The organism is Streptomyces sp. NPDC058086 (genome assembly GCF_042885015.1).
Classification (GTDB): domain Bacteria; phylum Actinomycetota; class Actinomycetes; order Streptomycetales; family Streptomycetaceae; genus Streptomyces.
This window is the reverse complement of record NZ_JBHVST010000098.1, coordinates 1-41,703: the sequence shown is the minus strand read 5'-3', so window position 1 is coordinate 41,703 and position 41,703 is coordinate 1. Positions and strand designations below refer to the sequence as shown.

The 41,703-nt window shown below is 71.2% G+C and carries 27 protein-coding genes, 5 tRNA genes and 1 riboswitch; of the genes, 15 read left to right on the top strand and 17 right to left on the bottom strand.

Translation table 11 applies throughout. The annotated features are described in order from the left end of the window. Positions 1-425: 425 nt before the first annotated feature. The gene (locus ACFVWD_RS45305; RefSeq protein ID WP_389604010.1) at positions 426-986 is read right to left on the bottom strand and encodes a MarR family winged helix-turn-helix transcriptional regulator; all 561 of its coding nucleotides are present in this window, start codon (positions 984-986) and stop codon (positions 426-428) included. Positions 987-1,130: 144 nt separating this feature from the next. On the opposite strand from ACFVWD_RS45305, the gene ACFVWD_RS45300 reads away from it, so the two are divergent. Next, positions 1,131-2,408, top strand: a complete 1,278-nt coding sequence (locus ACFVWD_RS45300) for an MFS transporter (protein WP_389604008.1) — start codon at positions 1,131-1,133, stop codon at positions 2,406-2,408. Positions 2,409-2,596: 188 nt separating this feature from the next. On the opposite strand, the gene ACFVWD_RS45295 is transcribed toward ACFVWD_RS45300, so the two are convergent. Further along, positions 2,597-4,252 carry a SpoIIE family protein phosphatase gene (locus ACFVWD_RS45295; RefSeq protein WP_389604006.1) on the bottom strand — a complete coding sequence of 552 codons (1,656 nt, stop codon included), beginning with the start codon at positions 4,250-4,252 and terminating at the stop codon, positions 2,597-2,599. Between the two features lie 240 nt (positions 4,253-4,492). Next, positions 4,493-5,872 (bottom strand): NAD(P)/FAD-dependent oxidoreductase, encoded by a 1,380-nt coding sequence (locus tag ACFVWD_RS45290; protein WP_389604004.1) that lies wholly within the window; start codon positions 5,870-5,872, stop codon positions 4,493-4,495. A gap of 374 nt (positions 5,873-6,246) precedes the next feature. Here ACFVWD_RS45290 and ACFVWD_RS45285 point away from each other — a divergent pair, with 374 nt between their 5' ends. Together ACFVWD_RS45285 and ACFVWD_RS45280 are read left to right on the top strand one after the other, a co-directional pair. Next, positions 6,247-7,026, top strand: coding sequence for a TetR/AcrR family transcriptional regulator (locus ACFVWD_RS45285; RefSeq protein WP_389604003.1), 780 nt, complete (start codon positions 6,247-6,249; stop codon positions 7,024-7,026). Between the two features lie 241 nt (positions 7,027-7,267). Then, entirely contained in the window at positions 7,268-9,262 is a 1,995-nt protein-coding gene (locus ACFVWD_RS45280) for a sigma-70 family RNA polymerase sigma factor (RefSeq protein ID WP_389604002.1), read from the top strand. Positions 9,263-9,324: 62 nt separating this feature from the next. Here ACFVWD_RS45280 and ACFVWD_RS45275 read toward each other — a convergent pair whose 3' ends face one another. After that, positions 9,325-12,870 carry a BTAD domain-containing putative transcriptional regulator gene (locus tag ACFVWD_RS45275; RefSeq protein ID WP_389604001.1) on the bottom strand — a complete coding sequence of 1,182 codons (3,546 nt, stop codon included), beginning with the start codon at positions 12,868-12,870 and terminating at the stop codon, positions 9,325-9,327. A 699-nt stretch (positions 12,871-13,569) separates the two neighbouring features. Beyond that, positions 13,570-15,669 carry an asparagine synthase-related protein gene (locus tag ACFVWD_RS45270; RefSeq protein ID WP_389604000.1) on the bottom strand — a complete coding sequence of 700 codons (2,100 nt, stop codon included), beginning with the start codon at positions 15,667-15,669 and terminating at the stop codon, positions 13,570-13,572. Between the two features lie 747 nt (positions 15,670-16,416). On the opposite strand from ACFVWD_RS45270, the gene ACFVWD_RS45265 reads away from it, so the two are divergent. The 4 genes from ACFVWD_RS45265 to ACFVWD_RS45250 all read left to right on the top strand — a co-directional run bounded on the left by ACFVWD_RS45265 (position 16,417) and on the right by ACFVWD_RS45250 (position 21,688). After that, a complete protein-coding gene (locus ACFVWD_RS45265; protein ID WP_099921857.1) occupies positions 16,417-17,841 on the top strand; it encodes an MFS transporter in 1,425 nt (474 codons plus the stop codon). 164 nt (positions 17,842-18,005) lie between these two features. Further along, the gene (lhgO, locus tag ACFVWD_RS45260) at positions 18,006-19,211 is read left to right on the top strand and encodes an L-2-hydroxyglutarate oxidase (protein WP_389603998.1); all 1,206 of its coding nucleotides are present in this window, start codon (positions 18,006-18,008) and stop codon (positions 19,209-19,211) included. A 172-nt stretch (positions 19,212-19,383) separates the two neighbouring features. Next, the gene (gene trmB, locus ACFVWD_RS45255; RefSeq protein WP_389603996.1) at positions 19,384-20,223 is read left to right on the top strand and encodes a tRNA (guanosine(46)-N7)-methyltransferase TrmB; all 840 of its coding nucleotides are present in this window, start codon (positions 19,384-19,386) and stop codon (positions 20,221-20,223) included. Between the two features lie 67 nt (positions 20,224-20,290). Continuing rightward, positions 20,291-21,688 carry a PrsW family intramembrane metalloprotease gene (locus ACFVWD_RS45250; RefSeq protein ID WP_389603995.1) on the top strand — a complete coding sequence of 466 codons (1,398 nt, stop codon included), beginning with the start codon at positions 20,291-20,293 and terminating at the stop codon, positions 21,686-21,688. A gap of 21 nt (positions 21,689-21,709) precedes the next feature. Here ACFVWD_RS45250 and ACFVWD_RS45245 read toward each other — a convergent pair whose 3' ends face one another. From ACFVWD_RS45245 to ACFVWD_RS45220, 6 genes are all read right to left on the bottom strand, one after another. Beyond that, on the bottom strand, positions 21,710-22,654 hold the full coding sequence (locus ACFVWD_RS45245) for an aldo/keto reductase (protein WP_389603993.1): 945 nt from the start codon (positions 22,652-22,654) through the stop codon (positions 21,710-21,712). A gap of 58 nt (positions 22,655-22,712) precedes the next feature. Further along, a complete protein-coding gene (locus ACFVWD_RS45240) occupies positions 22,713-23,750 on the bottom strand; it encodes a M23 family metallopeptidase (RefSeq protein ID WP_389603991.1) in 1,038 nt (345 codons plus the stop codon). Positions 23,751-23,761: 11 nt separating this feature from the next. After that, a riboswitch (cyclic di-AMP (ydaO/yuaA leader) is annotated at positions 23,762-23,919 on the bottom strand. 256 nt (positions 23,920-24,175) lie between these two features. Beyond that, entirely contained in the window at positions 24,176-25,393 is a 1,218-nt protein-coding gene (locus ACFVWD_RS45235; protein ID WP_389603990.1) for a PP2C family protein-serine/threonine phosphatase, read from the bottom strand. A gap of 62 nt (positions 25,394-25,455) precedes the next feature. Next, complete coding sequence (locus tag ACFVWD_RS45230) at positions 25,456-25,647, bottom strand: hypothetical protein (protein ID WP_389603988.1); 192 nt, start codon at positions 25,645-25,647, stop codon at positions 25,456-25,458. 169 nt (positions 25,648-25,816) lie between these two features. Further along, positions 25,817-25,890 (bottom strand) — tRNA-Met (locus tag ACFVWD_RS45225). 73 nt (positions 25,891-25,963) lie between these two features. Beyond that, entirely contained in the window at positions 25,964-27,106 is a 1,143-nt protein-coding gene (locus ACFVWD_RS45220; protein ID WP_389603986.1) for a dihydrofolate reductase family protein, read from the bottom strand. A gap of 72 nt (positions 27,107-27,178) precedes the next feature. Between ACFVWD_RS45220 and ACFVWD_RS45215 the strand changes: the two genes are divergently transcribed. Both ACFVWD_RS45215 and ribA read left to right on the top strand, forming a co-directional pair. Beyond that, positions 27,179-27,682 (top strand): MarR family winged helix-turn-helix transcriptional regulator, encoded by a 504-nt coding sequence (locus ACFVWD_RS45215; RefSeq protein WP_385386771.1) that lies wholly within the window; start codon positions 27,179-27,181, stop codon positions 27,680-27,682. Between the two features lie 184 nt (positions 27,683-27,866). After that, positions 27,867-28,493 (top strand): GTP cyclohydrolase II, encoded by a 627-nt coding sequence (ribA, locus tag ACFVWD_RS45210; RefSeq protein ID WP_054230267.1) that lies wholly within the window; start codon positions 27,867-27,869, stop codon positions 28,491-28,493. Positions 28,494-28,564: 71 nt separating this feature from the next. Here the strand turns inward: ribA and ACFVWD_RS45205 are convergent. From ACFVWD_RS45205 to ACFVWD_RS45180, 6 genes are all read right to left on the bottom strand, one after another. Continuing rightward, positions 28,565-28,637 (bottom strand) — tRNA-Lys (locus tag ACFVWD_RS45205). Positions 28,638-28,746: 109 nt separating this feature from the next. Next, complete coding sequence (locus ACFVWD_RS45200) at positions 28,747-30,282, bottom strand: amino acid permease (RefSeq protein WP_389603985.1); 1,536 nt, start codon at positions 30,280-30,282, stop codon at positions 28,747-28,749. A gap of 58 nt (positions 30,283-30,340) precedes the next feature. Beyond that, positions 30,341-33,424, bottom strand: a complete 3,084-nt coding sequence (locus ACFVWD_RS45195) for an FG-GAP repeat domain-containing protein (protein WP_389603984.1) — start codon at positions 33,422-33,424, stop codon at positions 30,341-30,343. A gap of 243 nt (positions 33,425-33,667) precedes the next feature. Next, positions 33,668-35,917: a DEAD/DEAH box helicase gene (locus ACFVWD_RS45190; RefSeq protein ID WP_389603982.1), complete on the bottom strand. Its 2,250-nt coding sequence runs from the start codon at positions 35,915-35,917 to the stop codon at positions 33,668-33,670. A gap of 347 nt (positions 35,918-36,264) precedes the next feature. After that, a complete protein-coding gene (locus ACFVWD_RS45185) occupies positions 36,265-36,786 on the bottom strand; it encodes a hypothetical protein (protein ID WP_389603981.1) in 522 nt (173 codons plus the stop codon). 170 nt (positions 36,787-36,956) lie between these two features. Then, complete coding sequence (locus ACFVWD_RS45180) at positions 36,957-37,307, bottom strand: metallopeptidase family protein (RefSeq protein WP_067377126.1); 351 nt, start codon at positions 37,305-37,307, stop codon at positions 36,957-36,959. A 94-nt stretch (positions 37,308-37,401) separates the two neighbouring features. Here ACFVWD_RS45180 and ACFVWD_RS45175 point away from each other — a divergent pair, with 94 nt between their 5' ends. The 6 genes from ACFVWD_RS45175 (at position 37,402) to ACFVWD_RS45150 (ending at position 41,570) form a co-directional block, all read left to right on the top strand. Beyond that, entirely contained in the window at positions 37,402-38,994 is a 1,593-nt protein-coding gene (locus ACFVWD_RS45175) for a metallophosphoesterase (RefSeq protein WP_389603979.1), read from the top strand. An 80-nt stretch (positions 38,995-39,074) separates the two neighbouring features. Further along, positions 39,075-39,147 (top strand) — tRNA-Glu (locus ACFVWD_RS45170). 47 nt (positions 39,148-39,194) lie between these two features. Further along, positions 39,195-39,269 (top strand) — tRNA-Asp (locus tag ACFVWD_RS45165). Positions 39,270-39,293: 24 nt separating this feature from the next. Continuing rightward, positions 39,294-39,367 (top strand) — tRNA-Phe (locus ACFVWD_RS45160). Between the two features lie 93 nt (positions 39,368-39,460). After that, positions 39,461-41,065, top strand: coding sequence for a hypothetical protein (locus ACFVWD_RS45155; RefSeq protein ID WP_389603978.1), 1,605 nt, complete (start codon positions 39,461-39,463; stop codon positions 41,063-41,065). A 160-nt stretch (positions 41,066-41,225) separates the two neighbouring features. Further along, a complete protein-coding gene (locus tag ACFVWD_RS45150) occupies positions 41,226-41,570 on the top strand; it encodes a hypothetical protein (RefSeq protein WP_389603976.1) in 345 nt (114 codons plus the stop codon). Positions 41,571-41,703: the final 133 nt, after the last annotated feature.

Sequence of the window (41,703 nt, the reverse complement as noted above, 5' to 3'; positions counted from 1 at the left end):
CGCTTCCCTTCGGTCTTGCTGTCTTGCTTTGTTCTTGCGTTTCCGACTCTATCAGACCGTTTCGCGATCCGATTTCCTCGGTGCTTTCCAGGTTCTCGCTCTCGCGTTTCCCTTTCCGGCGGTTCCGACTCTATCAGATCCTTTCGGGCCTGATTCCCAGTCAGTGGGGCTTGTCTTCCCGGCTGTTGAGCCGTTCCGACGTCCCAAACTTTAGCGGATCCTCTCGGCAGTTCCTAATCGGACCGCCGCGCCCCAAGCGAATTGAATTCGGGCACGCCGAATTCACCCGTTTGGGAGATCGTGCTGGTGGTTTGGGTGCCGCTACTGCGGCGGAGGTGCTACCGCAGAACCGTTACGGTCCCGTGGCAACTCGAAGAACCTTACGGATCCAGCAGGGTGATGTCAACCAACCCTGTCAAGATCTTTTATTCGAGGTCGCTGAGCCGGCCGCCCGCGTCCGGCTGGGCGTGTTCCACGCGTCGTAGAAGACGCGTCAGAACCTCACCGAGGACACCGCGCTCCTCGGCGGACAGGTCCTGGAGGAGGTCCTCCTCGAAGACCGTGGCGAGGCGCATGGCCTCCAGCCACTTCTCGCGCCCCTCGTCCGTGAGCTCCACGATCACGCGGACACGGTTCGACTCGTCTCGCTCCCGGGTGACCAGACCCTCCGCGACCATCCGGTCGATCCGGTGGGTCATCGCGGCCGGGGTCAGGCCGAGCCGCTTGGCGAGGTCGCTGGGACCCATCCGGTAGGGCTCGCCGGACAGGACGAGGGCCTTGAGGACCTCCCACTCGGCGTTGCTGATGCCGAGGGTGGCGGTCTGGCGGCCGTAGGCGACGTTCATACGGCGGTTGAGGCGGCCGAGCGCCGCCACGATCTTCTCGACCTGGGGGTCGAGGTCCCGGAACTCGCGCTGGTAGGCGGCGATCTGTTCGTCGAGTGTCGGCTCGGTTGTCGGCGCAGTGACGCCGGGAGTGTCGCCCATGTCCGAAGTATCGCACGGGCTCGCTTGGCATTGAAGTCCTTCAAGCTGTACAGTTCAACATCTAACTTTAGCTTCGAAGTCTTCAGGGCTGCATCCATGCATGCCGAAGCTTCACTACCAAGGCAGGTGAAAGTGACCAGGGCGATGGGCGCAGCGATGCGCCGGATCCACGTGGGCAACGCACTCGGAGCGTTCGGGCTCGGCTTTACCGTCCCCTTCCTCTACGTCTATGTGGCGCAGGTACGGGGACTCGGCTCCATGACGGCGGGCCTCGTGCTCGCCGTCTTCGCCGTGGCCGCTCTCGTGGTGCTGCCGTTCGCCGGGCGGGCCATCGTCCTGCGCGGCCCGCTGCCGGTCCTGCTCACCGCCCTGGTCACCGCCGCCTTCGGTGCGCTGAGCCTGGGGCTCGCGAGCAACGCCACGGCCGTACTGCTGTCGGCGGCGGCGCTCGGTGCGGGACAAGCGGTCATGCAGCCGGCGCTGGCGACGATGATCGTGGACTGCTCGATGGCGGACACGCGGTCGCGCGCCTTCGCGACGCAGTTCTTCCTGCAGAATCTCGGGCTCGGCGTGGGTGGCCTGATCGGCGGCCACATCGTCGATACGACCCGCGCGAGTTCGTTCACGCTGCTGTTCGCGATCGAAGCGGCGATGTTCCTGGTGCTGGTCGTGATCATGGCGACCGTACGGGTGCCGCACGCGCCGCGGATCAAGGGGGACGCGCCGAAGGCCGAGGGCGGCAGCTGGAAGCAGCTGCTGGGCAACCGGGCCATGGTGCAGCTGTCCGTGCTGGGCTTCGTGCTGTTCTTCGCCTGCTACGGGCAGTTCGAGTCGGGGCTGTCCGCGTACGGCGTCGAGGCGGCCGGGATCTCGACCTCCGCGCTCGGTACGGCGATGGCGGCGAACACGGCGATGATCGTGGTGGCGCAGTTCGCGGTGCTGAAGTTCGTCGAACGCCGGAAGCGGTCGCGGGTGATCGCGGCGGTCGGCCTCATCTGGGCCGTGGCGTGGCTGACCGCCGGGTACGCGGGGCTCGGACACGGCAGCCAGACGATGGCCACGGCGGCGTTCGTCTCGACGTACGCGCTGTTCGGACTCGGCGAGGCGATGCTGTCGCCGACGGTCGCCCCGCTGGTCGCGGATCTCGCACCGACGGGACTGGCCGGCCAGTACAACTCCGCCTTCGCCCTCGTGAAGCAGCTCGCGCTGGCCGTCGGTCCGGCGGTGGGCGGTCCGATGGGGGCCTCGCTGCACGGTCCGTACGTCGTGACGTTCCTGCTCTTCTCCCTCGGCATCACGTTCCTGGCGCTGCGGCTCGGGCGGCAGCTGAGCCCCGTACAGAACCAGCCGTGGCTGGCGAAGAGCCGGGTGGTGGCTCAGGGCGGGGCGGCACCCGCGGAGCCGGTACGGGCAAGCGCCTGACGGAGGTCTGTACGACGTTCGCACGACGGCTGCCACCACGTTTCACCGTGGTGGCAGCCGTCTCCTGCTTCCGCGGGTGAGTGGGGGCTGGTCGCGCAGTTCCCCGCGCCCCTGGGGGCCGGGGCTGCGCCCCAGGCCCCCCACCAGCACGGTGGCCGGAAGACTTCCGGTGGAGGCGCGTCAGGTGGTCAGCCGGTGGCCCGTGGTAGGGCGAACTCGCACCAGACCGCCTTCCCTCCCCCGGGTGTACGCCGCGACCCCCAACCGGAAGCGATCGTCGCGACGATCGCGATACCGCGGCCGGCCTCGTCGGCGGGCTCGGCACGACGCCGCCGTGGCAGATGGTCGTCGCCGTCGGTGACCTCGATGATGAGGCGGCGGTCGGTACGGCGCAGCCGGAGGCGCATCGGCGGGGTGCCGTGCTGGAGGGAGTTGGCGACCAGCTCGCTGGTGGCGAGGACGCCGAGGTCATGGAGGTCGGACGGGAAGCGCCAACTCGTCAGCACGCCGGAGGCGAAGGCACGCGCGCGTGGAGCCGCTTCCACCCCGCCCAGCAGCTCCAGGGCCGCGTTGCGGAAGAGCTCGCCGTCGGGGCCCGTACGGGCGGGGTGCTGGAGGACGAGGACGGCCACGTCGTCGTCGTGGTCGGCGGTGACGCCCGCGGAGCGGACGAGGCGGTCGCAGACGACCTGGGGAGTGCCCGTCGCCCCCGCGAGGGCGCGTTCCAGAGACGCGATCCCCTCGTCGAGGTCCTCGTCGCGGCGCTCGACCAGGCCGTCGGTGTAGAGGACGGCCGTGGAGCCGGGTCCCAGCGGGACCGAGCCGGAGGCGTGCATCCAGCCGCCGGTGCCGAGCGGCGGTCCGGTGGGTTCGTCGGCGCGGATCACGGTGCCGTGCTCGTCGCGGACGAGGATCGGGAGGTGTCCCGCGGAGGCGTAGACGAGCCGCCCCTCGTTGGGGTCGTGGACGGCGTACGCGCAGGTGGCGATCTGGTTGGCGTCGATCTCCGTGGCGAGTCCGTCGAGGAGTTGCAGGACCTCGTGCGGGGGCAGGTCGAGGCGGGCGTACGCGCGCACGGCGGTGCGCAGTTGCCCCATGACGGCCGCGGCCCGCACTCCGCGGCCCATCACGTCGCCGATGACGAGTGCGGTGCGGCCGCCGCCGAGGGTGATCACGTCGTACCAGTCGCCACCGACCGCGGCCTCGGTGCCGCCGGGCTGATAGGTGGCGGCGACGCGCAGGTCGTCGGGTTCTTCCAGCTCCTGGGGGAGCAGGGAGCGCTGGAGGGTGACAGCGGTCTCGCGCTGGCGGCGCTCGCTGGCGCGCAGTCGCTCGGCGGCCTCGGCGTGGTCGGTGACGTCGGTGGCGAAGACGAGTACGCCGCCGTCCTGGCCGTCCGGGGTGGCGTCGACGGGCGTGCAGGTGAAGGTGTACGAGCGGCCGCCGGGTGCTTTGCGGGACTTGACCGTGCGCGGCTTGGCGCTGCGCAGCACCTGGTCGAGGAGCGGGAGCAGGCCGATCTCCGCGAGCTCGGGGAGCGCCTCGCGTGCGGGTTCGCCGACGGGTCGGGCGCCGAAGGCCGCCACATAGGCGTCGTTGACGTACGCCACGCGGTGGTCGTGGCCGTGCACGAGGGCGACGAGGGCCGGGACGCGGTCGAGGACCTCGCGCACGGGCAGGTCGTCGACGGCGGGGACGGGCGGCGCGTCATCGGTCAGCTGCTCGGCGCGGGCCGCGGGCACGGAGCCCTCGCCTCGGCGGTCCGGGGAGGCCGTGTGTTCGGTTCGCGCCGCGGCGCGGCGCTGCGTTCCGGGGAGCCGGGCGCTCCAGCGGGTGAAGTTCACCGAATCCTTGCCTCGTGATTGTCGTCTCCGGTCGGCTCCGGATCCGGCCGGGGGTCCGGCCCGCGGCCGGAGCCACTGGAGCGCTGCCTCCCTGATCGGAACCCGGGAATTGCGGCGCTGGGGAAGAAGCCTGTGGGTGCGAAGAGCGAACCGTCGGCCCGCCCAAGGTCGGGACCAGTCTGGCCGACCGGACCGACATCCGTCAGACGCCTGCCTGATCGGTGGAGTTCCTGGCTCCGGTCAGGACGACCCCTTCGGGTCGAGCTTCGGGTCGATAGGATGCTTTCCACCGGCCGCGAGTTCGAACTCCGCTCGAGGATGTTCGAGCGATCCGAGGGACACGATCTCCCTCTTGAAGAGCCCCGCCAAGGTCCATTCGGCGAGCACGCGAGCCTTGCGGTTGAAGGTCGGGACCCTGCTCAGGTGGTAGACGCGGTGCATGAACCAGGCAGGATAGCCCTTCAGCTTGCGCCCGTAGACGTGTGCGACACCCTTGTGCAGCCCGAGGGACGCGACCGAGCCGACGTACTTGTGGGAGTACGTCTCCAGGGGCTCGTCGCGCAGGGAGTGCGCGATGTTGTCGCCGAGGACCCTGGCCTGGCGCACCGCGTGCTGTGCGTTGGGCGCGGTCTCCTTGCCGGGCTCCTCGGCGGTGACGTCGGGGACGGCGGCGGCGTCTCCGGCGGCCCACGCGTGGGGGGCGCCTTCGACGGTCAGCTCGGGGGTGCACTTGAGGCGGCCGCGCTCGTTGAGGGGGAGGTTGCTGGCGGCCAGGATCGGGTGCGGTTTCACGCCGGCGGTCCACACGACCGTGCGCGTGGGGAAGCGGGCGCCGTCGCTGAGGACGGCGATCCGGTCCGCGCAGGAGTCGAGGCGCGTCTCGAGGCGTACGTCGATGTTGCGGCGGCGCAGCTGGGTGACCGTGTACTTGCCCATCTCCTCGCCGACCTCGGGGAGGATGCGGTTCGAGGCCTCGACGAGGATCCACTTCATGTCGTCGGCGTTGACGTTGTGGTAGTAGCGGGCGGCGTAGCGGGCCATGTCCTCGAGTTCGCCGAGCGCCTCCACGCCCGCGTAACCGCCCCCCACGAAGACGAAGGTCAGGGCGGCGTCGCGGATCGCGGGGTCCCGGGTGGAGGAGGCGATGTCCATCTGCTCGATGACGTGGTTGCGCAGCCCGATGGCTTCCTCGATGGTCTTGAAGCCGATGGCGTAGTCGGCGAGTCCGGGGATCGGGAGGGCGCGTGAGACCGAGCCGGGGGCGAGGACGAGTTCGTCGTACGTGATCTGTTCCGTGCCCGCGCCCTCCTCGGCGGTGGCGAGCGTGCTGAGCGTCGCGGTGCGCTTGGCGTGGTCGATGCTGTGGGCCTCGCCGACCAGGATCCGGCACCCGTCGAGGACCCTGCGCAGCGGGACCACCACATGGCGCGGCGAGATCAGGCCCGCGGCGGCCTCGGGAAGGAACGGCTGATAAGTCATATAGGGGTCGGGGGAGACGACGGTGATCTCGACCTCGCCCCGATTCAGTTCCGACTTCAACTTTCGTTGGAGGCGCAGGGCGGTGTACATCCCGACGTAGCCGCCGCCGACGATGAGAATGCGCACAGGTTCCTTCACCATCCCATGACGCACCCCGCTCTTGAGTTTGTCCACAGGCTCGACAATTTGTGTGACCGACCGCCGGGGGCCCGAGGGGTTGGCCGGTTTGCCGGACTGCAGGGAGAGTACGCAGGTCAGCGGGGGTGCCCGAGGGGTTCGGAGGGGGCTTAATCGGGAGGTAACCGACCCGTACTCCGATCGGGGGGCGCTCCGTGCGGAACCTGCCCCTTCTGAATTGACCCCCACTCAACTATGTTCGTGTGTCGACGGGGTGTAGGGGGATGCGCTCGACGAGTCCGCACGACGGGTTCGTGAATCAAGCTTGTTCCGCACGCTCCGGCTTCCAATGGCGGGGAGAGTCTCCGGGGGGAGACGTCATTACCGGGGGAACACTTATGCACATTCAGGACTCTCATTGGTCTTCCGCGTCTGCCATCGCGTCCGGTGGCACGATCGGCGCGGCAACGGGCGGCAATGGCCGCGGTCCGGTGGACGGATCGCGGACGACGCCGCTACGGGTGGACGCACAGCGCAATCTGGAGCACGTACTGCGCGCGGCGCGCGAGGTCTTCGGCGAGCTGGGGTACGGCGCGCCGATGGAGGACGTGGCGCGGCGCGCCCGGGTCGGCGTCGGCACGGTGTACCGGCGCTTCCCGAGCAAGGACGTCCTGGTCCGTCGGATAGCCGAGGAGGAGACCTCCCGGCTGACCGACCAGGCGCGCGCGGCGCTCGGTCAGGAGGACGAGCCGTGGTCGGCGCTCTCGCGCTTCCTGCGTACGTCGGTGGCCTCGGGTGCCGGGCGGCTGCTGCCGCCGCAGGTGCTGCGGGTCGGCGTCGCGGAGGAGGGGCCCTCGGCGGACGAGGCGCGGGTGCCGCAGCAGCGGTCCCAGCTCGCCCCCGAGCTCCGGCTCGTGGAGCAGCGGTCGTCGCCCGAGGAGGAGGCCATGGCCGCGGTGGCCGACGACGCCGGTGCGGCCGCGCTGCTCGACGTGGTGGGCCGGCTGGTGGATCGGGCGCGCGCGGCGGGCGAGCTGCGGGCGGACGTGACCGTGGCGGACGTACTGCTGGTCATAGCCACGGCGGCGCCCTCGCTGCCGGATGCCGTCCAGCAGGCCGCGGCCTCGGCCCGGCTGCTGGACATCCTGCTGGAGGGGCTGCGCTCGCGGCCGGCGTGACGGTGGCCGGGGTGACGGAGTCCGAGGGGACGGAGCTCGGGGTCCGCACATTCCGGCCATAACGCAACTGCCTTATGGGGAGCGTTTATTGACTATTCCCCAAACGAGTGACCACTAGTGCTGTCGTGTGGCAAGTGCCCACGGACGAGTGGTTGGTCCGTGCGGTGGGGTCCCGCCCCTGAAGCGTGTGGCACTCTGTCCCGGTATTCGGGTCCGAGTGTGCAGGCGGGGGCTTTCCGCGATGAGCGTTGACGGGCGGGACGAGTCACTCGGTGACGGTGGCGCGGAGGCCGGCGGGTCGCCCTCGCGGCAGGTACCGAGCCAGGGCGGTCCGTCGGGCATCACCTCGGAACCCTCGGGTACGCCGGGTGGTTCAGGCGCTTCGGGTGGTTCAGGCGCTTCGGGCGCTCCACGGGACCCCAGTGTTCCGGCGCAGCGCGACCGGTTCGACCGGCGTGACGGCGGGAACGCCCTGTCGCCCCCGATCGAGCGGCCGCCCTCCGACGCCGATCTGATCGGGCGGATGCGCGCGGGCGACGACACGGCGTACGAGGAGTTGTACCGCCGTCACGCCGAAGCCGTCCGTCGTTATGCCCGCACCTGCTGCCGGGACGCGTACACCGCGGACGACCTCACCGCCGAGGTGTTCGCCCGCATGCTCCAGGCGGTCCGCCGCGGCCACGGCCCCGAGCACGCCGTACGCGCGTATCTGCTCACCACGGTCCGCCGCGTCGCCGCGAGCTGGACGAAGTCCGCGAAACGGGAGCAACTGGTCGACGACTTCGCGGTGTTCGCCGCGCAGTCCTCCCGCGCCTCCGAGGTGTCCGACGACGACACGCTGGACCTGGGCGCCGACGTACGGGCGATGCACGAGGCCGAGCAGTCCATGGCCATGCAGGCGTTCCGGTCGCTGCCGGAGCGCTGGCAGGCCGTGCTGTGGCACACGGAGGTCGAGGATGAGTCCCCGAGCGAGGTCGCCACGCTCTTCGGGCTCGACGCCAACGGCACCCGCGTCCTGGCCAGCCGCGCCCGCGAGGGCCTCAAGCAGGCCTACCTCCAGGCACACGTAAGCATCACGCTCACCATGGACGAGGAGTGCGCGCGTCACGCCGACCGGCTCGGCGCCTACGCCCGGGGCGGCCTGCGCACCCGGGCCGAGCGCGGACTGCGCAAGCACCTGGAGGAGTGCGCCAAGTGCCGGCTGGCCGCGGGCCAGATCAAGGAAGTCGCCAGCGGGATCCCCGCGGTCGTGCCGGTCGCGGTCATCGGTTGGTTCGGTGCCGCCGGGTACGCGAAGGCCGTCGCGCTCATCGCCGGTGGCGCCGGAGCGGGCGCGGCCGGGGCGGCCGGCGCCGCGGCGGCGAGCGGCGGCTCGGGCGGGGCGAGCGCCGGGGGCGGCGCGGCCGCCTCGGAGGGGCTGGGCGCGCCGGTCAAGGCCGGTATCGCGGCGGGAGTCGTCGCGGTGGCCGCGGCGGCGGTGGCACTCGCCCTCGTCGGCAACGGCAGTCCGGTCAAGAAGCCCGAGGCCAAGCCGCCGGCGACCTCGCCGGTGGTCGAAGCGCCACAGCCGCAGCCGACGCCGACTCCGTCGAAGAAGCCCGCGCCACAGCCCCCGGTGGTGGCCCCCGCACCGACGCCCAGCCCGACCCCGACTCCCACTCCCCGGCCCACCCCGAAGCCCACGTCCACGCCCACGCCGTCCCCCACCCCGCCGCGGGCGAATCCGAAGCCCACCCCTACTCCGACCCCCACTCCGACCCCTACTCCGACGCCCACGCCCACCCCGCCGCCTCCTCCCGCACCGGTCGTCTACCAGTGGAACGAGTTGAAGTACGACGTCACCGGTGACCACACCAAACCCGAGATGCGGCTCGGCGAGAGCAGTTGGGTGTGGCAGCGGTGGGGGGTGTCGATCGCGGGTCAGCGGTACACCCACGGCGTGACCGTGCACGGCGAGTCCTCGGTCACCATCGACCTCAACCGCAGTTGCTCGGCGTACGACGCGCTGGTCGGTGTGGACGACCTGACGCCGGGCCTCGGCCAGGTGAGCTTCTCCGTGTACGCCGGCGGAGCGCGCCTGTGGCAGTCGCCACTGGTCGGGGGCGGCGACCCCGCGGTCCCCGTGCATGTGAACCTCACCGGCCGCAAAACGATTCGACTGGCCGTCGAACCGCACACGAGATTCGACGCCGTGGCCCTGGCGGACTGGGCGGAGTCCACGTTCCAGTGCCGGTGAGGTGCGTCGAAGCGAGGTGCGGCACTCCCTCGCCGCCTACTCGTACTCCTTACGCGTAATCCTTACTCGTATTCCTTCAGCGCCTCCGCGAGCTCCCGCAGGGCGTCGGCCTGGGTGAAGCCCGCCCCCGTCGTCCGCTCGGACTCATGGCGGACGGGACCGAGAGCGGCACGCGCGGCGGTCTCCGTGCGCTCGGCGCCGGTGCGCTCCTGGGTGGGACGGGGAAGACCGCCGCGCCAGGAGGTACCAGCGGCGAGCAGACGGGCCGCTCGGGGATGGTCGCCGAGTTCGGACAGCAGGCCCGCCGCACTCTCGACGAAGCTCGCCGTCACCACGTCGGCGCACCGCCCCGTCACCGCCGTGGCCAACGCGTCGACCATCTTGCGCAGGCCGGGCTCCGGACCGGACTCGGCAGCTGTCACGAGCGCCTCGACCCAGTTCAGCGCCGCCATGAACTGCGGCGGCGGGGTGCCGCGGGCGGTCATCTCGCACGCCTGTTCCCACTGTTCGCGCGCGAAGGCGACCTCTCTGTCGTCCAGGGCCAGCTGGGCGCGGAGCAGACGGACGAAGGCGCCGGAGTCCGTGATGCTGTACCGCTCGGCCGCGGCGTTGGCCTCGTCCAGGGCGGTCAGCGCCTGCGAACGCTCGCCCGCGCGGTAGGCGAGCTCGGCCAGCCGCGCCATGAGGAAGGGCGTCTCGGCGTACGCGCCGACCTCGAAGGCCAGCCGCAGTGCCTCCTCGTACTCGCCCTTGGCCTCGTCGTAGAGACCGCGCGCCATGGCCGCCTCCCCCGCGGCGCTGCACACCTGGGCGCGCACCCAGCGGTCGCCCACGCGCCGGCTGAGCACCCGCAGCTCCGCGAGGTCGTCGTCCACGCCCTGCATGCCGCCCGGGGCGTCGACGACCATGTGCGTACGGAACATCAGGGTGACGCCGATCTCCCACTCCCCGCCGTACGCTCGGCAGTTGGCGAGCGCCGTGTCCATCGACGGACGCACGTCGTGCCAACCGCTCAGGAAGAAGGCGGTCAACGGCCAGACGATGCCCGGCATGGTCGCCGCGTCCGGACCGCCCTTCTCGAAGAAGTCCCGCACCCGCACGATGTACTCCGAGATCCATGGATACGCCCCTGCGTCCAACGGATCAGTCTCCACCAGCATGAACAGGTGCAACATGCGCGCCCGCATCCGCATGCCGTGCAGCGGATGGGACTCCTCGTGGTCCGGGGCGGCGAGGAAGGCTGCCAGCGGATCGAAACGGTCCAGGTCGGCGAAGAGGACACCATCGCCGCCACCGTCACGCCCCTCGCACCCGTCGCCACCGTCGCCACGCTCCCCGCCGTACGACCGGTTCGCCTCGGACACGACGCCCCTCGCGTCGAGCGCCGCGCCCAGCCGCAGCAGGCGGTCCGTCCATTCCCCGCCTTCGCGGCGGAAGTTGCGCAGCCACCAGAACCAGCCCGTGGCGAGGACGATCGCGCCGGCGTCCTCCTCCGCACCGGCGACGATCGCGCGGTGCAGGGCCGCCCGGATGTTGTCGAGCTCGGTCTCCAGGCGGTGGATCCAGGGCAGCTGCGCGGCGGAGCGCAGCAGTGGCTCGGCCTCCTCGACGAGGTCACGCGCCCACGCGCGGTGGCGCCGCTCGGCGGTGGCGCGCAGCTCGGGGACTTCGGCGGCGCGCTCGGTGGCGTACTCGTGGATCGTCTCCAGCATGCGGTACCGCATGCCGCCGCCGACGCCGTCCTCGTCGTAAGGGGTGGCGGACGGGGTCGCGACGATCAATGACTTGTCGACGAGCGCCCCGACGAGTTCGGCCACGCCACCGGCGACCGGACCGGTGACGGCACCGGTGCAAACGGCTTCGGCGGCCGTGAGGTCCCAGCCGCCCGCGAAGACGGACGCCTCGCACAGCACGGCCCGCTCCCGTTCGTCGAGCAGGTCCCAGGACCAGTCGACGACGGCGCGCAGGGTCTGCTGGCGGGGCAGCACCGTGCGGCTTCCGGAGGTGAGCAGCCGGAAGCGGTCGTCGAGCCGGTCGGCGATCTGGCGAGGTGTCAGCAGTCGCAGGCGCGCGGCGGCCAGCTCGATGGCCAGGGGCAGGCCGTCGAGCCGTCGGCAGATCTCGTCCACCGCCTCGGAGTCGTGGAGCGCGGCGTCGGCGTCGGGACGTACGGCCGCCGCGCGCTCCATGAACAGCCGGCGCGCGGGGTCGGGCGGCAGGGGCTCGACCGGGCGCACCAGCTCGCCGGGGACGCCGAGGGGTTCACGGCTGGTGGCGAGGATGGTGAGCCCCGGGCAGCGGGTGAGCAGGGTCTCGGCGAGTTCGGCGGCCGCGCCGATGACGTGCTCGCAGTTGTCAAGGATCAGGAGCTGGCTGCGCGGGGCGCAGTACTCGACGAGCAGGCCGAGCGGGTCGTCCTGGCCGACCATCGCCATCTCGTGGGTCATCAACACGGTCTCGCGCAGACCGAGGGCGCTGACCACCGCGCCCGGGACCGCCTCGGGCCGGTCGAGCGGGGCCAGCTCGACCAGCCAGGCCTGCGGGAGCCCGGCGGCGGCTTCCTCGGCGAGGCGGGTCTTTCCCGAACCGCCCGGTCCGGTCAGCGTGACCAGGCGTGCCCTCTGCACATCCGAACGGATCGCGTCGAGTTCGGGTTCCCGGCCGACGAAGGAGTTCAGGCGGGGGCGGAGGTTGCCGGTGCGTTCAGGGTCGAGGCGTGGGTCGGGACCGGGGCGGAGGTGTCCGTCCTCGGCCCGGTGCGGGGTCGGTCGCTCTTCGGAAGAGCCGGTGTCGACGCGCAGGCCACCAGGGGCGGCCGCCTCCGCCCCGTCCCCTTCCCGCCGTACGCGACGGTCGGCACGCACGGGTATGGGCCCCGGCCCGCCCGCTCCCGCCGGGGTGAGCAACTCCGCGTGCAGTCTCCGCAGTTCCCCGCCGGGATCCGCGCCCAGGCCCTCCTGGAGGGCGCGGCGCACCTCTTCGTACGCGGCCAGCGCGTCCGCGCCGCGGCCCGCGTCGCGCAGGGCGCGGATGAGCAGGGCGTGCAGGGCCTCGTCGTACGGGTGGGCGGTTGTCAGCTCCTTCAACTCCGGTACGACGTCGGGGGCGCGGCCCAGTCGCAGGTCCGCGTCGATGCGGGTGCGCGTCGCCTCCAGGCGGAGCGCGTCCGGGCGGGTGGCGGCGTCCCGGTCGGGGAGGTCCGCGAGGGCCGGGCCGTGCCACAGGGCGAGGGCGTCGCGCAGGGTGTGGGCGGCGGTGGACGCGTCGCCGCGGTCGAGGGCGGCCTTGCCTTCTCGTACCTGCCGCTCGAAGACGAACAGGTCCACGTCGTCCTTGGTCGCCCGCAACCGGTAGCCGCCCGTCTCCGAGGCGACCGCGTCCTTGCCGATCGCCCGGCGCAGGCGGCCGATCAGGGCCTGCAACGCCGCCGGGGCGTCCAGTGGGGGGTCGTCCGCCCATACCTCGTCGATCAGGGTCTGGGGGGTGGTCGTGCGGTCCGTTCGTCGGGCGAGCGCCGTCAGCAAGGCGCGTACCCGGGGGCCGCCCAGCGCGACCGGGGCCCCCTGATCATCCTCCGCCTGGGCGACCCCCAGGATTCTGTACCGCACCCGCCTATTCTCACCTCGCGCGGTGCGCGGGGCCGAGGCTTTCCCCGGCGGGCCTACGCCCAGGTTCTCCGCCCCCGCCGCCCCTACCCTCCCCCAAGCTCTCGGCTTCGCTCGAGCAGGGGGGACCCCCATCATCCTCAACCTGGGGGCGCCCCCAGCCCCCCTGGTGGGTTCGTCGGCTACGGGCCGGTGGGGGCCGATCGCGCAGTTCCCCGCGCCCCTGGGCCGGGGCTGCGCCCTCGGCCCCCTATCGGCCTGAACGGCCTCGTCTTCAAACGCCGGACGGGCTGAATGAAGCGCGCCAGAGCCCCTTCAGGGGCGCGGGGGGATGCGGGGCGAACCCGCGTCCGCGATCGGCCCCTCCGCCCCCCACCGGCCCGCAGCCAAACGAATCCGGGCGGGTGGCGGATGCGAGGGCGAAGCCCCACCTTGGGGGCGCGGGAAACCGCGCGATCAGCCCCTCCGACCCCCTCCGGCCCGCAGCCGCCCGCGCGCCGAAGGGGCCGGGCCGGTGCGTCGAAAGCCCGTCGCTTACGTTCGGGTCTGGAAGCGGCTCCCTGTAGGGCAAGGTCTGATCCGGCGGCGACGGGCTCGACGTACCGGCACGGCCCCGACCCAACGACGGCCCAACGACGACCCAACGACGACCGAACGACGGCCCGGAGACGGCCCAGAGACGAGCCAGGGGCCACCCGGCCGCTACCCCCGCCCCCCGGCCCCCGCCCCCAACGCCCGCCCCTGTGGCACGATCCCCGCGGGTACGGCCCGTTGGCGGGCCGGTGTGCCCGTCCAGCATGTGCCGCGGCGGGCCAGCAGGCGGCGCAGCCACAGTTCCAGGGAGACCAGATCCGCCAGCCCGTCCAGCGGCAGCGGCTCCCCCGCCGCGGCCGCCCGCAGGGCCTTGCGGACGACCCGTGCCTCGACGAGCCCCGCCTGCGCCAGCAGAGGAGTGTCGAACAAAGCGATCAGGGAATCCGCGGCCACCCGCAACCCCGTCCGCGCCGCCGCCGCCGAGGACGCGTGCGACGGCGCGCCCCAGCCGGGCGGCAGGTCGGCCACCCCGGCGCCCTCCAGGACGGTCCGCAGGATCGCGGCACGCGCCCCGGGCTGGACCCGCAGCGCCTCCGGCAACTCACGGCACGCGCGGACGACCTGGTTGTCCAGGAACGGCGCGTGCAGCCGCTGGAAGCGGATCTCGGCGGCCTGCTCCAGGACGCGAAGATCGGCGGCGTGGCGCGCGAGCGCCGCCCGGGCGCGGAAGTCACCGGGCCGCTGCCCGGGACCGACCACCCCCGTCCGACCTGCGGCTCCTTGTAGGCGAACCGATACTTCAGCCAGCGCCTCACCGGTCAGCCAACGCGCCGCGGGACCAGGCCTGGCCCAGGTGAGCGCAGCGAGTGACGCACCCACCGCGCCTCCCGGTTCGTCGAAGCGCCGGTGCAGCAGCCGGTCGGCGAGGACGTCGACGCCGGTCCGGTACGGCGTACGGGCGAGTTTGCGCGCGGCGCCGTACACGCGCGCGGGAACCATGACGGAACCGTCCGCCTTCGCCAACGCGGCGACGGGCCGGACCAGATGGCGTCTCTTGCGGTCCATCAGCAGGTCGGCCAGCCGCGCGGGGTGCGCGTCCAGGACCTGCCGGGCGCCGTATCCCGTGAAGTGGTCCGCGCTCCCGGAGGACAGCCGCGCGCGGTGCCGCGCCGCCGTCACCAGCGACGGCCCCGGCTCGTCCGTCAGCGGCCCCTCCAGGTCGGCGTACGGAAGCGTCTCCTCGCCCCCGGCGACGACCACATGGTGCAGCCGGGGGTTCGCGGCGAGCGTCCCGGCCCGCTCCACCTCGGCCTCCCGTCCGCGGACGGCGAGGTCGTTGAAGGTGACGGCGAGGAGCCGCTCACCGGCGCCCGTGCCGTGCCCGAGGACCGTGCCGGGCGCCCCCGGCAGCCCCGCCGCGAGCAGGGCCAGCGTCCCGGAGGCGGGCCCTCCGGAGAGGTCGGCCCCGATTCCCGGTACGGGCATCCCGCGCGCCGCGCGCCGCTCCGCGGGCCCCATCCCGGGTACGGGCCCGGGGTCGATGTCGGTCCCGGGTACGTGCCGGGGAGCGGCGAGGCGCGCGCGTACGGCCTCCACCAGGGCGTCCCGAACGCCGTCCACCGCGCTGTCGGGGTCCGCGGTGGGCGCGGCGACGGCGAGGGAGGCGACGGGCTCGTAGCCGGCGACCTCGCGGGCACCCGCGCGCAGGATCAGCGCGTGCCCCGGCGGAATGCGTCGTACGCCGTCGTACGGGGTCGAGTCGTGGACCGCGGCCGGTACGTCCGGGGCGGCGAGCAGGGCCGCCAGGTGCCCGAAGTCGAGGTTGGCCTCGATGAGGTCGGCCAGCGGCAGGGCGGCGGTCGCGTAGGCCGTACCGCCCGCCCAGGGCGTGTGGAAGACGGGCCGCGCGCCCGCGAGGTCGCCCGCGACGGTGGTGCGGCGGCCGACCTGGACGACGGCGGTGTAGCTGCCGGACCAGGCGGTGAGGTGGCGCAGTGCGCCGCCGCGCGCGGCGAAGAGGCCGACCTTGAGTTCTTCGTCGCTCGCCCCGCAGGTGCCGAGGACGGCGATCCGGTTCTGCGCGTCGGCCTTGATGACGCGGACCTCGTCGGGGCGCCAGTCGCCGACCGCCCAGAGCGGATCGGGGTCGCCCCACAGGAGTTGGGAGCCCACCGGATGCACGGTCTCGCCGTCGCCTCCGGTGGCGCCCGCCAAGCCGATCTCGGGCGCTCTGGCGGCGGTACTGCTCCACCCCACCAACCACCGCATCGACGCCTCCACAGGCTGTGGACAACCAGTGCACCGTACGAACTCGGCTCCATGCTGCCACGAAGACCGCGAACGGGAGGGCCCCTGCGGCGGCTTGCGCCCCCCGGAATGCGCCCCCGCGAATACGTTCGCGCCGTTGGGAGGCCGCTGCAAAGCCGATCCGAAGCAGATGCGAACACCCGCCCGAAGCAAGGCGATCACGAGAGATTCACTGGGAACGGCGAGTGGGCGGGGGTGGATCGGCGACGTGAATGCGCCCCCGATACGCTCCCCGAAAGCACCTCATGCGCCCTCAAGTGGCGTGGTAGGAGCGCTATTTACCCGCAAAGGCCACCATCGATTTTCGGCCAAATCGGCTGCGGGCGGACAGGCCCGCACACGCTCCGTACAGGACCTGCACACCGCTTGGACAACGCACAGTCCGGGAGGCGGAGTTCGCCTCCCGGACCGGTCCGCCGCCCGCGGGGATGTAGGCGGCGGTGTCCCCCAGCCCACTGGATCCAGTACAGCGGGCCGACCCACGCGTGATCCATGGAAGCGCTCCCCCGGTGGCCGGAGAAGAGCGCACGGACGGGCGCACAGCCACACAGCGGGAGCACGATGCAACCGTCCGTACTTCCGTACGGACCACAATCCCGCCATCCGGAACAACGCCCCTTAACGCATGGGATGCGGCGAACTACGCTGGGTTTACGAATGCCGCATGGTTATGCCAGCGCGGCAGCCGTCTGTGTCGAGGGGTGGCGCATGTCCAGGGAGCAACGCGGGCCGAACGAAAAACTCGGCGCCGTTCTCGCCCTCGCGGGAATCAGCAACGCAGGACTCGCGCGGCGCGTCAACGATCTTGGCGCTCAACGCGGGTTGACTCTTCGCTACGACAAGACGTCGGTGGCGCGCTGGGTGTCGAAGGGAATGGTGCCGCAGGGTGCGGCGCCGCATCTCATCGCGGCCGCCATCGGTCAGAAGCTCGGCCGCCCGGTGCCGCTCCACGAGATCGGCCTGGCGGACGCGGATCCCGCGCCCGAAGTGGGCCTCGCCTTCCCCCGTGACGTCGGGCAGGCGGTGCGGTCGGCCACCGAGCTGTACCGCCTCGACCTCGCCGGCCGCCGGGCCGGCAGCGGCGGCATCTGGCAGTCCCTGGCGGGATCCTTCGCAGTGAGCGCTTACGCGACTCCCGCCTCACGGTGGCTGATAACCCCGGCCGACAGTTCGGTGGCGCGGGACGTGAACCCTTCCGAGGGCTCCGGGGCACCACTGAAAGTCGGCCACAGCGATGTGCAGAAGCTCCGCGAGGCAGCAGAGGACGCCAGGCGCTGGGACTCCAAGTACGGAGGTGGCGACTGGCGTTCGTCGATGGTGCCGGAATGTCTGCGGGTCGAGGCGGCACCGCTGCTGCTCGGCGCCTACTCCGACGAAGTGGGCAGAGCCCTCTTCGGGGCGAGTGCCGAGCTGACCCGCCTGGCGGGCTGGATGGCCTTCGACACGGGCCAGCAGGAAGCCGCCCAGCGCTACTACATCCAGGCCCTGCGCCTGGCCCGAGCCGCCGCCGACGTCCCCCTGGGAGGCTACGTACTGGCCTCCATGTCCCTCCAGGCGACCTACCGCGGCTTCGGCGACGAGGGCGTCGACCTCGCCCAGGCCGCTCTGGAACGCAACCGGGGGCTCGCCACCGCCCGCACCATGAGCTTCTTCCGCCTCGTCGAGGCACGCGCCCACGCGCGCGCGGGTGACGCCCAGGCGGCCGGCGGGGCCCTGAAGGCCGCCGAGGGCTGGCTGGAGCGGGCCCGGGACGGCGACCACGACCCGAGCTGGCTCGGCTTCTACTCGTACGACCGTTTCGCGGCCGACGCGGCCGAGTGCTACCGCGACCTGAAGGCGCCGCGCCAGGTGCGCCGCTTCACCGAGCAGGCGCTGTCGAAGCCGACGGAGGAGTTCGTACGCTCCCACGGCCTGCGACTGGTGGTGTCGGCGGTCGCCGAGCTCGAGTCGGGCAATCTCGACGCGGCATGCGAGCAGGGCGTACGGGCGGTGGAGGTCGCCGGGCGGATTTCCTCCGCGCGCACGACGGAGTACGTGAAGGACCTTCTGCACCGTCTGGAGCCCTACGGCGACGAACCGCGTGTGGTGGAGCTGAGGGAGCGGGCACGGCCGCTGCTGATGGCCCCAGCCTAGGCGCGGGTGCCTTCGCGTCTGCCGGGTTGTCGTGGTCTCGGGGCTGCGGGTGTCCTGGGCTGGTCGCGCAGTTCCCCGCGCCCCTTCAGGGGCGCGGCCCGCTTCCTGGGTTTGAAGGCGTTGTCAGTGGCGCAGTGCACTCTTGAAGCCGGGAGGTGGAACAGGTGCGGGTCGCTTACGACTGCGATGTGCTGGTGATCGGCGGCGGGATCGTCGGCCTGGCGACGGCGTATGCGATCACGCGCGCCGCGCCGGGCACACGGGTGACGGTGCTGGAGAAGGAGCGGGGCCCCGCCCGTCATCAGACGGGGCGCAACAGCGGGGTGATCCACAGCGGGATCTACTACCGGCCCGGCTCGCTGAAGGCGCGGTACGCCGTGCGGGGCGCCGCCGAGATGGTGAAGTTCTGCGCGGAGTACGACATCGCGCACGCCGTCACCGGAAAGCTGATCGTCGCCACGGAGAAGGCGGAGCTGCCCCGTCTGCACGGGCTCGTGCAGCGCGGCCGGGAGAACGGGATTCCGGTGCGGGAGCTGGGCCCCGCCCAGATAGCGGAGTACGAGCCGCAGGTGCGCGGGCTCGCCGCGATCCACGTCGGCACGACGGGGGTGTGCGACTTCGTCGCCGTGGCCCGGCAGCTCGCCGAGTCCTCCGGGGCGGAGATCCGGTACGAGGCGCAGGTCGTCCGCATCGACCGCCGGCCCGCACTCGGTGTCGCCGTCCGTACGGCGGACGGGGCGATCGTGCGGGGACGAGTGCTGGTCAACTGCGCCGGGCTGCACTGCGACGAGATCGCGCGCCTGGCCGGGGACGAACCCGGCATGCGGATCATCCCCTTCCGCGGCGAGTACTACTCCCTGGCGCGTCCCGAGCTGGTCCACGGCCTGGTCTACCCGGTCCCCGACCCCGCCTTCCCCTTCCTCGGCGTGCATCTCACCCGGGGGATCGACGGAGACGTCCACATCGGGCCCAACGCGGTGCCCGCGCTCGCCCGGGAGGGGTACGGGTGGGGGGTCGTCCGGCCCCGTGAGGTGGGTACGGCCGTGGCGTGGCCCGGTTCCTGGCGGATGGCGCGGCGGCACTGGCGGTACGGGGCGGGGGAGCTGCGGCGGTCGGTGTCCAAGGCGGCGTTCACCGGGGCCGTGCGGCGGCTGCTGCCGGCGGTGACGCCGGACGACCTGATCCCGGCCTCGGCCGGTGTCCGGGCCCAGGCCGTCCTGAGGGACGGCACCCTGGTGGACGACTTCCTCATCAAGGAGGGCCCGCGGACCGTGCACGTCCTGAACGCACCGTCGCCCGCCGCCACGGCGTCGCTCCCTATCGGGCGTGAGGTCGCGCGCAGGGCGCTGGAGGTGCTGGCGGGGACGTGACGGGGTTGACGGGCCGGGCCGGTCGGTTCTTCGTCTGCGGGCCCGTGGGGGCCGGCCGCGCAGTTCCCCGCGCCCCTGAAAGCCCCGGTCGGCCGGCGTGACAGAGCTCGCGCCCTTGGCGGGGGTGAGGGGGCAGGAGACTGCTCCCGGGGCGCCGTAAAATCGCCTCACTGTGTCTGACTCCATTGACTCCCCCGAAGAGCCCCGGTCCAGCTCCGTCGCCGGAGATGAGCCCTATCGGCGTGCCCGGGCCAAGGGGGAGCCCCGGTTCCCCGACGGTCCGAAGGCCGACCCCGCCGGATCGCACTTCGAGCGGCGCATCCGGAGTTTCCAGCCGCGGCGCAGCCGGGTCACCACGGGCCAGGCGGACGCGCTGCAGCGGCTGTGGCCGAAGTGGGGGCTCGACATCGACGGGCAGCACGTGATCGATCTCTCCGAGTTGTTCGGGGGCGAGCGGCCCGTCGTGCTGGAGATCGGGTTCGGGATGGGCGAGGCCACCGCGCGGATGGCGGCGGAGGACCCGAAGACGGGGATCCTGGCCGTCGACGTGCACACGCCGGGGCAGGGCAACCTGCTCAATCTCGCGGACCAGACCGGGCTCACCAATGTCCGCGTCGGCAACGGCGACGCGATCATTCTGCTCAGGGAGATGCTCACACCGGATTCCCTGAGCGGGCTGCGCGTGTACTTTCCCGATCCCTGGCCCAAGAAGCGGCACCACAAGCGGCGGCTGATCCAGCCGGAGTTCCTCAGCCTCGCCGCGACCCGCCTCAGGCCCGGCGCCCTCGTGCACTGCGCGACCGACTGGGAGCCGTACGCCGAGCAGATGCTGGAAGTGCTGAGCGCACACCCGGACTTCGAGAACACCCAGCCGGACGGCGGTTACGCGCCTCGTCCGGACTTCCGGCCGCTGACCCGTTTCGAGGGTCAGGGACTGGAGAAGGGTCATGTGGTGAACGACCTCCTGTTCCGGCGCGTACAGCACCGAGACCAGGACACATCCGGCGACTGAAGACCCGCGGACGAACACCACCAGGCGCCGTCGCGGGCAGCGCCCCTCCCTCGTTAGGGTCAATGCCGTGGCCACCTTCCCCCCGTACCCGACGTATCCCGGCGGTCCCACCGGTGGGCCGGCCGACGGTGCGCTGCGGCACGCGCACTGGTGGCAGCGGAAGTGGGTGCGCTACGGCGCGCTGATCACCCTGCTCGCGCTCTCCGGCCTCGTCATCCTGGCCCTGGTCCGCCAACAGACCGGCACCGAGGGTTTCCTGGTCGGGCTCGGCCTCGCCGTGCTGCCCGTGCCGCTCCTCGTCGCCGCGTTCCGCTGGCTGGACCGGGTGGAGCCCGGCCCCTGGCGCAACCTGCTCTTCGCCTTCGCCTGGGGCGCCTGCGCGGCGGCGCTGATAGCGATCGTCGCCAACAGTTTCGCGACCAAATGGATAGCGACCGCCACCGCCGACCCGACCAGCGCCGACACCCTCGGCGCGACCGTCATAGCGCCGATCGTGGAGGAGTCCGCGAAAGCCGCCGCCGTGCTCCTGGTGTTCCTCTTCCGCCGCCGGGACTTCACGGGGATCGTCGACGGGGTCGTCATAGCCGGAGTCACCGCCACCGGCTTCGCCTTCACCGAGAACATCCTCTATCTCGGCACCGCCTTCGGCACGGACCAGCTCAACGGTGACCGCGGTCTGGCCTCCGTCACCGCCGCGACCTTCTTCGTCCGCGTCGTGATGTCGCCCTTCGCGCACCCCCTGTTCACCGTGCTCACCGGCATCGGCTTCGGCATCGCGGCGCTGTCCGCCGAGCGCCAGCACGTGCGACGCGTCCTGCTGCCCCTGACCGGACTGCTGCTCGCGATGGGCATGCACTCCACGTGGAACGGCTCGTCGAACTTCGGGGAGTACGGCTTCTACGCGGTCTACGGGGCGTTCATGGTGCCCGCGTTCGGCCTGCTCACCTTCCTCGTCATCTGGACGCGGCAGCGGGAGCTGAAGACCGTACGGACCGAACTTCCGGCGTACGCGGCGGCCGGGTGGCTCACCCCGCCCGAGCCGTACGTGCTCGGCTCGATGCGGGCGCGGCGACTGGCCCGCGAGTACGCCGCCCACCACTTCGGCAAGGCGGCGGCGCGCTCGGTCGCGCAGTACGAGGCCTACGCGACCTCGCTGGCGTTTCTGCGGCACCGGGGGCGCAGTGGCCGCGCCAACGCCGACTTCGTCGTACGGGAACGGGAGTTGCTGCACGAGCTGTGGCGCCGCCGGGAGGTCGCCCGCCCCTCCCTCGCGTACGCGGCCCACACGGCGGCCCCGGCCGTACCCGTGCCGCCTCAGGTACCGCCGCCGTGGCCCGGGTACGGCTACGCGCCGGTGCCCGGCCAGGCGAACCCCGCCGGCGCGCCCCCGTACCCCATCGGTGCGACGACGCCGTACCCCGCACCGACGACGCCGTACCCCGCGTACAACCCCTACCAGTCGTAGGTCTCAGGCCAGTCGTAGGCCTCAGGCGGACGCTTCCGTCAGCCTGGCCAGTTCCGCGTCCGTCAGGGTCAGGTCCGCGACCGCCAGCAGGGCCGGCAGCTGCTCGACCGTCCGGGCGGAGGCGATGGGCGCCGCGACCGTCGGCCGGGCGGCGAGCCAGGCGAGGGCGACCGTGGCGACCTCGGCGTCATGGGCCCCGGCGACCTCGTCGAGGGCGGCCAGGACGCGGATGCCGCGCTCGGTGCCGAGGTGCTTGCGGGCGCCCTCGGCCCGCGCCGAGTCGACCGTCGTACCCGGGCGGTACTTGCCGGTGAGGAAGCCGGAGGCGAGCGCGAAGTAAGGGACGGCGGCCAGGCCGGTCCGGGAGGCGACCTCCTGGAGCGGGCCCTCGTAGGTGTCGCGCGAGACGAGGTTGTAGTGGGGCTGGAGGGCGACGTATCGCGCGAGGCCCTCGCGGTCGGAGAACTCCACGGACTCCGCGAGCCGCTCGGCGGAGATGTTGGAGGCGGCGATCTCCCGGACCTTTCCGGCCCGTACCAGTTCGTCCAGCGCGCCGATGATCTCCTCGACCGGCACCGAGGTGTCGTCGAAGTGGGTGTAGTAGAGGTCGATGTAGTCCGTGCCGAGGCGGCGCAGCGAGGCGTCGGCGGCGGCCCTGATGTTCGTCGCGGACAGACCCTTGTACTCGGGGTGGGTGCTGACCTTGGTGGCGAGGACGACATCGGAGCGGTTGCCGCGCGCGGCGAACCACTTGCCGATGATCGTCTCGGACTCACCGCCCTTGTGGCCGGCGATCCACGCGGAATACCCGTCGGCGGTGTCGACGAAGTTGCCGCCCCCGGCCGTGTACGCGTCGAGCACGGCGAAGGACTGCGCCTCGTCGGCTGTCCAGCCGAAGACGTTGCCGCCGAGGGAGAGCGGGAAGACCTCGAGGTCGGAGGAGCCGAGCTTGCGAAGGGAAGTCATGCCTTATTTCAACAGGCGTACCGGATTGCCGTATTCCGCACACGGCCCCTGGGAACGATCAGGGGTTGATGCCCTTGCTCTGCAGCCACGCCATCGGGTCGATCGCGCTGCCGCCGCCCGGGTGAACCTCCAGGTGCAGATGCGGCCCGGTCACGTTGCCGGTCGCGCCCACGCGCCCGATGACGTCGCCGGTGGCCACCTTCTGCCCCACGCTGACGCTGATGGACGACTGGTGGCAGAACCACAGCTCCGTGCCGTCGTCGAGGGTGAGGATGGTGCGGTAGCCGTACGAGCCGGCCCAGCCCGCCTCCGTGATCGTGCCGCTGTGGATGGCCTTGATCAGCGTGCCGGTGGGGGCCGCGAAGTCGAGGCCGGTGTGGTACCCGGAGGACCACATGGAACCGGCGTCACCGAAGCGGGAGGTCAGGGTGTACGAGGAGGTGGGCAGCGAGTAGCTCTTGGCGAGCTCGGCGAGGCGCGCGGCCTCGGCCTTCTGCTTGGCATCCTCGTCCGCCTGCTTCTTCGCGGCGGCGACCTTGGCCTCGGCGTCGTCCTTCTGCTTGGCGGCCAGTGCGACCGCCTTCTTCGCCGCGGCGGACTCGGCGGCGGCCTGGGCCGCCTTGTCGACCTGGTCCTGCTGCGACTCGGCCTGCAGGATGATGCGGGCGCGCAGTGCCTCGCCCGCGTCCTTGTTGCCCTGCGCGGCGTCGGCGCTGGTCACGCCGGCGCTGGTGAGCGGGGTGGCGGAGCCCTTCGGCGTGCTGGAACCGCCGTCGGATATCAGCGCCTTGGCAGATGCGGTGACCGAGGAGAGGTCGGGCAGCGAGATGGACACCGGCGGCTTGCCGGGCGCCGCGGTGGCCATGCCGCCCGCGCCGACGGCGGCGATGACGCCGACGCCCAGGACCGTGGAACTGCGGGCGAGTCCCCCGCCGCGCTGCTTGGAGACGCGGTGCCGGCCGCGGAGGGGACGGAGGGAATCCTCGGTGGGGTTCCACTCCTCCCAGGGGCCCTCGTCCTTGCCGTAGGCGTAGCCAAAAGTCTGGGTGTCGTTCGGCGGGAACGAAGTGGGCTGGGCGGGCCGGTTGGACGCCACGTGGGCGTGCTCCTTTCCTTCCTTCTCGCCTACCGGGTTAGCTGACGGGTTCGGAGCAGGAAGGTCTCCTACGCGCGTCAACCCACGGTGTCTCCACCGTGAAAGACGCTCGATTCACCCCAAGTTGGTGGTTCCCCGGTTCCCTTGCGGGATTCGGCGCGTGCGCACGGAGCCGACTCTTGTGACGGCTGGGACGACCGCGCTGCGTTATCGAACGTTAATAGACACGGGTACCGGATTCCAAGCTGTTCGTACTGATCGTTAACCACTTTTGGCCAGGACTTACCGACCATGAGCGGCGGAAATCGGGCGAGTTGGCCGCACCCTCCTACCTGGCAGTTATTTGACGGTGCGTCAGTTGTTATGCGGAGGGACATCGACCGATCACCCCTCGTGACAACGATCAAGAAAGCCCCTTCCCGTGACTACGGCCGCCGTACGGCGAGCAGTGCCATGTCGTCCGTCAGTGCGCCGCCCGTGTGCCGCCGGACCTCCTCCGAGAGCGTGGCCAGCAGGACGTCGGGGCCGGGGAAGGTCCGTCCGGCCAGGCGCGCGGCCGGATCGTAGAAGCGCCCCTGCGCGTCGCGGGCCTCGGACAGTCCGTCCGTGTGGAAGAGGAGCGTGGCCCCGTGCGGGAACTCCGCCTCCTGCGCACGGTCCGGCCAGCTGCCCAACTCGCCCATGCCGAGCGGGAGCGCGGGGTTCGCGGCGGCGAGCGTGACCAGCGTTCCGTCCGCGTGCAGGAGCAGCGGCGGCGGGTGGCCGCGGTTGACGATCCGTACGAGGCCGCCCTCGTGCGTGATCTCCGCGAGGACGGCGGTGGTGAACCCCTCGAAGGCGTCAAGGCCCTTGCGCCGGGTGCCCTCGCGGGCCAGCGCCCGCTCCAGCCTCTGCGCGACCGCCTCCGGCGTGGCCTCCTGCTCGGCCGCCTCCCGGAACGCCCCGATGAGCACCGCGACGGCGGCCACCGCTTCCATGCCCTTCCCTCGCACGTCGCCCACCGCCAGCCTTACGCCGTGCGGGGAGTCCTGCACCGCGTACAGGTCGCCGCCGATGAACGCGCCCGCCTGCGCGGCCTCGTAACGTGCCGCGACGTCGAGGCCGCCGATCCGCCGGTCAGGTTCCGGCAGGACGGCACGCTGGGCCGCCTCGGCGATCTGGTGGGCCGAGGCGAGTCGTTCGTCGGTTCGACGGACGAGAATGTTGATGAGCACGGCCAGCACGCCGACGGTCGCCACGGTGGCGACCTCCGTGAGCGCGTCCACCTTGAAGACGATGCCGAGCCGGATGTGGATCGTGAGCACCGCGACGAGCGCCGCGATGCCGGTGAGCACGGTGCCGCGCAGCGAGAAGAGCGGGGCGGCCACGAGCGGCGCGGCCGTGAAGAGGGGGCCCGCGGTGAAGGCCATCGGGGTGAAGTAGTCGTAGAACGCGCCGACCAGGATGAGCAGCGCGGGCAGCACCCGAACGAGGTTTCGCGCGCAGGAGATCCGGCCCCGGTCCGCCTCGGCCGGGCGGGGCACCGGCTCGTCCCCCAGCCCCGGATCGGGCACGGGGTCCCCGGGCAACCGCCCACCGGACCGGTCGTACGGCTCGTCGTTCGGCTCCTCGGCCCGCTGCGCGCCTCCTTGCTGCTGCCCCACCCGTCCAGGCTTCCCGGCGCGGGGGCGGGGGGCGAGTGGTGAGGGGCCGACCGGGGGATGCGTCAGTCCGAGCCCGACCACCGGACGCCGCCGGCTCCGCCGCGCCCGTGGTGGTGCCCGGCCGGGGCGACGACGGTCCCGCCGTCCGGCACGAAGCCATGCCCGCCGTGACAGACCCCGAGGAAAAGCGCGCACGCGGCGAGCAGCAGCGCGAGCGTCGGCGCGCGCCGGACCAGCCACCGAGGACAACTCATAGTGAGCAGCAGACTACAGAAAGTCGGGTCGGCAGGGAAAACCGGGGCAGAACGGCAAACGGGAAAGCCGGGCGGCAGGAAACCCGGGACGGCAGGAAATCCTGGGACGGCAGACGGGAAAAAACCAAGGGCCGGAACTCGTTTCCGAGTTCCGGCCCTTGGCCTTCAGTAGCGGGGACAGGATTTGAACCTGCGACCTCTGGGTTATGAGCCCAGCGAGCTACCGAGCTGCTCCACCCCGCGTCGTTGAAATTAGTGTACGCCATCCGCGGGGCCCTATTCACCAGGCTTTTCGCGGACGCCCGCGAGGCCGCCCCTACCCGGCCGCGAGAAGGTGCCGATTGGGCGCCACGGCCCGCTCCTCGAACTCCGGCAGTACGACGACATCCGCCCCCGCGGCCACGAGCAGACCGTTCCCGTCGGCCCCCGTCACGAACGTGTCGGGCTCGCGCCACGCGGTGACCACCCGCCGTACACCCGCGTCGAGGATCAGCCGCGCACAGGGCGCGGGCCGGGACGCCCGCCGCGCGCAGGGTTCCAGGCTGCTGTACACGGTGGCGGAGCGCAGGCGCGGATCCGCGGCATCGATCTTCGCGAGCGCCGCCTCCTCGGCGTGCACGACGGGGTCGTCGCCCTCCCGCGAGTGCCCGCGCGCCAGCTCGGTGCCGTCGGCCGCCACCACCACCGCCCCCACACTGAACGCCGTCTCCGAGGGCGGGCACAGCGCCGCCAGCTCGCAGGCGACGCCCAGCCAGTGCCGGTCCGCGGCGGAGGCGAGAGCGCCTGCCCCGGGTGCGGTGGGGGCGTAGCGGACGAGGACGACGTCCCCGACCGGCCGTGTCTCCACCAGGCGCATCCGGCCCGGCGGATATCCCCCGGGTCCGAACAGCCGTGGCGCGTCCGGCTCCCCCACGAAGAGCGGCGCGACGGCGAGCTGCAGCTCGTCCGCCAGCCCCTGTGCCATCAGCTGGGTGTGCACGCGCCCCCCGCCCTCGACCATCAGCCGCCGCACCCCGCGTACGTCGTGGAGGTGTTCGAGCACGACGCGCCAGTCCAGCTCGGCGCCGGTCGGGACCACGTCGACGTCCAGTCCGCGCAGGGCGTCGGTGGCGCGTTCGGCGCCCTTGTCCGTCGTGTAGACGACCTTCTCGCCGCCCGTGTGCCAGAACTGGGCGTCCGGGTCGAGGTCGCCGGAGCCGCTGACGGTGACCTTCAGCGGGTACTCCGGGCGTCCGGCGGCGATCCGCGCCGCCCGGCGCTCGGCGGAGTTGACCAGCAGCCGGGGGTTGTCCGCGCGGATGGTGCCGGCGCCGATCAGGATCGCGTCGCTGGATGCCCGCACCTCGTCGACCCGGTCGAAGTCGGCCGGGCCCGAGAGCAGCAGGCGTTCGGGGCCGGTGTCGTCCAGGAAGCCGTCGAGGGAGACGGCGGCGGACAACAGGACATAGGGGTGGGGCATGGGGCGCACTCTCCAGCTCCGAGCGCAGGGCTCCTAGTGGTTCAAGTTTTAAACAATACCTAGACTGGCGGCATGACGACCCGCTGGCTCTCCCCCGCCGAGCAGCGCGCATGGCGCGCGTACAACGCCGCCACCTCGCTCCTGGAGGACACGATCGACCGGCAGCTCCAGGCCGAGACCGGCATGCCCCACCTTTACTACTCCATCCTGGCCATGCTGTCCGAGGCACCGGACCGGCGGCTGCGGATGACCGACCTCGCCGAGATCCTGAAGATCACCCGCAGTCGGCTGACGTACGGCGTCACCCGGCTGGCGAACGACGGCCTGGTGCGCCGGGAGGGCTGCCACAGCGACAAGCGCACCCAGGTCGCGGTCCTCACGGACGAGGGGATGGCCGTTCTGGAGCGGGCGGCGCCGGGTCACGCGGAGCAGGTCATGAGGGCGGTCTTCGACCAGCTGACCCCGGAGCAGGTGGGACAACTGGAGGAGATCTGCGGGGCCATCACCCGCGGCATCCAGGGGGAGAACCCCGGGGCCTGCGGGGAAGATCTGCCGTGGCGGCGGCGTTCTTCGTGAGTCGGCGACGACGTTCCTCGTGAGCCGTACGGCAGCACTCTTCGTGAGCCGTACGACACAGAATCGACCAAAGCCGTTGCTTGAACTTTAAAGCACCGTGTACTGTCTGTCTCCGAGGCAGTGCTTCAAAACTGAAGCACCACCGGCACAACTCGCACCACACCCGCTGGACCGGAGAGACAACATGCGCGATTTCCCCACCGCCACGGTGCGCACCCGCGTCACTGTGCCCCTGCGTTTCGGCGACGGCTACTCGGTCGACGCGGAGTTGGTCACCTTCCACGGCCTCGCCGACGACAAGGAGCACCTCGCCGTCGTGCTCGGCAAGCCCGGCGCGACCCCGCTGGTGCGGCTCCACTCCGAATGCCTGACCGGTGACGTCTTCGGCTCGGCCCGCTGCGACTGCGGCCCGCAGCTGCGCGAGGCGGTGGAGCAGATCGCGGAGCGCGGCGGAGTGCTCCTGTACCTCCGTCAGGAGGGCCGCGGCATCGGCCTCTACAACAAGCTCGACGCGTACGCCCTCCAGGACCAGGGCCTCGACACATACGCCGCCAACGCCGCGCTCGGCCTGCCCGAGGACGGCCGCGACTACACGGCGGCGGCCCAGATGCTCCAGGCCCTCGGCATCGACGACCTGGACCTGCTCTCCAACAACCCGGACAAGGCCGAGCAGCTGCGCGACCTCGGCGTCACGGTCTCCCACCGCGTCCCGACGGGCGTCTTCACCACCGCCCACAACGTGCGCTACCTGCGCGCCAAGGTCCTCCAGACCCAGCACACGCTCCCCCTGCCGGAACTCACGGCGGGCTGAGCCGTCGGGCCCCACGCTCCCCGAACACACCGAAGCCCCAGGTCAGATCCCTCTGACCTGGGGCTTTTCGGTAGACCCTGTGGGACTCGAACCCACAACCAATGGATTAAAAGTCCACTGCTCTGCCAATTGAGCTAAGGGTCCACACGCCGGCCCGGATCGATCCCGTGCCGATGCATCCCCGAGCATAGCCGGACGAGGCCAGGACTCCGATCGGGTATCGGCGTCCCGGCCACGCCAACAGCGAACAGCCCTATGGATCAACCGGTTCGGGCGCGTCCTTGCGCGCCGCCACGCGGGCGACCGTGCGGGCGTGGTCGGGGTTGAGGAACCAGTGGCGGGCCGAGGCCAGCCACCAGGTCGCGGCGAAGCCGAGGACGACGAGGACCGCGGCCGGAGCGTAGTTGAAGGTCTCCCAGGTGATCGGCGAGACCTGCGGCAGCATGAACAGGACCGTGATCACGACGACCCAGGCGACCGAGACCACGCCGATCGCGCGCGACCAGCGACCCAGGTGCCACGGCCCCCGCTCGAACGCCTCCCCCTTGCGCAGCCGCAGCAGCGTCGGGATGACGTACGCGATGTAGAGCCCGATCACGGCGATCGACGTCACGGCCGCGTACGCCGTCACATTGATCAGGTACGGCAGCCCCAGCACGAGCGCGCCCAGTGCCGCCAGCCACACCGCCGCGACCGGCGTGCGCGTGCGCGGGCTCACGGTGTGCCAGACGTGCGAGAACGGCAGCGCGCCGTCCCGTGAAAACGCGTAGATCATGCGGCTGTTGGCGGTGACGGACGCCATCCCGCAGAAGAGCTGCGCGCCGATCACGACCAGGAGCAGGAGCTTGCCCGCCGTCGCCCCCAGCGCGTCGAGCAGGATCTGCGCCGGCGGCGCGCCCGTCGCCGAGCCCAGTTCCTTGTCGTACGACTGGATGGCGAAGGTGAAGCCCAGCAGCAGCACGAATCCGGCTATCCACGAGGTCCAGATCGACTGCACGATGCCCTTCGGGCCCGCCGTCGACGCGTCGTGCGTCTCCTCGGTCATATGGGCGGAGGCGTCGTACCCGGTGAAGGTGTACTGCGCCATCAGCAGACCGATGAGAACGACGTACACACCACTGCCCCAGCCCGTGTTGTTCACGAAGTGCGTGAACACGAAGGACGCCGACTGATGGTGGTCCGGTACGAAGGCCAGCGCGCCCACGATCACCCCGACACCCAGCACGTGCCACCACACGCTGATGTCGTTGAGGAGGGCGACGATCCGGACCCCGAAGGTGTTCAGCAGCCCGTGCAGGACGAGGATCCCGGCGAAGAGCAGGATCGTACGGCCCGGCGTGATCGTGAAGTCGAACTGCAGGTTCAGATACGCACCCAGGAAGGACGCCGCGCCGAAGTCGATCCCGGCGGTCACCGCGACCTGCCCGAGGACGTTGAACCACCCCGTGAACCAGGCCCAGGCGGCGGCCGACCTCGCGGGCGCCAGCCGGTGGGCCCAGAAGTACAGCCCCGCCGAGGTCGGATAGGCCGAACAGATCTCGGCCATCGACAGCCCGACGAACAGCGTCATCAGTCCGACCGCGACCCACCCCCACATCATCACGGCGGGGCCGCCGGTGTTCATGCCGAACAGATACAGCGTCAGGCACCCCGAGAGAACCGAGATGATCGTGAACGAGACCGCGTAGTTGGAGAATGCCGACATACGGCGGGCGAGAACCTGCGTGTAGCCGAGCTGGGCAAGTCGTTCTTCGTCCGACAGCCCACTCGCCTTGGCGTCATCTGTCATGCCCCCAGCGATTCCCTCGCTGGGGGATGGACATGCACCGATCAAGACGTCGGGTTGGCTAGAAAAGGCCCTTGTAGCCCTGCCAGCCGCTCCCGATCTTCACCCGCGCCGCGAACGACCCCTTGCCGGTGCCGTTCTGACGGTACAGATTGCCCGCGGTGTCCCGCGCGACCAGATCCGCCTTGCCGTCGCCCGTGATGTCCCCGGCGCCGACGACGACGTTGTACGACCCGCCCCAGCCCGCGGACACCTTCGCCCGCCCGCCGAACGACCCCTTGCCGGTGCCGTAGTAGCGGTACAGGGTGTTGGTCTTGTCCTGGGCGAGCAGGTCACCGATGCCGTCGCCGTTCAGGTCACCGACGCCGACGACCTTCTTGTACGTCTTCCAGTTGGCGTACAGCTTCACGCGCGCGGACAGCTTGCCCGTGCTCGTGCCCTTGTAGAGGTAGACCGTGCCGGTCGCCGCGTTGCGCGCGATCAGATCCGGGCGGCCGTCGCCGCTGATGTCACCGGGCGCGGTGAGGACGTCGTACTGGTTCCAGCCGCTGGTGCCGAGCGAGGTGTACGCAGTCGACGGCTTCAGCGTGCCGTAGCAGTCCGGCTTGTACGCACGCAGTGCCCCGCTGGTCAGCCGGACCAGGACGTCGTTGCAGCGGTCGCCGCTCAGGTCGCCGAACGGCACCACCTTGTTGGTCGTCGTCCAGCCGCTGCTGGTGCCGAGGTTCACGGAGAACGTGCCCTTGCCCGAGCCCTGCCGGAAGCCCAGCGTGCCCGAGGAGCTGAGGGTGAGCAGGTCGCCGACGGAGTCGCCGCCGCCGATGTAGTCGTGGCGGGCCGGCGCGGCGCCGAACAGGGCGACCGTGCCGCTCGCCGTCACCGGGGCGCCGACGCCGTCGGCCGGTGTGACGGACAGCGTCCAGTCGTACGACCCGTTCGTCAGGAACGCCCCCTTGGCGTCCGTCCCGAACCAGCCCACCTTCACCTCGCCGCGCGTCTCACCGCCGTCCCGCGTGTCCACGACCTTGCCGGTGGCGCGGCTGCGCACGGTCAGCCGCCAGCCCGCGGCCGGCTTCGACAGCAGCAGGGTGGTCAGCGTGGACGGCGTCGTGTCGATCTCCCGCGCGACGAGCATGGACGCCGAGTCGACCGGGGCCAGCAGGCGCAGCGGCTGCTGGGTGACGCCGGTCGGCACGAGGTGCACGCGCTCCTGGTCGTCGACGTAGGCCACGTTCCCGGTCGACTCGTCGACCGTCCAGCGCACCTCGCGCTGGGAGATTCCGGTGTCGGGCAGTGCGCCGATCACGCGGCTCACGGGTGTGCCGTCCGCGACCGTCGTGAGGACCAGTTGCCCGGCCTGTCTGTCGTGCGTGACGACGAATCCGTCGCCGAGTTCCGCCTCGCCGGCCGGGACGGGCACGGACTTCTTCGCCGTACGGTCGTAGACGCCGGCCGTTCCGTCGGCGCAGCTCCAGTACAGCCAACGGCCGTTGGCCCGCAGTTCGGTGGGTGCGCAGCCGGCGTCGGTGGTGAGGGTCTCGGTGATCTTCTTCGTGGTGAGGTCGTACGCCGTGACGGTGCCGGGGGTGGTGCCCGGGGTCCACAGGGTGTCGCCGGAGAGGGCGGCGGCGCCGGGCGTGCGGGTGAGCGCCGGGGTGCCGTCGTTGCCGATCTTGTAGACGGTCTGCGCGGTGTCCGTCGTGTGGATCAGGTACTGGCCGGACACGTCGGTGATCCGGCCGTCGGCGGGGACCCCGCGCTCCCAGAAGGTGTGCGGGGCCGGCCCGTTGACGCGAATGCGGTCGCTGGTCGTGGTGTCCTTCGTCACCCAGGCGGCGCGACCGTCGGCCGTGCCGTGGAGCTGGGAGCAGCCGACCTCCGTCGCCGGGCAGGTGCCGAGGTCCAGGTCGGTGCCGTCGAAGGACGAGCGTGCGCCGAACTCGGGGGTGCCGGTCACGGCGACGGTCCGTACGTAGTCGTCGCGGCGTCCGCCCGGGCCGCCGGTGTCGGCGACGAGCAGCCGCCCCTGTTCCAGGGACAGTCCCTGGATCTTGATCGGCGGCTTGGGCAGCGCCTTGACCTGGGTGACGACCGGACTGCCTCCCGGACCCGGCTTGATGCGCTGGACGCCCCAGTCGTCGGCGGTGGTGCGGCCGATCAGGACGGCGGTGCCGTCGGAGACGGCGGAGGAGTAGGCACCCGACGAGGGCATCAGGGTGACCGCGGGACCGCCCGCGATGGGTTCGGCGATGACCGCCGTACCGCCGCTGGGCCGGTGGACCAGCCAGTCGCCGACCACGGCGAGATCCTGCGCAGGGTTCACGCCGCTGCCCGACAGCTTGACCTCGGCCGGGGCCGCCGACAGGTCGGAGCGGGAGAACACCTGCACGGCGCTCTGGCCGACGTTGAACAGGACCACGTGCTCGGCGGTGACCTGGGCCCTGAGGTAGACCTTGGAACGCAGCGGGGTCCAGCCCTGCACCTGCCCCGTCCGCCGGTCGACCATGACCGACAGGTACTGCCCGTCCTTCGAGCCCTGGAACAGCAGCCCGTCGGCGTCCCCGTTCACGGGCGCCCCGAGGTGCACTCCCGCGGGCACTCCGCCGACCGGCACGTCACGCGTGCTGCCGTCGGCCTCCGGGAGCAGCAGGTGCATCTCCCGCCAGGTCCTGCCGTTCTCGTCCTGCACGCCTCGGTAGGCGACCGCCAGGTCGCTGTACACGGTGAGCAGCGCCAGGCCCGAGGGTATATGGAGGGTGCGGGTGGTCCCGTCGACCGCGTTCCACAGGTCGACCCGGTCACCCGCGTAGCGGTACGCGAGGACGTCTCCGCCGGTCCCCCAGGCCATGATCCCCGTCGGCTGCGTCACGGGCACGGACGTCCCGTCCGCGTACCGCGTCCAGACCAGCCCGGACCCCTCCAGCGTGTGGAAGACGCCCTGCTGCCCCGCGCCGTCGTGGCCGCTGGGCGACGACCCACTGTAGAGCTCGGCGGAGGGGTAGGTGCTGCGCAGCGTGGCCGGCACCACCGTCTCCTGCGGCGCGTCCGCGACCGCCGTCGGCGACGGCAGCAACGGGCTCAGGCCGGCCGCCAGCACCGCGGAGGCGGCGACGAGACGCAGGCGCACGAAGGCATGACGAGTCAAGAAGACCCTCCCCGAAGAACGAGACGGGACGCGCACCGCTTCTCGATGCCCCCCGGCCCCCCGGCCGTCGCATCCGTCTCAGAAGTCGGCTGATCCTACAGCGAGTTCACAGCCTCCGGGAAAGCCTTTTCGAACGGCTCGGGTCGCGGGCACAGGCACAAAAAACGCCGTGGCCCCCACCGGATCGGTGGGGGCCACGGCGTTCAGTCAGCGGTCGCGGACGTCAGCAGACGTCAGCGGACATCAGCCGTTGCGCTTCCAGCGGGGCTTCTCGTCGCGGCGGCCGAAGGAACCGGTGCCGGTGCCCGTGCCAGTGCCGGTGCCGGTGCCGCGGTGGTCGTCGCGACGGCCGTACGGGCGGTCGTGGCTGCCGGCGCGGAAACCGCTGGAGGGACGGTTGTCCTGGCGGTCGCGGTTGAAGGGACGGTCGCTGCCACGGTGGCCGCCACGGTCGTCACGACGCTCGAAGGTACGGCCGGCGGCACCACGGTCGTTGTCACGGCGGAAGCCGGAGCCACCGCGGTCGTCACGACGCTCGAACGAACGACCACCACGGTCGCCGTCCCGACGGTCACGGTCGAAGCCGCCACGGTCGTCACGACGGTCGTTGTCCCGACGGAAGCCGGAACCACCACGGTCGTCACGACGCTCGAACGAACGACCACCACGGTCGTCACGACGGTCGTTGTCCCGACGGAAGCCGGAACCACCACGGTCGTCACGACGCTCGAACGAACGACCACCACGGTCGTCACGACGGTCGTTGTCCCGACGGAAGCCAGAGCCACCACGGTCGTCACGACGCTCGAACGAACGACCACCACGGTCATCGCGACGGTCGTTGTCCCGACGGAAGCCAGAGCCACCACGGTCACCACGGTCGTTGTCGCGGCGCTCGTAGTTGCCCCGCTCGTCACGGCGCTGACGCGGCTCGTAGGACGAACGCTCGGCGACGGGCTGCTCGGACACGGCCGGCGTCTCGGCCGGGGCCTCGGCCACCGCCTGCTCCGCCAGGGCCTCCGCGGCCGCGACGACCGCCGCCTCCGGGTCCTCGCCCCGCTCGCGCGCGGCACGGGCCACCAGACGGTCGGCCTCCCCACGCAGCTCGACCGCACGACGCTGCGCGCGCTCCAGCTCCTTGGTGAGCTGCGAGACCTCACGTTCGGCCTGCTGCGCGGCGTCGCCGGCCGACTGGGCCTGGACCTCGGTCATCGACCGGGCGCCGGTGATCTCGGCGACCTCGGGCTCGAAGGCCGTACCGGAGTTGATGATGTGACGCGCGGCGTCGACGCCCGCGTCCTCCATCAGCCGGAAGATCTGACGGCGCTGGTGCGGCAGGGAGAGGGACACCACGGTGCCGCTGCGGCCCGCGCGGGCCGTACGGCCGGAGCGGTGCAGGTAGTCCTTGTGGTCACCGGCCGGGTCCACGTTCAGGACCAGGTCGATGCCGTCGACGTGGATACCGCGGGCGGCGACGTCGGTCGCGACGAGCGCGTTGACGTAACCGTCCTTGAAGTCGGCCAGCGTCCGGGTCCGCGCGCCCTGGGTCATGCCGCCGTGCAGCGCGTCGGCCTTCACACCGGCGTCGCGCAGCTGCTCGGCGATACGGTCGGCGCCCAGCTGGGTGCGGACGAAGATGATCGTGCGGCCCTTGCGGGAGGCGATCGCGGCGGTGACCGGCGCCTTGTCCTTGGGCTTCACGATGAGGATGTGGTGGGACATCGTCGTGACGTTGCCCTGGGCGCTGTCGACCTCGTGCGTGACCGGGTTGGTCAGGTAGCGCTTGACCAGCGTGGAGATCTCGTTCTCCATCGTGGCCGAGAACAGCATCCGCTGGCCGCCGGCCGGGATCTGGTCGAACAGCTCGGTGACCTCGGGCAGGAAGCCCAGGTCGGACATCTGGTCGGCCTCGTCGAGAACGGCCACCTGGACGTTCTCCAGCGAGCAGGCGCCACGGTTGATGATGTCGCGCAGACGGCCCGGGGTGGCGACGAGGACGTCGACGCCGCGCTCCAGGGCGTAGATCTGGTTGCCCATCGACGTACCGCCGCAGACGACCTTCATCTTCAGGCCGAGGACGTCGCCGTAGGGCTGCAGCGCGTCGGCGACCTGCATGGCCAGCTCACGGGTCGGCGTGAGGATGACGGCGCGCGGCTTCTTCTTCTCGGTGTGACCGCCGGCGAGTCGCGCCAGGGTCGGCAGACCGAAGGAGAGGGTCTTGCCGGAGCCGGTGCGGCCACGGCCGAGGATGTCCTTGCCGGCCAGGGCGTCCGGGATGGTCGCGGCCTGGATCGGGAACGGGGTGGTCACACCGTTCTGGGCGAGCTTGCGGACGACGCCCTCGGGGAGGCCGAGGGAGTCGAAGGTGATCTCGGGGGCGGCCTCGACGGTCTCGACCGTCTCCACGGTCTCGACGGCGGCCTGGATGCCCTCGTTGTTGTCGTTCTCGTTGTTCTCGGGCACGACGACGTGATCAGTACTGGAAACAGACATGCGAAATGCGAACCTTCCGGAGTTCTTCGGCACGCGCCCAAACTCCGTGAAGTCGCAATCGACCGCCTCTATGCGGTCCGGCCACGGCAAGGGAGAGTACGCGCCACACGCGGCGCTCTCTGCAATGGCGCCGGGCAAATGGGATCAAACGATCTACCACCATACGCACCCCCAACCCCTGAAGGCAAACTGACCCCCAAAGGGGCAGGTCAGGCACGTAGGGGAGGTCTTACGTCTGCTGGCAGGGGTTCCAACACCAGCGATGGCCGAGCGTATTCCCGCCCCCTCCGCCGACTTTCCCGCCACCCCTCCGCCCGTCGGCCCTCCGCCCCTCCCCGCCGCCCCGTTCACGCCGGTTGGCCCGCCCGCGGTGCCGGCTCCCGATCCACCAGCTGCGTGGTCTGCTCATGCGCCGAGGACGAGGGCTCCGCCGTGGTCGGATCGGGCGTCGACGTCACGGGCGGTGGCGGGGGAGGGGGCGGCGGAGTCGGATCCGACGTGGCGTGCGTGGGACTCGGCACCCCGTTCGACGGCGGGGGCTGCTCCGGCTGCCCGTTGCCGTCCCCCTTGCCCGTCGCCCTGGCGGACGGCTTCGCGCCGCCGGAGGCCGACGCGGACGCGGACGCGGACCCGGAGGCCGACTCACCGGGCTTGGCGGAGGCACCGCCCTTCACACCCGTCCCCCCGTGGAACCCGCCACCGCCCTTGCCCCCCGCGGACCCCCCGTCGGAAGCCTGGCCGCCGTGCCGCCCCGCCGAGTGCGCGGGCCCGGGCCGGCCCGCGTCGTCACCCACGCTCATACAGCCGGCGGCGGACGCGACGACGATGACCGTGGCGGCCAGACGGACGGGTACGTACAAGGCGCGCACGGGCAGCCACCTCCGGAGGGGGTCTCCCCTTCTCGGCGAGGCCGAGAGCCTGGGGATGGATCGGGGAGTCCCCCTGCCCAACTCCCGCCGCCCACAAGAGGACACGCGGGAACATGACACACGTCCCGAGCCCCCGGGGCATCAGCCCCCGCCACCCACTCCCCGCTCGCTCACCCGTAGCCGAGCGCGTGCAGCCGTTCGTCATCGATCCCGAAGTGATGCGCGATCTCGTGCACCACGGTGACCTCGGTCTCCGCGACCACGTCCTCCCGCGTCTCGCACATCCGCAAGGTCGGCCCCCGGTAGATCGTGATCCGATCCGGCAGCACCCCCGCGTACCACTCCCCGCGATCGGTCAGGGGAGTTCCCTCGTAGAGCCCGAGCAGCTCGGGATCGGCGGGGTCGGGCTCGTCCTCGACGAACACCGCCACGTTGTCCATCAACCGCGTCAGCTCCGGCGGAATCCGGTCCAGCGCCTCGGCGACCAGTTCCTCGAACTCCTCGCGCGTCATCTCCAGCACACGGCCATTGTCCGGTACGACCGCCGCGCAGGAGAGTCGACGACAACCCCGTACGCCCCGCATACCCACCCCCGCACTTGGGCATACGGGACCAATGGCCCGCGTCCCCGCTGCCGTCACCACCGCCATATCCGCCGTCACCACCACTCTGACCCGCAAGCACCACGCGCTCCGCTCCCGCCACCTCCGCCGCACCCGCCGCTTCCGCCCCGTCACCGAGGAACTCGTCCAGCAGCCGAACCCGTACACCCGGGCGCTCGGCCTGCTGGCGGTCGTCCTCCTCGGCGCCTGGCTGGGCCTGCTGATCGTGGGCAATGTGCGCGTCCCGGTCGGCCCCATGAACACCACGATGACCCTGCGCCCCTCGGTCACCGGCGGCACCAAGATCAACGTCTCCCCGCTCGGCGCCCTGGAGCTGAACAGCCACATCGCCCCGGTCCGCCTCGACGTGAACGTCGACCAGCTCGACCCGGTCCGCGCGCAGGCCCTGGTCGACCACCCCGAGCGGCTCTCGGGCCTGCAGGACGAGGTCGCGCACGACGTCGAGCACGGCACACTCGACCTGGCCGTACGGTCCTGCGTCGCGGTCGTGTCGGGCGCCACGGCCCTCGGCCTCGCGGTCTACCGCCGCCCGCGCCGCGCCCTGGCCGCCGGTGGCCTTGCCCTCACCCTGCTCACCGCCTCGGGTGCGACGGCCTTCGCCACCTGGAACCCGAACTCGGTGCTGGAACCGAGGTTCTCCGGACTGCTCTCCTCCGCCCCCTCCCTCGTCGGCAACGCCCGCAACATCGTCAGCGAATTCAACGTCTACCAGGAGGAGTTGGCACGCCTGGTGACGAACGTGACGAAGCTCTACGACGTCACGTCCACGCTCCCGACGTACGAGCCGGACCCGTCCACGATCCGGGTCCTGCACGTCTCCGACATCCACCTCAACCCCGCCAGCTGGAAGATCATCGCATCGCTGGTGAAGCAGTACTCGATCAATGTGATCGTCGACTCCGGCGACACCATGGACCACGGAACGTCGGCCGAGAACGGCTTCCTGGACCCCATCCCCGACCTGGGCGCGCCCTACATCTGGGTGCGCGGCAACCACGACAGCCTCGTCACCCAGCGCTACCTGGAACGCATGAAGAACGTGCACGTCCTGGACGACGGCCGCGCGATCACGGTCGCGGGCCTGCGCTTCGCCGGCATCGGCGACCCCCAGTTCACCCCCGACCGCTCGGTCGTCCCGGGCGGCGACGCGGCGGAGGATCTGGCCGGCGCCCGCCTGGCCTCCGCCCTCCGCGACCAGCGCACGGCAGGCACTCCCGTCGACATCGCCATCGCCCACGAGCCGTCGGCGGCCCGCGGGACGGACGGCGAAGTGCCCCTCGTCCTGGCCGGTCACGTCCACCACGAGCAGATGGAGGTCATGAAGTACGGAACCCGCCTGCGCGTCGAGGGCTCGACGGGCGGCAGCGGCCTGCGCGCGATCGAGGGCAAATACCCGGACCCCATCGAGGCCTCGGTCCTCTACGTCGACCGCGACACCCGCCGCCTCCAGGCCTGGGACGAGATCAAACTGGGCGGCCTGGGCCTGACGACGGCCGAGGTCAGCCGCCACCTCCCGAAGGAGAACCAACCGGGCGCGCCCCAGTCCTCCTCCCCCTCGCCGACCACCCCCACGACCACCCCGTAAACCGTTTTGGCGATACCCCCCGCCATCCCATATGCTTCTGACGTCCCCGACGCGCTGAGAAGCGCCCAGGCGGGCCGATAGCCCTCATCGTCTAGCGGCCTAGGACGCCGCCCTTTCAAGGCGGTAGCACGGGTTCGAATCCCGTTGGGGGCACGCAACACCGTGTGCGACACTGTTTTACGCGTCGCACGCAACAGCTTGGTCCTGTGGAGCAGTTTGGAGTGCTCGCCACCCTGTCAAGGTGGAGGCCGCGGGTTCAAATCCCGTCAGGACCGCTGAGGTTTCACATGAAACCTCGTGGCTGGGTAGCTCAGTTGGTACGAGCGATCGCCTGAAAAGCGATAGGTCGCCGGTTCGACCCCGGCCCCAGCCACAAGAACGAAAACCCCCTCCGGGTCAACCGGAGGGGGTTTTCGTCGCTCGCGGAGCCTTAGGGGGGTTCTTGAGACATATCGCCAGAGGACTGGTGACGGCCGGCGCCGTCCTGGTCGGCACCTTCGCGATACCCGGCACGGCCCACGCCGCGGGGCCGAACGTCGAGAATGCGTACAGCGATCAGGCCGACTGGTCGGTCCTCGACGTCCGTCTCAACTACAGCGGCTCGGTCGACAAGATCACGGCCAAGCTCCGCCCGGCCGGCAGCGCCGAGTCGGACGCACCGGTGGCCACGATCACCGACTTCACGCGCAAGTACGACTACAGCTCCTGGGACAGCATCTGGGCCTCCCAGCCCATCCACCTGGACGCTCTGGGCGACTACACGATCGACATCGAGGCCACGGACTCCTCGGGCGAGACCACCGTCCAGCAGAACGCCGGCACTCTGCGCTACCAGAAGCAGCCCGTCATCACCGGTTACTCGGTCACGCCGACCGAACCGGACATCGAGCACAAGACGGTCACGGCCACCGGTGACATGGCCGTCCGCGACCCCAGCACCCGCGAGACGGTGCCACTGCCCGGCGCCACCGTGGACCTCACGTTCGACGGGAACGACGAGACGACCGCTGTCACGGACGACGCCGGCCACTTCTCCGCCTCCCACGAGGTGGTGGACGGCGGCTGGACCTTCGCCCAGTACAAGGGCGACCTGGGCTTCGCCGCCGGCCCCTGGGTAGAGGTCAGGCCGAAGACCGCGCCGACCCGGATCGTCCTGGACAAGAGCAGCTTCCACGTCACCGCGAACGACAAGTTCAACGTCACCGGAACGCTCCAGTACCAGAGCGGCACGGAGTGGAAGCCGCTGTCCGGCATCGCGCTGCAGTTGGACTACAAGGACTGCACCACCTGCAGTCCCGTCCAGTCGACCACCGACGCGAGCGGACGCTTCTCCTTCACGAAGTACGCGTACGGCAGCAAGGAGGTCTACGAGGTAGCCTTCCCGCCGTACCCGTACAACCCCTTCATCCAGCGCACCACGAAGGCCGACGTCACCGTCGCGGCCACCGCCACGACGAAGTTCACCGAGTTCACGGCGCGACTGGACGAGTACGCACAGCTGGACATCACCGGCAGCGTCGACCTGGTCGGACGCGACAGCAACGACCGGATCGGCGTCGACATCCAGTACTCGCCCGACGGCAGGACGGGCTGGAGCACCAAGAAGACGGTGCAGACCTCCATCGGCTCGCAGTTCATCGTCGAGAAGCTGCCGGGCTACACGGACGGCTACTGGCGGCTGCACTACGCAGGCTCCACCGCCAAGGACATCAAGGGCGGCGTCAGCGGCAGCCTGCGCAGGAACCGCGCCCTCACCCAGATCAAGGACGCCAACGCGTCCCCCGAGCCCGTCTCCAAGGGCCGGACGATCACCGTCAAGGGCGTGCTCCAGGAGCGCAAGGCCGGCACCACCTCCTGGAAGGCGTACGGCGCCAAGAAGGTGGAGATCCTCTTCCGGCCCAAGGGCAAGAAGACCTGGTACCTGATGTCCACCGTCACCACGAAATCGAACGGATCCTTCAGCAAGGGCTTCAAGGCCCAGCAGGACGGCACCTGGGTACCCGTCTTCCTGTATCCCGACAGCAAGCACTTCGTGGGCGACGGCACGGAGGACTACGTCGACGTGCGATGACACTCGCGCGGACAGCTGAGGAGGGGCGGACCCGAAAGGGTTCGCCCCTTTCTTCGCGCCGGGACGGGCGCGACCGGTGACGGGCGGCTCGCTTGGCACCGGCACTCGGCCGCCGCTATGTTCTGGCCGGTCCAGCAGGTTTCTTCGGGGTGGGGAAGACATGAGCCGGAACGTGGCCAGAGTGATTCAGGACACCGAATTGGAGAAGGACCGGACCCGGTACGGGCTGTTGGCCGTGGTCGTCAGCATTCTCGCGATCTCGGGCGTCGCGATCTTCGGCGTCTGGCGGCTCGACGGCGACAAGGCCGTGATCGTCGGCGTGCTCACCGCCGCGTTCACCGCGGTGAGCAGCATGACCACCGCCTACCTGGGCATCAAGGCCGTCTCCAACACCGCCCAGTCCATGGCCCAGGGCGCCCCCCGTCACACCCCGACACCCCCCGAGACACCAACACAGCCGACCGAGCCCCCGACCCCCACGCCCCCGTCCCCCCGCGCGCCCTGACCCGCCACCACAGACCGCTCGCCCCACTCACCCGCAGTCGCCGTACGACGCGAGGGGCCGTGGCGGTGCGTCGCAAGCCCGTCGCTTACGTTCGGATCGAGCAGCGGCTCGCTTGCCCGGCCCACGTCTGATC

Excerpts from the sequence above, each read along its gene's own strand:
- ACFVWD_RS45190 (WP_389603982.1), bottom strand. The coding sequence starts at position 35,917 with ATGTCTGTTTCCAGTACTGATCACGTCGTCGTGCCCGAGAACAACGAG.
- ACFVWD_RS45290 (WP_389604004.1), bottom strand. The coding sequence starts at position 5,872 with ATGGTGAAGGAACCTGTGCGCATTCTCATCGTCGGCGGCGGCTACGTC.
- ACFVWD_RS45200 (WP_389603985.1), bottom strand. The coding sequence starts at position 30,282 with ATGACAGATGACGCCAAGGCGAGTGGGCTGTCGGACGAAGAACGACTT.
- ACFVWD_RS45220 (WP_389603986.1), bottom strand. The coding sequence starts at position 27,106 with ATGCCCCACCCCTATGTCCTGTTGTCCGCCGCCGTCTCCCTCGACGGC.
- ACFVWD_RS45230 (WP_389603988.1), bottom strand. The coding sequence starts at position 25,647 with ATGAGTTGTCCTCGGTGGCTGGTCCGGCGCGCGCCGACGCTCGCGCTG.
- ACFVWD_RS45300 (WP_389604008.1), top strand. The coding sequence starts at position 1,131 with ATGGGCGCAGCGATGCGCCGGATCCACGTGGGCAACGCACTCGGAGCG.
- ACFVWD_RS45150 (WP_389603976.1), top strand. The coding sequence starts at position 41,226 with ATGAGCCGGAACGTGGCCAGAGTGATTCAGGACACCGAATTGGAGAAG.
- ACFVWD_RS45280 (WP_389604002.1), top strand. The coding sequence starts at position 7,268 with ATGAGCGTTGACGGGCGGGACGAGTCACTCGGTGACGGTGGCGCGGAG.
- ribA (WP_054230267.1), top strand. The coding sequence starts at position 27,867 with ATGCGCGATTTCCCCACCGCCACGGTGCGCACCCGCGTCACTGTGCCC.
- ACFVWD_RS45305 (WP_389604010.1), bottom strand. The coding sequence starts at position 986 with ATGGGCGACACTCCCGGCGTCACTGCGCCGACAACCGAGCCGACACTC.
- ACFVWD_RS45175 (WP_389603979.1), top strand. The coding sequence starts at position 37,402 with ATGGCCCGCGTCCCCGCTGCCGTCACCACCGCCATATCCGCCGTCACC.
- ACFVWD_RS45215 (WP_385386771.1), top strand. The coding sequence starts at position 27,179 with ATGACGACCCGCTGGCTCTCCCCCGCCGAGCAGCGCGCATGGCGCGCG.
- ACFVWD_RS45265 (WP_099921857.1), top strand. The coding sequence starts at position 16,417 with ATGTCCAGGGAGCAACGCGGGCCGAACGAAAAACTCGGCGCCGTTCTC.
- ACFVWD_RS45270 (WP_389604000.1), bottom strand. The coding sequence starts at position 15,669 with ATGCGGTGGTTGGTGGGGTGGAGCAGTACCGCCGCCAGAGCGCCCGAG.
- ACFVWD_RS45245 (WP_389603993.1), bottom strand. The coding sequence starts at position 22,654 with ATGACTTCCCTTCGCAAGCTCGGCTCCTCCGACCTCGAGGTCTTCCCG.
- ACFVWD_RS45285 (WP_389604003.1), top strand. The coding sequence starts at position 6,247 with ATGCACATTCAGGACTCTCATTGGTCTTCCGCGTCTGCCATCGCGTCC.